The following is a 57,671-nucleotide window of genomic DNA, read 5'->3' on the forward strand; positions in this document are numbered from 1 at the left end:
GCCGCCACACAGCGTGATACATGTGTGCGGATCCGTCACGTCAGTCATTCCTGTCCGCCAACAGGGAGTTGCCATGTCCGCAACACGACGTCACGTCCTCGCCCGCACCGGCTCCGCACTCGCCGGTATCGCCTTCAGCGGCGCGGTCTCCGAGCTCTTCGCCGGAACCGCCTCCGCCGCCACCCACACCGGGACCCGCGGGTACGGCCCGCTGGTGCCCGATCCGGCCGGCCTCCTCGACCTCCCGCGCGGCTTCCGCTACCGGGTGCTGTCCCGGGAGGGCCACCCCCTCCGTTCCGGCGAGGGCAAGGTGCCCGGCCGGCACGACGGCATGGCCGCCTTCGCGGGCCGCCACGGCCGTGTGCATCTGGTCCGCAACCACGAGAACAGGGCCACGGCCGCCCTCGGCGTCCCGGCCGTCGCCGGTCTGACGTACGACCCGGCCGCCAGAGGCGGCTGCACCGCCCTCACCCTCGACGCCTGGGGCGGCGTCCTGGAAGAACGGGTCGCCCTCGCCGGCACCGCGGTCAACTGCGCGGGCGGCAGCACGCCCTGGAACACCTGGCTCACCTGCGAGGAGACCGAGGATCTGGCCGGCACCGACGGCTACACCGAGGACCACGGCTACGTCTTCGAGGTCGACCCCGCCGACCCTCGCCGCGGCGGAGCCTTACCGCTCACCGCCATGGGACGTTTCCAGCACGAGGCCGTCGCCGTCGACCCGCTCCGCGGGGTCGTGTACGAGACGGAGGACGCCTTCGACCGGCCGTTCGGGCTGTTCTACCGCTTCCTGCCGGACCGGCCGCTCGGCGGCCCCGGATCGCTGCGCGCGGGCGGCGCCCTGGAGGCGATGCGCGTACCGGGTGTACCCGACCTGTCCGCCGTACAGGAGCCGGGCGCCTGCTTCGACGGCGTCGCGTGGGTCCCGGTACCCGACAGCCAGGCCCGGCGGACACCCATCCGGCTCCAGGACTTCGGCCCGAAGGGCATCACTCACGCGCAGAAGCTGGAGGGCTGCTACTGGGGCGGGCTGTCCGTGTACTTCGTCTCCAGCTTCGCCCGCGCCTCCGCCGGCTCGGCGGCCGACCACTACGGCCAGGTGTGGCGGTACGACCCGTACCGGTGCCGCCTCACCCTGGTCGTCGTGTTCGGGCCGGACACCGACGTCCAGCTGCCCGGCGAGTCGCCCGACAACATCTGCCTCGCACCCGGCGGCGGCCTGATGGTGTGCGAGGACGGCGGCGGCGCCCAGCACGTGTACGGGCTGACGCGCAGCGGCGAGGTGTTCCCGATGGCCCGCAACGCCCAGAACACAGGGACGGAGGACGCCCCGGAGTGGGGCGAGTTCGCGGGCGTCGCCTTCTCCCCCGACGGCCGGACGATGTACCTGAACTGCTACGCGCCCGGTACGACGTTCGCGGTCACGGGCCCCTGGCGCTGAGGCAGCCGGTCGGCCGGGCCGCCGACGGGTGGCCGGCGTCGCGGACGCCGGCCGGTCGGCCCGGCCCTCGCGGGAGGGGGCCGCCGACACGAGCGGGCGCGTCGCCGACGCCGGGCGACTGATCGACTACTTTCCGATTGTGACATTTTCTGTACGACGTATTTCGACACTGGCGGTGCTGTGCACGCTTCTGGCCGGCTGCGGCACGACTCCCGCGGCGGACACGGCGGTGAGCCGCCCGGGCGCGGGGGGCGGGTCGCCGACGCCGCTGTCCCCCGCGGCGTCCGCCGAGGCATCCCCCCACACATCCCCCAGCGCATCCCCCGGACGCACGCCACCGCCCGAGGCACCGACCATGGCGGCGGGCCCGAACGGCCTGACCCCGGTGTTCGAGCGGGCGGCCTCGGCGGCCGACAAGACGGTGGCCCTGACCTTCGACGCCGATATGACGGCGGATCAGGGGCCGCGGGCGGCGCGGGGTGAGCGGTTCGACAACCCCGGGCTCATCGCGACGCTCCGCCGCCTCGACGTCGACGCGACGGTGTTCATGACCGGCCGGTGGGCGGAGGAGTACCCGGACCAGGCGCGGTCGATCGGCGACGACCCGCGCTTCGAGATCGCCAACCACTCGTACAGTCACCACGCCTTCAAGTCGCCGTGCTACGGCCTGCCGACCGTCGCACGCGACGACATGGCGGCGGACGTGCGACGTGCCTTCGACGCGTTCCGCACCGTGGGGGCCCGCAACGTCGTGCCGTACTTCCGCTTCCCCGGCGGCTGCTACGACGACGCGGCGCTGCGCGCGCTGGCGCCCACGAAGGTGACGGCCGTGCAGTGGGACGTGGTCAGCGGCGACGCCTTCGCGAAGGACGCGGACGCGGTGGCCGAGCAGGTGCTGGCCGGGGTGCGGCCGGGTTCGGTGGTGGTGCTGCACTGCACGCTGAGCGCGGCGCCGGTCACGGAGGAGGCGATCCGCCGGATCGTCCCGGAGCTACGGAAGCGCGGCTACCGCTTCGTCAAGGTCTCGGACCTGATGGGCTCGGCATAGCCAGGGCCCGTCCGGTCGATCACGTCGCAGGAAAGCGACGGTGCCTCGGCATGATCGGCCGGGACAGGTCCTAGCCGGAGCAGGCGGTCCGCTGAGCCTCCTGCCACTCGCACACCGGGCAGAGCGTGACGCCCCTGGTGGACTCGGGGTACTCGCTCGGCTCCCCGCACAGGACGCAGTCGGCGTAGGGCCCCCCGCTGTCGTCACCGGCGGGGCCGGGCGCGCCGTCCGCCGTGTCGCAGTAGGCGCTCTGACCGGTCTCGTCCATACGTACGACTCTAGCGAGCTCAGCCCTGCCCCGCCTGCGGCGTCACCTCGCTGGGGCGTACGACGACGAAGCCGTCGCCCTGGAGCATCATCTGGACCGCCTCTCCGGAGCCGCCGCGGATCATCGAGCCGAAGGACTGCGAGCGGTGCAGGGACGTGGCGAGGTGGGCGCTCCAGCCGACCACGGCGTCGGTGTCGACGTAGACGGGCTGGTGCTGGGCCACCGGGATGACGACGGGGGAACCGTCGCAGACGAGGGCGAGCTTGCCGGAGCCGGTGAAGACGCTGTTGAAGAGCCCGCCGCCGACCATGCCGGCGCCCTTCACCGTCCTTATCTCGTACGAGAGGGACGCGTCGAAGCAGAGGACGTTGCGGCCGTTTATGGTGAGCGCGTCGCCGGGCTCCAGCTCCACGACGAAGCAGTTCTGCGCCTCGTGCGCGAACCACGCCTCTCCCTGCCCGCGCACCGCCATCAGCGGCAGGCCCTCACCCGTGACGGCCCGCTTCAGCATGCCGCCGATGCCCTGTCCCTTGCGCTCGAACTGGAGGTTGCCCCGGAAGGCGATCATCGACCCCTGCCGGGCGTGCATCTCGCCGTTGACGGCGTACTTGACGCACTTCCCGTTCTGCAGGGTCATCCCGGGGACGGTCGCCTGCTGCGCCAGGTTCTCGGACGCGAAAAGATCGCTCTTCATGCCCCGCATCGTCGCCCGGAACCACCCCGTCCGCCAAGAAGCGGGACCGGGCGCCTCCCGGGCGAGCCCACGGAGCCCGCGGCGGCCGCCGCCCGCACCGGGCTGCGCCGCCCCTCCACAAGGGTGTGTCCCTCCACACATCCCATACACATGTCATCGACTATTCGTTCATCGAACGTAAGATCGCCTTTGGCATCCCTTGCGTCACACCAGCCGCTCGCGTGCCGTTCTGTCACATTCTCGGCGCGCCGGGCGACCGCCCGCCGGCTTCCACGGAGGGCCTCCTCGATGCCACAGGTGTCACGTCGTGCTGCTCTGGGACTGTTCGGCCTCGGCGCCGCCGCAGTCGCGGGGTGCTCCACACAAGAGGAGACGGTCGAGCCCGCTCCGGTCCGCCGGGCCGCACGTACCGGTGACAACCCGGTGGTCCGGGAGAACGGGCTCGCGGGCTCAGACGATTGGAAGGTCGGCCGCGACGGCATCCGTAGCACGGACGACATGGCCGGGCACATACACGGCTACACCTCGGCCACCTCGGCGAGCCCCGGCGAATCGCTCGACTTTCACATATCGGTCCGCCCGGCCGGGAAGTACAACGTGTCCATCTACCGACTGGGCCACTACGGAGGAGCGGGCGCCCGGCGGATGACCATCAGTCCGCAGCTCGACGGCACGCCCAGGCCCACACCGAAGCCCGCGCCCGGCTCCCGGGTCATCGCATGCAAGTGGCCGGCGTCGTGGACGTTCGAGATACCCGAACAGTGGATATCCGGTCTGTACCTCGCCGTATTCACGAGTGCCGACGGCCGTCGCAGCTACTCGCCGTTCGTCGTACGCGACTTGAAGCGCTCCTCGGACATCCTGATGGTCGCGCCGTTCACCACATACCAGGCGTACAACATGTGGCCCCGCGACGGGCACACCGGCAAGAACCTCTACCGCGGCTACACGTCCAACGGCAAGACCGGCGGCAATCCCGAGCGGTCCTTCGAGGTCTCCTTCGACCGGCCCTACTCCAATCTCGGCCTGCCGACCGTTTTCGAAATGGACAGCAGCTTCACACAGTGGGCGGAGCAAGAGGGCTACGACATCACCTACGCGACCAGCGTCGACCTGCACGAGGGACGAATAGACCCGTCCCGGCACAGCGTGATCGTCTTCCCCGGGCATGACGAGTACTGGTCCAAGGAGATGCGCGACCACACCGAGGAGGCTCTGCGGGCCGGTACCCACCTGGCCTTCCTGGGAGCCAACAACATCTACTTCAATGTGCGGCTCGAACCCTCCACGCAGGGCAGGGCGAGCCGGGTGGTCGCCTGCTACAAGGAAGACCCGGACCCCAACCCGGGACCCGGCGGCCCCACCATCCGCTGGCGCCATCTGGACAAGGACCACAGCAGAGCCGAGCAGGGGCTCTTGGGCGTTCAGTACAACGGCATGCTGAAGGAGCCCGCTCCACTGGTGGTGCGGGAGAGCGGCCACTGGCTGTGGGAAGGAACAGGCCTGAGGGACGGCGACAAGATCCCGGGTCTCGTCGCGATCGAGGCCGACGGCTTCGACCGCAAGATGCCCAAGCCGACGGACGCCGACCAGACGCTGCTCTCCCACTCGCCGTACGAGGACAGCATGGGGCGAGGCAAGAGGATCCAGAACACCAGCCTGTGCGTGAACCGACGAGGCACCGTGGTCTTCTCGGCCGGGACCTTCCAGTGGCCCATCGCGCTCGCCAAACCCGGCCAGATCGACCAGCGCATCCAGACGGCGACGACCAACCTCTTCACACATCTGCTCAAGCCCCGGGGCTGATCCTCGCACCGACCCGGCCGGCTCTCCCCCCGCGGGCGTGCGCCGCAATCCCGTGGCCGAGGGCGCTCACGAGCCGCTGCGCGGAATCCGGTCCCGAGCGCCGGTAACTCCAGCACCCGCGCGCGCGTCGCGGCACGGCTGGCAGACTGGCACCGTGACCAGCAATGACACCGAAGCCCCCGGGCGCGACGATCGGGACGTCGCGCCGCAGTTCGTTCTTCCCCTGGTGGTGCGGATCGAGAAGGGGGACCCGCCGAAGCGGACCGATGCGTTGGAGACGGCCGCGCGGGCGGTGCTGGTGATGCTCACGGACGAGCGGTCCGTGGGTGACGGGGAGTGGGCGCGGGCCGTGCGGGACTGGCAGGACGCCCGGATCCGGAAGGTCGTGCGGCGGGCCCGGGGGGCGGAGTGGCGGCGGGCCGAGCGGCTGCCGGGGATCACGGTCGCCGGGGCGGGGGCGGAGGTACGGGTCTTCCCGCCGGTCCCCCTGGACGGCTGGCCCAAGGACCTGGCCCGCCTCCAGGTGTCCGGTACGGAACTCGACGACCCCGAGCCGCCCCCGCCCGCCTCCGCGCCGGGGCAGGCCGTGCTGTGGCTCAACCCCGAACTGCGGATGTCGACCGGCAAGGAGATGGCCCAGGTCGGTCACGGGGCCCAGCTGCTGTGGTGGGCCATGGACGACGCGACCCGGAAGAGCTGGCAGGAGGCCGGCTTCCCGCTCGCCGTCCGCACCGCACCGCCCGCGCGCTGGCCCGCCCTGACCACGAGCGGTCGGCCGGTTGTCCGTGACGCCGGGTTCACGGAGATCGCGCCCGGCAGCGCCACGGTGGTGTCCGACTTCCCTCTGCCGGCGGGCTGAACACTTCGGCGCCCACATTCGTATCTCCCAGCACCGTCATGCGGGTTCTGGTTCCGGGAGGCACATTGCTGCGGCGCATCAACGGCACGGCACTCATCATCGCGGCGCTCGTCGCCACGGTCGGGGCGCTCGCCTTTCCCGTCTGGTCGTACGCCGACCGGTCCGGCACCGGTCAGGCCAATCTGAACGCGTCGGCCGTCGCCACACAGTGGGGGCCGCTGTCGGCGACCGACCGTGACTTCCTGGTGAAGGTGCGGCTGGCCGGACTCTGGGAGCTGCCCGCCGGGCAGCAGGCCATCGAGCGCGCCCCCACGCAGGCCATCAGGGACGCGGGCGACCACCTCATCGTCGGCCACGCCGACCTCGACCAACGGGCCCGCGACGTCGCCGCGAAGCTGGGCGTGGAGCTGCCGAACCAGCCGACCGAGGAACAGCAGGGCTGGCTGCGCGAGCTGTCGGCGGCGAGCGGTGTCGAGTACGAGCAGAAGTTCGCGAACCTGCTGCGCAACGCGCACGGCAAGGTCTTCTCCCTCATCGCCCAGGTTCGGCACACCACCCGCAACAGCCTGATCCGGCAGTTGGCCAGCGACGCCAACCAGACCGTTCTCGACCACATCACCATGCTGGAGGCCACCGGCCGGGTCGACTTCGACGCCATCGCCAACGAGGCCGCCGGCCAGAGCACCGCGAGCCCCACCGGCCCGCCCGCCCCCAACGGCAACCTGCCGCCCGCGCCCACCCCGGTCGCACCGAACGGCGACGTCACGTCCCTGCCGTCGACCCAGCCCGGCCCGCCGACCGCCATCAACACGAACCGGCCGTGACCGAAGCTCAAATGAAGCTCTGAAAGCGGCGCCCCGGGGGTTCGGCCGTCCCCGGCCGGGCCATGACCCTTCCAGCGGCACGCAGGAGGGGGAGACATGACGGAGCTCGGCATCGGCATCGGCTGGCGGCCGGAGATCGCGGACGCGGTGGCGCGCCTGCCCGGTGTGGACTGGGTCGAGGTCGTCGCGGAGAACATCTGTACCGGGCACCTCCCCGACCCCCTGCTGCGGCTCCGCGAGCGGGGGGTCACCGTCGTCCCGCACGGTGTCTCCCTCGGGCTCGGCGGGGCCGACCGGCCCGACGAGCGGCGGCTGGCCGAGCTCGCGGCGAAGGCGACCGCGCTGGGCGCGCCGCTGGTGACCGAACACATCGCGTTCGTACGGGCCGGCGGGCCGCTCACCGGGGCGCCGGCCCTGGAGGCCGGGCACCTGCTGCCGGTCCCGCGCACCCGGGAGGCCCTGGACGTGCTCTGCGAGAACGTCCGCATCGCCCAGGACGCGCTCCCCGTTCCGCTCGCCCTGGAGAACGTGGCCGCGCTGTTCTCCTGGCCGGACGAGGAGCTGACCGAGGGCCGGTTCCTGGCGGAGCTCGTCGACCGTACGGGCGTCCGGCTCCTCATCGACGTGGCCAACCTCCACACCAACCACCTCAACCGCGGCGACGACCCGTCGAAGGCCCTCGCCGAACTCCCGGCCGAGGCCATCGCGTACGTCCATGTCGCGGGCGGCGTCGAACGCGACGGCGTCTGGCACGACACCCATGCCCACCCCGTGCCCCCGGCGGTCCTGGACCTGCTGGGCGAACTGGCCTCCCGCGCCGCCCCGCCCGGGGTACTGCTGGAACGCGACGACGACTTCCCGCCGACGGCCGAACTGGCGGCGGAACTGACCGCGATCCGGGCCAGGGTGACGACGGGCACGCCGGGCGTACCGGCCCCCGTGGCGGTCCGCGCCGGTGCGACGACGCCCGTGCCGGACCGGGTGCGCGAGAGGCTGAGGCTCGCTCAGGCGGCGCTGCTGTCGGCGCTCGTCGCGGGGGCGCCCGCACCCGAGGGGTTCGACCGGGGCCGGTTGCGGGTGCAGAGCCGTGCGTTGGGCCGAAAGCGGGCCGGGATCGTGGCGAAGGTCGCCCCCGAGCTGCCGGAGATCCTCGGCGACGGGTACCGGGGCGCGTTCCTGGCGTACGCCGGGGTCATGCCCTTGCCGGGCGGCTACCGGCGGGACGCCCTCGACTTCGCGCGGTATGTACTCGACGCCGGCCGGCCCGAGGATGTGCGGGCGAGGCGGCGGCTGTACCGGTGGTGGGCGGAGCGCTCAGGGCCGCGCCCGCCGGGCCGGGCGGCCCGGATGGTGCACGCGGCGCGGGCCGCGCTGATGAGGTGACGCCGGTGCGGCGCGCAGGACTGCGCGCCGCACCCGGAGCCGGACCCGGTGTCGCTGGAGCGGCGGACGGTTCGCGTCCGCCGTCTGATCTTCCGGGTCGGGGATGGCGGTCCGGTCGTGCCGGTCCGCCACCCAAGCCGTCAGACCGTCAGGCCAGACCCGCCACCAGGTCCGCGACCGCCTTGCGGCGCCCCGTGTAGAACGGGACCTCCTCGCGGACGTGCATACGTGCCTCGCTGGCGCGCAGGTGGCGCATGAGGTCCACGATGCGGTAGAGCTCGTCCGCCTCGAAGGCGAGGATCCACTCGTAGTCGCCGAGCGAGAACGACGCGACCGTGTTGGCGCGGACATCGGGGAAGCCCCGCGCCATCTTGCCGTGGTCGGCGAGCATCCGGCGGCGGTCCTCGTCGGGCAGCAGGTACCAGTCGTAAGACCGCACGAAGGGGTACACGCTGATGTAGTCGCGCGGCGTCTCGTCCGCGAGGAACGCCGGGATGTGCGACTTGTTGAACTCGGCGGGGCGGTGCAGCGCCATGTTGGACCACACCGGCTCCAGCGCACGCCCGAGCTTCGTGCGGCGGAACAGGTTGTACGCGTCCTGGAGCTGGTCCGAGGTCTCGGCGTGCCACCAGATCATCAGGTCGGCGTCGGCCCGCAGCCCGGACAGGTCGTACGTGCCGCGCACGGTGACGTCCTTGGCGGCGAGCTGGTCGAACAGCTCCTGGACCTCGTCGGCGTAGCCGCTCCGGTCCTCGGGCAGAGCCTCGCGCAGCTTGAAGACGGACCACAGGGTGTAGCGGATGACCTCGTTGAGGTCCTTCGCCTTCTTACCGGCGTTCGGGATCTTTTCGGGCGCACTCATACGGCTATTCTCACTCGTCACTCTCGGTGCTCCGCGCCAGGGTCGGCGTGGCGAGCATCTCGTCGATCTCGTCCGCCGCCCGCCACGCGTCCGCGACGACCGCCGGAATCCCCACCCCGTCGTACGCGGCGCCGCACACCCGCAGCGCGGGCAGCTTCGCGACGGCGTCGCGGATCCGGGCGACCCGGGCGTGGTGGCCCACCGGGTACTGCGGCAGGCCGCCGATCCACCGTGTGACCTCGGTGGCGACCGGCTTCGCGGCCAGCCCGACGGCCTCGCCGAGGTCCCGCAGGGACACCGCGACGAGGTCGGCGTCGTCCCACGCCAGGTGCTCCTCGTCGCCGTACCGGCCGACCGACGTCCGCAGGACGAAGAGATCGTCGGCACCGTCGGCGACCCACTGCCACTTCTGACTGGAGAACGTGGACGCCTTGATCGTGCGGCCGTCGACGGGCGGCACCAGGAAGCCGGAGCCGGCGGGCATCGTCCCCGCGAGGTCGGCGCGCCGGAAGGCGAGCGTGACCAGGGCCATCGAGGCGTACTCGACCGTGGCCAGGTCGGCGGACGCGGCCGGGGACTCGGCGGCGAGCAGCGCGGACGCGGACCAGGCGGGGGTCGCGAGGATCACCGCGTCGGCGTGGACGGCCTCCTTGTCCGTACGGATCTCCCATCCGTGGGTACGGCGGGTCAGCCCGTGGACAGGCGTCTCGGTACGGATCTCACCGCCCCGCGCGGTGATCGCGTCGGCGACGGCGAGCGGGAGCCTCCCGACACCGCCCTCGACGCCCATGAACGCGGGCCCGGCCGGGGCCTGGGCCGCGGCGCTCTGGAGCGCGTGCACGGCCCCGGTGAGGGTGCCGTGCGCGTGGACCGCGTCGAACAGCTTCGGTACGGCGGCCCGCATCGAGATCCGGTACGAGTCGCCGGCGTACACCCCGCCGAGCAGGGGTTCGACGAGCCGGTCCACGATCTCGCGGCCCATGCGCCCGGCCACGTACGCGCCGATCGCGACGTCGTCGCCGAGTGCGGCGGCCGGCAGTTCACGCTCCCGGTCGACCGCGCGGAGGCCCTCGGCGGAGAGCAGGTCGCCCAGGCTCCGCGCGTCGCCGGGGACGCCCATGACGTGGCCCTTGGGCATGGGGCGCAGGGCGTCGCGGGTCCAGATCGAGGCCGTGGCGGTGGCGGGTGGCCGGAGGCGGTCGTCGAGGCCGACGGCGCGGGCGAGGTCGAGGGCCTCGGGGCGGCGGGCGAGCATCGACTCGGCGCCGAGGTCGACGGGGGCCCCGGCGATCTCCCCGGCGTGGAGCTTGCCGCCGAGGCGGTCGGTGGCCTCCAGCAGGGTCACGCCCCGGCCGGACCGCAGTACGCGATGGGCGGCGGCGAGTCCGGCGATGCCGCCGCCGATGACGACGACACGTCCGTGGGAGGTGTCCGCGTGGTCCACGTTCATGCGTCCACTGTCTCAAACGCCGTTACGAGTCCTGACCGTGACCCTTTCGGAACCACGGAGCGGCAACCGGATGGCGGGCCGCGAACGTCGAACCGGCATCACGGATCACGGAACACCACTACGCGGTATCACGCACTCCTGGGGGGACACACCTATGCCAACCCGATCCCGGCTCACGGTCGCGGCCGTCCTGCTCGGAACCTCACTGGCTCTGGCCGGGTGCGGGGGTTCCGACAGCGGCGTCCGGTCCAGCGCCGACCGCGGAGCGGCCGCCGCGCCGGAAGCGGCGAGCGGAAAGCAGGGCCCCGACTCGGCCTACGACACGCGGGCGCCGGAGGCGTCGAAGCCGAACAGGCCCGCCGCGCCGCGGCAGCACATCATCCGTACCGCCGAACTGACCGTGGAGGTGAAGGACGCCGACAAGGCGCTGGCCCGGGCCCGTGAGGTCGCCGCGAACGCCGGCGGACACGTCTCCACCGAGTCGACGCAGCGGCACGGCAAGGGCCGGATCTCCTCCCGGATCGTGCTGCGGGTCCCGCAGGCGGAGTACGAGGAGGTACTGAAGGAGCTGACCGGTACCGGGAAGCTGCTGTCGCGCAAGGCGGACGCCAAGGACGTCACCGACCAGGTCGTCGACGTGGAGAGCCGCATCGCCACACAGCGGGCCAGCGTCGACCGGGTGCGGAAGCTGATGGACCAGGCGGACGAGCTGAGCGATGTCGTGACCCTGGAGCGGGAGTTGAGCTCGCGTCAGGCGGAACTGGAGTCGCTGCTCGCCCGGCAGGCGGCGCTGAAGGACCGTACGACGCTGGCGACGATCACCCTGGAGCTGACCGAGCCCGCACCCCCGGCCGACGAGCGGACGAACGACGACGACCCGACGGTCCTGGAGGCCCTGAAGGGGGGCTGGAGCGCCCTGGCGGGCGCCGCGACCTGGCTGGTGATCATCCTGGCGGCCCTGGCCCCGTGGCTGGCGGTACTGGCGTTGGCGTACGCGGTCTGGCACCGGGTCGTACGCCCGCGGCGCGCCCGCCGCGCACGCAGCGCCTCCGGTGCCCCGGCCCCCGACTGGGGCCCGGCGACGGTCCCGGCCCCGGCGTCGGCACCGGAGCCGCCGTCCGCACCTGCTCCGACACCGGCACCGGCACCGGCACCGGCACCGGCACCCGACTCGGATGCGCACTCGGGCCCGGGCTCCGGCTCCGGCTCGGGCTCCGGCTCCGGCTCGGGCTCCGGCTCGGGCTCCGGCTCGGGCTCCGCCAAGGGCTCGGCCTAGCCAGGGCAGTCGGCCGGACCCCGGGCCTCGCGAAGCGCCGCCCGGAGGAGCCTCTCGCCCGTAGCGTGTGCCGTATGGCGGATGCGGGACGGCGGCAGCGGTTGGTGGTGGTCGGGGGCGACGCGGCGGGGATGTCCGCCGCGTCGCAGGCCCGGCGGCTGATGGGGACGGACGAGCTGGAGATCGTCGCGTTCGAGCGGGGGCGGTTCACGTCGTACTCGGCGTGCGGGATTCCGTACTGGGTCGGCGGGGCCGTCGTCGAGCGTGACCGGCTCATCGCACGGACGGCCGAGGAGCACCGGGCGCGTGGCATCGATCTGCGGCTGCGGACCGAGGTGACCGAGCTGGACCTCGCCCGGCAGCGGGTACGCGCCCGGGACCTGGAGTCCGGGGAGGAGTACTGGACCGGCTTCGACCGGCTCGTCCTCGCGACCGGCGCCCGGCCGGTGCGGCCGCCGCTGCCGGGGATCGACGCTCCGGGTGTGCACGGGGTGCAGACGCTCGGCGACGGGCAGGCCCTGCTGGACACTCTGGCCGTGACGCCGGGGCGGCGGGCGGTCGTCGTGGGCGCCGGGTATATCGGCGTGGAGATGGCCGAGGCGCTGATGAACCGCGGCTACGAGGTCACCGTCCTGAACCGGGGCGAGCAGCCGATGGCCACCCTCGATCCGGACATGGGGCGGATCGTGCACGCCTCGATGGACGGGCTGGGCATCACCACGGTCGGACGGGCCGACGTGACGGAGATCCGGACCGGTCCCGACGGGCGGGTCCGGGCCGTGGTCGCCGGGGACCTCGAGTACCCGGCCGATGTCGTCGTCCTCGGTGTCGGCGTCGAGCCGGAGACCTCGCTGGCCCGGGCCGCGGGCCTGCCGCTCGGGGCGTACGGCGGGCTGCTCACCGATCTGTCGATGCGGGTGCGCGGCCAGGAGAACGTATGGGCGGGCGGCGACTGCGTGGAGGTGCTGGACCTGGTGTCCGGCCGCGAGCGGCACATTCCGCTGGGCACGCACGCAAACAAGCACGGCCAGGTCATCGGGGCGAACGTGGGCGGCGGGTACGGCACGTTCCCGGGTGTCGTGGGGACGGCGGTCAGCAAGGTCTGCTCGCTGGAGATCGCCCGCACCGGCCTGCGGGAGCGGGACGCGCGCGCCGTCGGACTGCGGTTCGTGACGGTGACCGTCGAGTCGACGAGCCGGGCGGGGTACTACCCGGGCGCAGCGCCGATGACCGTCAAGATGCTGGCCGAGCGGCGTACGGGCCGGCTCCTCGGCGTGCAGATCGTGGGCCGGGAGGGCGCGGCGAAACGCGTGGACATCGCCGCGGTGGCTCTGACGGCCGGTATGACCGTCGAGCAGGTCACCGCCCTGGACCTCGGCTACGCCCCGCCGTTCTCACCGGTGTGGGACCCGGTCCAGGTCGCGGCCCGCAAGGCGGTCGCCGCCGTACGGGAGGCGGGCTGACGTGGCCGTGCGGACCGGCCCGGATGGGCGTTCGACGCCGGTGGTTCCGCGTTCTAGGGTCGGTGCATGATCAGTTCTTTCGGTGAGAGCTTCGTCCGGGCGACGGAGCCGCATGCCGCGTGGGGCGCGGAACAGCTCGAGGCGTTCAGCGATTTCCTGCCCTCCGGGCCGTGGACGGCGGATCTGGCCGCGTGCGTGTACCGGCAGGGCGGGCTGGACCTGGCGGTCGGCCTGCTGGGTACGTTCGACGAGTCGGACGGCTCGTGGCTGTGGGCGTGGGCCAACCCGGGCTTCGGGGGTACGCCGGTGGTCGCCCTCGCGGAGCGGCTGCGCCGGTACGGGGCCGAGCACGGTGTGCCGGAGTTCGCGGAGGAGCTGGTGGAGCTGTCGGGCTTCGCCGATCCGCAGATGGCGGTGGAGCAGCTGGCGTTCGCCGCTATGGGTGTACTGGGCTCTCCCGGCTACCTCGGCGTGGAGGCGGCGCCCGGCACTCGTGCGTACCTGGTGCCGGACGACCCGCGGGTGCCGCGCACGGCGCCGGACCCGGTCACGCTGCCGCGGGTGCTGCTGACCGGCATGGGCCTGGTCCCGGGCGCGGACGCCCGCGCCGTGGTGACCGGCTACTTCGCGCGGCACGGGCTGGCCCGGCACCCGGCCCCGGACGGTATCCGCGCCGTCCTGCCGAACGGCACGCCGGTGGAGGTGACGTTCGACGAGGCCGGGCGCATCACGCGGGTGAACGTGGGTCCCCTGGGGCCGGGCACGGCCGGCTGACTTGGCCTGCCGCCCGGCCGTCGGCCGGGCGGCGGGGGGCTTCAGCGCGCCGTCTCCGTGTGGACGTACTCCACGAGCCGCGTCAGCGCGTCCGGGTCCGTCGTGGGCAGCACGCCGTGGCCCAGGTTGAAGATGTGGCCCTCCAGTCCGGACGCGGCCTCCAGGACCTGGCGGGTCTGGGTCTCGACGGCCTCGCGGGGAGCGAACAGGACGGCCGGGTCGAGGTTGCCCTGGAGCGCCTTGCCGGGGCCCACGCGGCGGGACGCCTCGTCGAGGGGGACGCGCCAGTCGACGCCCACCACGTCCGCGCCCGCCTCGCCCATGAGGCCGAGCAGCTCGCCCGTACCGACGCCGAAGTGGATGCGCGGGACGCCGTAGGAGGCGACCGCGTCGAAGACCTTCGCCGACGCGGGCATGACCGCGCGTCGGTAGTCGGCCGGGGCCAGGGCGCCGACCCAGGAGTCGAAGAGCTGCACGGCGGACGCGCCGGCCTCGATCTGCACCTTCAGGAAGGCGGCGGTGATGTCGGCGAGCCGGTCCAGCAGGTCGGCCCAGAGCTCGGGGTCGCCGTACATCAGTGCCTTGGTGTTCTCGTGATTGCGGGACGGGCCGCCCTCGACGAGGTAGCTCGCGAGAGTGAAGGGCGCACCCGCGAAGCCGATCAGCGGGGTGCCGCCGAGCTCGCCGGTGAGCATGCCGATGGCCTCGGTGACGTACGCGACGTCGTCCGGGGTCAGGTCGCGCAGCCGCTCCAGGTCCGCACGGCGGCGGATCGGCTCGGCGACGACCGGGCCGACGCCCGGCTTGATGTCGAGGTCGACACCGATGGCCTTGAGGGGCACGACGATGTCGCTGAAGTAGATCGCCGCGTCGACCCTGTGGCGCCGTACCGGCTGGAGCGTGATCTCCGTGACCAGCTCGGGCCGCATGCAGGACTCCAGCATCGGGATGCCCTCGCGGACCTTCAGGTACTCGGGGAGCGAGCGCCCCGCCTGACGCATGAACCAGACCGGCGTGTGCGGCACCGGTTCGCGCCTGCACGCCTTGAGGAAGGCGGAGTCGTACGTCTGCGTCGCGTGGCCCGAGGGGCGGGTGTTGGCACTCACGTCCTGAATCTTCGCATGTGCGGGCCCGCGCCCTCGCGGGGCGGCTGACGTCGTGCGGGTGTCCCTCCCTGCGCGCGGGCCGTGTTCCGCCTACTCTTCCCCGCATGGCTGCGGCTCAGGAACAGTTTTCCGATCACTCCGACGGTATCGAGGGCGGGGGCGGCAGGGAGGACGGCCCCGTTCCGCCCCCTTTCCGGCTCGCGGTCGACGAGCTCCGGGCGGCGCGCGTCCGCCCGGAGCTCGAACTGGACCCGACGCGGCCGCCGCGGCGGCTCGCCCCGTACGCGTACGCACTGGAGGCGGCGGCCGTCGAGGACGGTGAGGATCTGGCGGACGGGCGGCTGGTGCTGCTGCACGACCCGGCCGGCCACGAGGCGTGGCAGGGCATCTTCCGGCTGGTGACGCTGGTGCGGGCGGAACTGGAGCCGGAGATGGCGGCGGACCCGCTGCTGCCGGAGGTGTGCTGGTCGTGGCTGACGGGCGCGCTGGAGGCGCGGGGGCTGTCGTACGGGGAACCGAGCGGGACCGTCACCCGGGCGGGGTCGTACTACTTCGGGGGGCTGGCCGAGCGCAAGCCGGCGACGCAGATCGAGATCCGGGCGTCCTGGACACCGGCGGAGGGCCGGGGCGGGGTGCCGGACACGGCGGCGCATCTGACGGCGTGGGGCGATCTGCTCTGCCAGGTGGCGGGGCTGCCGCCGTCGGGCCCCGGCCCGCTGGACGGGGGCGGCGGGGCGGCGGGGGTCGTTTCACTGCCGCAGCGCCGCGGCCCGCACCAGCCTTAGGCCACTTCTGCGCGGCGCTGCTGCGGCGGTGCTGCTGCGGCCACTTCTGCGCGGCGCTGCTACGGCGGTGCTTCTACGGCGGTGCTGCGCGGCGCTGCCGGGTGGGCAGGGGAGCGTCCGGCCGCCCCGGTGGGACCGGGGCGGCGGCCCGGCGCGGTGACCCGGATGGCGTACGTGAGGCGGCTCGCTCGCAGGTGATCGGTCACGCGTCCGAATTGCCCCAATTGTTACTCACCAAATCGCGATCTTCCTCTAAAGGCGGACGGGATTGCTGCCGAAGAGGTCTGTGACCCTTCAAGCACGGTTCGCCCCGGCCACTTCCCCGGGCCGGCAGTGTCCGTACCTTCCCAGGAGGCCTGGTGTCCGTTCTCCTCGAGCAGCCCGCAAGCCTGGTCGCCTACCGCCCGAACAAGCCGACGGCCATGGTCGTCGTGGCCGACCCGCGCGTCCGCTCCACCGTGACCCGCCACCTGTGGGCCCTCGGAGTACGTGACGTCATCGAGGCGTCGTCCATCGCGGAGGCCCGCCCCCGTATCGGCAACCCGCGCGACATCTGCGTCGCCGACGTCCACCTCCCCGACGGCTCCGGTCTCACCCTGCTGTCCGAGACCCGCGCCGCCGGCTGGCCCAACGGCCTGGCCCTCTCCGCCGCCGACGACATCGGCGCCGTACGCAACGCCCTCGCGGGCGGCGTCAAGGGCTATGTCGTCACCGGCACCCGTACGAACATCGGGCACCCGACCCGGCCGGGTGCCGCACCCATCGGCTCCGCCGCCGCCCGCCTCCACCGTCGCCCCCCGGGAGCCCCGAGCCACCCGGGTGGCTACCGCGAACTGTCCGGCCGCGAGGTCGAGGTCCTCCGACTGGTGGCGGAGGGCCAGTCGAACAAGGCCATCGGCGTCTCCATGGGCCTGTCCGCACTGACCGTGAAGTCCCACCTCGCCCGTATCGCCCGCAAGCTCGGCACCGGCGACCGGGCGGGCATGGTCGCCGTCGCCCTCCGCACCGGCATCATCCACTGAACGTAGACAATCCACCCCCGCCCGCCGACGGAACGTTCCGTCGGCGGGCGCCTTCCGTTCACAGATACTCTTGACAGGTGACCGACGCCCAAGACACCGCAGCAGACAGACCACTGCGAACCACCGGGGGCGGCCCTCCGGACGACGGCGTCGCAGCCGACGGGGCACCGAGCCCGGAGCCGACCCCCTTGCTGGAGCCCCGCGAGGGCATCCCGCCCGTGGTGGCCGACGCCGATGCCCTGGCCCGGGTGATCGACGCCTTCGCCGCCGGCACCGGCCCCGTCGCCGTCGACGCCGAACGGGCGTCCGGCTACCGCTACGGCCAGCGCGCCTACCTGGTGCAGCTGCGCCGCGAGGGAGCGGGCACCGCGCTCGTCGACCCGGTGGGCTGCCCCGACCTGTCCGCCCTCGGCGAGGCCCTCGAAGGCACGGAGTGGATCCTCCACGCCGCCACGCAGGACCTGCCGTGCCTCCGCGAAATAGGCATGGCGCCCGCCCAGCTGTTCGACACGGAGCTGGCCGGCCGGCTCGCGGGCTTCCCCCGCGTCGGCCTCGGCGCGATGGTCGAGTCCGTCCTCGGCTACGCCCTGGAGAAGGGGCACTCCGCCGTGGACTGGTCGACCCGCCCGCTGCCCGAGCCCTGGCTCCGGTACGCCGCGCTGGACGTCGAGCTCCTCGTCGACCTGCGGGACGCACTGGAGAAGGAGCTCGACCGGCAGGGCAAGCTGGAGTGGGCCCATCAGGAGTTCGACGCCATCGCCTCGGCCCCGCCCCCGCCGCCCCGCAAGGACCCCTGGCGCCGCACCTCCGGGATGCACAAGGTGCGGCGGCGCCGCCAGATGGCCGTCGTACGGGAGATGTGGACCGCCCGCGACCGGATCGCCCAGCGCCGTGACGTGTCGCCCGGCAAGGTCCTCAGCGACGCCGCGATCGTCGAGGCCGCGCTCGCGCTGCCTCCCGACGTACAGGCGCTGACCGCGCTGCCCGGGTTCGGCCCGCGCATGGGGCGGCGCCAGCTGGAGCAGTGGCAGGCGGCCGTCGACCGGGCCAAGGCGCTGCCCGACGCCCAGCTGCCCCAGCCCGGCCAGCCCCTCGCGGGCCCGCCCCCGCCGCGCGCCTGGGCGGACAAGGACCCGGTCGCCGCGGCCCGGCTCTCGGCGGCCCGCGCCTCGGTCTCGGCGCTGGCCGAGACCCTGAACCTGCCGCAGGAGAACCTGATCACGCCCGACACGGTCCGCCGGGTCTGCTGGGAGCCCCCGGACGACCCCACACCGGAGACGGTCGGCGAGGCCCTCGCCGGGCACGGGGCGCGGCCCTGGCAGATCGAGCAGGTCACCCTGGACCTGGTGAAGGCGCTGCGCATCACCACGGCCTGATCCACGCGTGTACCTGAGGGGCGCCCCCGTCCGTACGGAGCCGGGGGCGCCCCTCAGCACGTCCTGCGGGTGGCGTATGCGCCGACCGCGTTCCGGGGTGCCCGGCGCCGGGTACGGAGTGTGACGTTCGACGCTCCGGGTGGGGGGACTGTGCAGGTCGGTTACTCGTAAGTAGCATGGGGGGAGCAAGCGCGCGCTTAGCCGCGTGCCGCAGCAGTGCCATCCCGCACCCTGGAGGAGAGCCATCGTGCCTCGTACCGTCAGGGACGTCGTCTTCGTCGACGGCGTCCGCACCCCGTTCGGCAAGGCGGGCCCGAAGGGCATCTACCACGAGACCCGCGCCGACGATCTCGTCGTGAAGGCCATCCGGGAGCTGCTGCGCCGCAACCCCGGCCTCGACCCGAAGAAGATCGACGAGGTCGCCATCGCGGCGACCACGCAGATCGGCGACCAGGGCCTGACCATCGGCCGTACCGCGGGCATCCTCGCGGGCCTGCCGCAGTCCGTACCCGGCTACTCCATCGACCGGATGTGCGCGGGAGCCCTGACCGCGGTCACCACGACCGCCGGTTCCATCGCCTTCGGCGCGTACGACGCGGTGATCGCCGGTGGCGTGGAGCACATGGGCCGCCACCCGATGGGTGAGGGCGTCGACCCCAACCCGCGGTTCGTGTCGGAGAAGCTGGTCGATGAGTCCGCCCTGTTCATGGGCATGACCGCGGAGAACCTGCACGACCGCTACCCGCACATCACCAAGCAGCGCGCCGACGAGTTCGCCGTGCGCTCCCAGGAGAAGGCCGCCAAGGCGTACGCCAACGGCAAGATCCAGCAGGACCTGGTGCCGGTCTCGGTGCGCCGTACCAGCCCCGAGGCCGGTGAGACGGGCTGGGGCCTGGTCACCGCCGACGAGCCGATGCGCCCGGGCACCACGCTGGAGAACCTGGCCGGCCTGAAGACGCCGTTCCGTGTGCACGGCCGCGTCACCGCCGGTAACGCCGCGGGCCTCAACGACGGCGCCACCGCGTCGATCATCGCGTCCGAGGACTTCGCCCGCGAGAACGGCCTCCCGGTCAAGATGCGCCTCGTGTCGTACGCCTTCGCGGGCGTCGAGCCGGAGGTCATGGGTTACGGCCCGATCCCGGCGACCGAGAAGGCTCTCGCCCAGGCGGGCCTGACCATCGACGACATCGGCCTGTTCGAGATCAACGAGGCGTTCGCCGTCCAGGTGCTCGCACTCCTGGACCACTACGGCATCGCCGACGACGACGCACGCGTCAACCAGTACGGCGGCGCCATCGCCTACGGTCACCCGCTGGCCTCCTCCGGTGTCCGTCTGATGACCCAGCTGGCCCGGCAGTTCGAGGAGCAGCCGGAGGTCCGTTACGGCCTCACCACCATGTGCGTCGGCTTCGGCATGGGCGCCACGGTCATCTGGGAGAACCCGAACCACAAGGACGCCGGAGGCAGCAAGTGAGCACCACCGCTGAGCTTTTGAAGGGCGCGGCCGAGCTGTTCCCGGACGAGGTCGTGACCCAGGCGCACGTACGCCACTTCGACCTGCCGTTCGGCGCGGGCAGGTTCGCGCTGATCACCCTGGACAACGGCTTCGACCACACCAAGCCGACCACCTTCGGGCCGCAGTCGCTCGCCAACCTGAACACGGCGATCGACCAGGTCGAGAAGGAGGCCGCCGACGGTGACATCGTCGGTGTCGGCCTGACCGGCAAGCCGTTCATCTTCGCCGTCGGCGCCGACCTCAAGGGTGTCGAGCTGCTGAAGAAGCACGAGGACGCCCTGGCCATCGGCAAGGGCGGCCACGACGTCTTCAAGCGGCTCTCCGCGCTGGCCGTGCCCACGTTCGCGTACTACAACGGCGCGGCGATGGGCGGCGGTGTCGAGGCCGGTCTGCACTGCACCTACCGGACCGTGTCGCAGGCCGTGCCGGCCTTCTCGCTGCCCGAGGTGTTCCTGGGCCTGGTCCCGGGCTGGGGCGGCTGCACCGTCCTGCCGAACCTGATCGGCGCCGACCGCGCGGTCTCGGTGATCATCGAGAATTCGCTCAACCAGAACAAGCAGCTCAAGGGCGAGCAGGTCTTCGAGCTCGGCATCGCGGACGCGATCTTCGAGGGCGCGGACTTCCTGGAGCAGTCGCTGCTCTGGACGGCGCAGGTCCTCAAGGGCGACCTCACCGTCGAGCGTCCCGAGGTGGACCGCGGTGAGGCGTGGGACGCCGCCGTGGCCCGCGGCCGGTTCATCGCCGACGGCAAGGTCCACGGCGCCGCCCCGGCCGCGTACCGGGCCCTCGACATCATCGAGGCGGCCAAGGACGGCGATCTGCAGAAGGGCTTCGACGCCGAGGACAACGCCCTCGCCGACCTGATCATGGGTGGCGAGCTGCGCTCCGGTATCTATGCCTTCAACCTGGTGCAGAAGCGCGCCAAGCGCCCGGCCGGCGCCCCGGACAAGAGCCTGGCCCGCCCGGTCACCAAGGTCGGTGTCGTCGGCGCCGGTCTGATGGCCTCGCAGCTGGCGCTGCTGTTCCTGCGCCGCCTGGAGGTCCCGGTCGTCCTCACGGACATCGACCAGGAGCGCGTCGACAAGGGGGTGGGCTACGTCCACGCCGAGATCGACAAGCTGCTCGGCAAGGGCCGGATCAACCAGGACAAGGCCAACCGCCTCAAGGCCCTGGTCACCGGTGTCCTCGACAAGGCCGAGGGCTTCGCGGACGCGGACTTCATCATCGAGGCCGTGTTCGAGGAGATGTCGGTCAAGCAGAAGGTGTTCGCCGAGGTCGAGGCCGTCGCCCCGGCCCACGCGATCCTCGCGACCAACACCTCGTCGCTGTCCGTCTCCGAGATGGCGTCGAAGCTCCAGCACCCGGAGCGGGTCGTCGGCTTCCACTTCTTCAACCCGGTCGCGATCCTCCCGCTGCTGGAGATCGTCCGCGGTGAGAAGACGGACGACGCGTCCCTCGCCACGGCCTTCGGTGTCGCGAAGAAGCTGAAGAAGACCGCGGTGCTGGTGAAGGACGCCCCGGCGTTCGTCGTCAACCGCATCCTGACGCGCTTCATGGGCGAGATCCAGAACGTCATCGACGAGGGCACCCCGGTCGACGTGGCGGAGGAGGCCGTCGAGCCGCTCGGCCTGCCGATGTCGCCGCTGGTGCTGCTGGAGCTGGTCGGCCCCGCGATCGGTCTGCACGTGTCGGAGACCCTGAACCGGGCCTTCCCGGAGCGCTTCAAGGTGTCCCCGAACCTGAAGGCGGTCGTGGAGGCGGGCAAGCGCGGCTTCTACGTCTACGACAGCGGCAAGCCGGAGCTGGACCCCGAGGTCGCCGCGCTGCTGAAGCAGGGCGATGCCGTCCTGACCGAGGAGCAGGTCCGCGACCGCGTCCTGGACGCGGTCGCGCAGGAGATCGGCCTCATGCTGGACGAGGGCGTCGTCGCCGAGGCGCAGGACATCGACCTGTGCCTGATCACCGGTGCCGGCTGGCCCTTCCACCTGGGCGGCATCACGCCGTACCTGGACCGTGAGGGCGTCTCGGAGCGCGTGAACGGCAAGCGGTTCCTGGAGCAGGGTGTGGCGAGCGTCCCGGCGTAACAGCCGGCCGCCGAAGCGACGGGCCGTACGGGATCAGCTCCCGTACGGCCCGTCGGCTGTTCCCCCGCCCCGCCCCTTCCCGCGACCAGGGGGCTGAGACTCAGCCCCCTGGGGAGAGTCCGAGGAGCGGGGGTTCGGGGGCCGAGCCCCGACTCGGGAGGGGCGAGGCGGGGAAGGTCACCCCTCCTGGGCCAGCGCGTCCAGGATCTGCTGACCGTACTTGGCCAGCTTGTTCTCACCGACCCCGCTCACGCCGCCGAGATCCGCGAGGCTGCTCGGCGGAGCCGCCGCGATCTCGCGGAGGGTCGCGTCGTGGAAGATGACATACGCCGGGATGCCCTGCTCCTTGGCCGTGGCGGTCCGCCAGGCACGCAGCCGCTCAAAGACGGGGAGCGCCTCCTCCGGCAGGTCCACCGGCGCGGCCTTCTTCTTCCCGGACGCGCCCCTGGCGGACGCGCGGGCGGGCTTCTCGGGCTCGCTGCGCAGCAGGACCTGGCGGCGGCCGCCCAGCACGTCGGCCGCCTCGTCGGTGAGGAACAGGGTGTTGAACTCGCCCTGGACGGCCAGCAGCCGCTGGGCGAGCAACTGACGGACCACCCCGCGCCACTGGACCTCCGTCAGGTCCGTACCGATCCCGAAGACGCTCAGCGCGTCATGGTCGAAGCGGATGACCTTGGCGGTCCTGCGGCCGAGGAGGATGTCGACGATCTGGCCGACGCCGAAGCTCTGGTTCCGCTCGCGCTTGAGCCGTACGACGGTCGAGAGGACCTTCTGCGCGGCGATCGTGCCGTCCCACGACTTGGGCGGGGTCAGGCATGTGTCGCAGTTGCCGCACGCGGTGCTCTCCTGGCCGAAGTAGGCGAGAAGCTGGACGCGGCGGCATTCGACGGTCTCGCAGAGGGCGAGCATGGCGTCGAGGTGGGCGGCGAGCCGGCGGCGGTGGTCCTCGTCGCCCTCGCTTGTGTCGATCATGCGTCGCTGCTGGACGACGTCGTTCAGCCCGTAGGCCAGCCAGGCGGTCGACGGCAGACCGTCACGGCCCGCCCGGCCGGTCTCCTGGTAGTAGCCCTCGACGGACTTCGGCAGGTCGAGGTGGGCGACGAACCGGACGTCCGGCTTGTCGATGCCCATGCCGAACGCGATGGTCGCGACGACCACCAGGCCGTCCTCGCGGAGGAACCGCGACTGGTTCTCGGCGCGTGTGCGGGCGTCGAGCCCCGCGTGGTACGGGACCGCCTCGATGCCGTTCTCCACGAGGAACGCGGCGGTCTTCTCGACGGACGCCCGGGACAGGCAGTAGACGATGCCCGCGTCGCCCTCGTGCTCGCCCTTCAGGAGGGCGAGAAGCTGCTTCTTCGGTTCGTTCTTGGGCGCGATGCGGTACTGGATGTTCGGCCGGTCGAAGCTGGCGACGAAGTGGCGGGCGTCCTGGAGGTTCAGCCGGGCGGCGATCTCCGTATGCGTGGCCCGGGTCGCGGTCGCCGTGAGGGCGATGCGGGGCACGTCGGGCCAGCGCTCGTGGAGCTGGGACAGCTGGAGGTAGTCCGGCCGGAAGTCGTGGCCCCACTGGGCCACGCAGTGCGCCTCGTCGATCGCGAACAGCGAGATCTTCCCGCGCTCCAGGAGCCGCAGCGTCGACTCGACCCGCAGCCGCTCGGGCGCGAGATAGAGCAGGTCCAGCTCCCCCGCCGCGAACTCGGCCTCCACCAGCCGCCGCTCGTCCAGCCCCTGCGTGGAGTTGAGGAATCCGGCCCGCACCCCGAGCGCGCGCAGGGCGTCCACCTGGTCCTGCATGAGCGCGATGAGCGGCGAGACGACGACACCGACACCGGGGCGTACGAGCGCGGGGATCTGGTAGCAGAGCGACTTGCCGCCGCCGGTCGGCATGAGGACCAGCGCGTCACCGCCGCCTGTCACATGCTCGATGATCTCCCGCTGCTCTCCACGGAACGAGTCATAGCCGAAGACCCGGCCGAGGACCTGCAGGGCCGCCGTGTCGGAGTCGGATGCATGCGGTGGCGAAGTCATTCGGCAATACTACGAGCGCGCCACGAGGCCCGGGGAAATCCGGCCGAGCCTGTGGATAACGTGGGCGCCATGACCTCCCCCCTCCTGATCGTCGACGCCGCGAACGTCGTCGGCTCCGTGCCGGACGGCTGGTGGCGCGACCGCCGGGCCGCGGCGGAGCGGCTGCGCGACCACCTGGTCTCGTACGCCGCGGACGGCCTGCCCGGGCTGCTGCCCGGCCCCGTCGACATCGTCCTGGTCGTCGAGGGGCGGGCCCGGGGGGTCGAGCCGGTACCGGGTGTCCGGGTCGTGGCGGCGCCCGGCAGCGGTGACGACACGATCGCCGGACTCGCCCGTGCGGCGGCGGGGCGGCCGTGCCTGGTCGTGACGGCCGACCGGGAGCTGCGGCGCCGTGTCACGGCCCACGGCGCGGACTGCGCGGGCCCCCGCTCGGTGCGCCCCGCCTAGCCAGGCGGCCGTGTCCAGCGGTTCCTCCCCCAACCCGCGCCATCCCGAACCGGGGGCTTCGCCCGCCGGACTCCCGTGTCGCGCCCGGACGGCGCTCGTCCTCGGAGATGACGGCGCTCGTCCTGGGAGATGAGGGAGCGGGGGCGGGTGGCAGTGGGCTCAGTCGTGGACCGGTTCCACGGCGCGCTCGTCCCCGTCCTCGAAGGGGGTGCCCCCGGTCGAGCGAAGTCGAGGCTGGGGGAGGCCGTCCAGCCTGGCGACGAGGCCCGTCACCTGGCGCGCGATGTCGGGGGCGGTCAGGCCGATCTCGGCGAGGACCTCCTTGCGGGAGGCGTGGTCGAGGAACCGGGGCGGGATGCCGAAGTCCCGCAACGGTACGTCGACGCCCGCGTCGCGCAGGGCCTGGGCGACGGCGCTGCCGACGCCGCCGGCGCGGCCGTTGTCCTCGACGGTGACGACGACGCGGTGGCGCTCGGCGAGCGGGGCCATGGCCTCGTCGACGGGCTTGACCCAGCGCGGGTCGACGACCGTCGTGGAGATGCCCTGCTTGTCGAGGAGGCCGGCGATCTCCAGGCACATGGGTGCGAGGGCGCCGACCGAGACGAGGAGGACGTCGGGCGTGTCCGTACCGGGCTCGCGCAGGACGTCCATGCCGCCGACACGGCCGACGGCCTCGACGGCGGGGCCGACGGCGCCCTTCGAGTAGCGGACGACGGTCGGGGCGTCCTTGACCTGGACGGCCTCGCGCAGCTGGGCGCGGACCTGGTCGGCGTCGCGGGGCGCGGCGATCCGCAGGCCGGGGACGACCTGGAGGATCGACATGTCCCACATGCCGTTGTGGGACGCGCCGTCGGTGCCGGTGACGCCGGCCCGGTCCAGCACGAACGTCACTCCGCAGTTGTGCAGGGCGACGTCCATCAGGACCTGGTCGAAGGCGCGGTTGAGGAAGGTCGCGTAGACGGCGACGACCGGGTGGAGGCCGCCGGTGGCGAGCCCGGCCGCCGACACGGCGGCATGCTGCTCGGCGATGCCGACGTCGTACACCCGCTCGGGGAACGCCTTGGCGAACTTGTCGAGGCCGACGGGCTGGAGCATGGCGGCCGTGATCGCGACGATGTCGTCGCGCTCCTTGCCGAGCTCGACCATCTCGTCGGCGAAGACGGACGTCCAGTCGGCGCCGGAGGAGGCGATCGGCAGACCGGTGTCCGGGTGGATCTTGCCGACTGCGTGGAAGCGGTCGGCCTCGTCCTGGAGGGCGGGCTGGTAGCCGCGGCCCTTCTCGGTGAGGCAGTGGACGATGACCGGCCCGTTGAACTGCTTGGCGCGCTGGAGGGCGGACTCGACGGCGGCGAGGTCGTGGCCGTCGATGGGGCCGACGTACTTCAGGCCGAGGTCCTCGAAGAGGCCCTGCGGGGCGATGAAGTCCTTCAGGCCCTTCTTGGCGCCGTGCAGCGTCTCGTACAGCGGCTTCCCGACGACCGGGGTGCGGTCGAGGATGTCCTTGGTACGGGCGAGGAACCGCTCGTAGCCGTCGGTGGTGCGGAGGGTGGCCAGGTGGTTGGCGAGGCCGCCGATGGTGGGCGAGTAGGAGCGCTCGTTGTCGTTGACGACGATGACGAGCGGGCGGTCCTTGGCGTCGGCGATGTTGTTGAGCGCCTCCCAGGCCATGCCGCCGGTGAGGGCGCCGTCACCGATGACGGCGACGACGTGGTCGTCCTTCCCGAGGACCTCGTTCGCCTTGGCGAGGCCGTCGGCCCAGCCGAGGACGGTGGAGGCGTGCGAGTTCTCGATGACGTCGTGCTCGGACTCCGCCCGGGCCGGGTAGCCGGACAGGCCGCCCTTCATCTTGAGCTTGGAGAAGTCCTGCCGGCCGGTGAGCAGCTTGTGCACATACGACTGGTGGCCGGTGTCCCAGAGGATCCTGTCCTTCGGCGACTCGAAGACGCGGTGCAGGGCGATGGTCAGCTCGACCACGCCGAGGTTGGGGCCGAGGTGGCCACCGGTCTTGGAGACCGCGTCGACGAGGAAGGTGCGGATCTCCGATGCCAGCCGGTCCAGCTGCTCCGGGGAGAGCCGGTCGAGATCGCGCGGTCCCCTGATACGGGTCAGCAATGCCACCCGTGCCTCCTTGCGTGTTGGGCTGGTCGAGGTTGAGCCGGCCGAGCGTGCCGATTCCGCCGAGTCTAATGTTCCGTTCCGGACTGTGGACATCGGGCCGTACCTCGTCGGACACACCGATGATCACACCGACGGGCGATCCGGGTGTACGCCGATGCGCCGCCCCTGTACGGAGACGCGGCAGTGCCCGGCGCCGGTTGCGCGGCGCCAGGCACTGCGGAGGTGATCTGTACCGCTATGCGCGTCCGGCGGTCTTCTGCGTCTTGCGGGAGACCGAGTCGATCACCACGGCGGCGAGGAGCACCGCGCCGGTGATCATGTACTGGATCTCGCTGGCCATGCCGAGCATGTTCAGGCCCTGCTGGATCGACTGGATGACGATCATGCCGAGCAGAGCCGACCAGACCTTGCCGCGGCCGCCGAAGAGGCTGGTGCCGCCGATGACGGCGGCCGCGATGACCAGCATCAGCGTGTTGCCGCTGCCGAGGCTCTTGCTGGCGCCGCTCTGGAGGCTGGCGATGAACAGACCGCCGAAGGCGCCCAGCATGCCGGAGAGGCCGAACACGGTGATCCGGACCCGGTCCACGTTGATGCCGGCGCGGCGAGCGGCCTCGGAGCTGCCGCCGACCGCGAAGACCTGGCGCCCGAAGGTGGTCCGGCGGGCGACGAAGTCGGCGACCACCAGGACGCCGAGGAAGAGAACGAGGGCGAGAGGCAGGCCACGGGCCCCGGCGGGCTCGTTCAGCACGTAGGCGCCGGCGAAGCACATGAGCGCCACGACGCCGGTCCGCAGCACGATCTCGCCGGCCGGCCGACCCGGCAGGGCGGCGGCCCGGCGGCGCTTGGTGTCCCGCAGCAGCGACGCCGCGTAGGCGAGGACGGCGACCAGGGCGAGGCCATAGGCGGCGGCCTTGTCCTGGAAGTAGTAGCCGGTGAGGTCCTCCACGACGCTGCTGGAGGGGATGTTGATGGTGCCCTCGGAGCCCATCAGCCAGATCTGGAAGCCGCTCCAGCCGAGGAAGCCCGCCAGGGTGACGACGAAGGCCGGGACACCGATCTTGGCGAAGAAGAAGCCGTGCAACAGGCCGAGGCCCAGGCCGGACAGCAGCGCGATCACGATCGCGAGCCAGTCGTTGACGCCGTTGCTGACGCTGAGCACCGCCCAGACGGCGGCGCCGACGCCCGCGACCGAGCCGACCGACAGGTCGATCTCGCCCAGGATGAGGACGAAGACGATGCCGACGGCCATGATGCCGAGGCCCGCGCTGTACACCACGATGTTGGTGAGCGAGCTGGCCGACAGGAAGTTGCTGTTCTGCGACTGGAAGACGATCGCGATGACGATCAGGCCGATGATGACCGGCAGGGATCCCAGCTCGCCGCCGCGCACCTTGCGGGAGAACTCGGTCAGGTAGCCCTTGAGCCCCTCCTCGCGGACGAGGAGGCGTGGGTCGACGGCCGGGACGGGCGCGGCCGACTGGTCCTCGGAGCCGTTCGCGGCGTGGGCGCCGCGGCGCCGGGGGGTCTTGGTGAGGTCGCTCACTTCGCGTCCTCCTTCGAGGCCGTACGGGCCTGGCGGCGCGTGACGGCGTTGTCCGTGGCGCCGGTGATCGCGGCGATGATCTCTTCGTGCGAGGTGCCCTTGACGTCGAAGACACCGTTGTTGCGGCCGAGGCGCAGGATGGCGGCGCGGTCGGCGACGGCCCGGACGTCGGCCATGTTGTGGGTGATGAGGATGACGCCGTGGCCGTTCTCGCGGAGCCGCTCGACGAGGTCGAGGACCTGGGCGGTCTGCTCGACACCGAGGGCGGCGGTCGGCTCGTCCAGGATGACGACCTTGGGGTCGCCGATCAGGGCGCGGGCGATGGCGACGACCTGGCGCTGGCCACCGGAGAGCGAGGCGACCGGGATACGGACGCTGGGTATGCGGATGGAGAGGGTGTCGAGGAGCTCCTTCGAGCGCTTCTCCATCGCGATCTCGTCGAGGACGGAGGCGCGGCGCACCTCGGTGCCGAGGAAGAGGTTGGCGACGACGTCGAGGTTGTCGCAGAGCGCCAGGTCCTGGTAGACGGTCGCGATCCCCAGGTCCTGGGCCTCGTTGGGACGGTTGACCCGGACCGGGCGGCCTTCCCACTCGATGGTGCCCTCGTCGATCGGGTGGACACCCGAGATCGTCTTGACGAGGGTCGACTTGCCGGCGCCGTTGTCGCCGAGCAGTGCGACGACCTCACCGGCGTGGATCTCCAGGTCTACATCGGTGAGCGCCTGGACGGCGCCGAACCGCTTGGAGACTCCGCGCAACGCCAGCACGGGCGTAGCGGACACGTGAATCATCTCCTTCACCCGCCGGTCGGGCGGGGATGGTGGTGCGTTTGAGCACAGGGGTGCGAGGAGAGTCCGGCGCCCGCCCGCCGCTGCGGGGCGTGATGCGGGGCGGGCACCGGACCAGTCGGCAGGGGCCCGGGTCGAACGGGCCTCACCTGTCGGGGCCTGGGTCGATCAGGCCCTGTGCGTGGGGGGTGGAGGGGAGGGGCCGGTTACTTGATACCGGCGGCCTCGCAGGCGGCCTTGTACTCGGCCGTGCAGATGTCGGCGGCCTTGTAGACCTTGTCCAGGATGATCGTGTCGGCGATGTTGTCCTTGGTCACGATCTGCGCGTCGTACAGCTTCGCCGGGATGTTCTTGAACTCACCGGTGAGGCTGGTGACCTTCGACGGGGTGAGGTGCTCCCACTTCTCGCCCTTGAGGATGGCGACCGCGATCTCGGCGGTGGTCTCGGCCTCGGGCTTGATCTGCTTGTAGATCGTGAAGGACTGCTCGCCCTTCAGGATGCGCTGCAGACCGGCGAGCTCGGCGTCCTGGCCGCCGACCGGGACCTTGACGCCCTGCTTGTTGAGGGCGGTGATGATGCCGCCGGCCATGCCGTCGTTGGCCGAGTAGACGCCCTGGAAGCCGTCCTTGCCGAGCGAGTCGATGGCGGCGCCCATCTTCTTGCTGGCCTCGTCGGGGGACCAGTCCGGGATGTCCTGCTCGTAGACGATCTTCCCGACCTGCGTGTCGAGGACGCTGTGGGCGCCCTTCTTGAACAGCGGGGCGTTCGGGTCGGTCGGCGAACCGTTGATCATGACGACGTTGGCGTCCTTGGCCTTGTCGCCCAGGGCCTTGACCAGGCCCTCGCCCTGGAGGCGGCCGATCTTCTCGTTGTCGTACGAGACGTACGCGGCGATCGGGCCCTCGGCGAGCCGGTCGTACGCGACGACCTTGACGCCCTTCTTCTCCGCGTCCTGCACCCAGGACTTGGTGGCCTTGTAGTCGACCGAGTCGAGGATGATGACCTTGACGCCCTGCGTGACGAGCGCGTCGAACTGCTTCTTCTGCGTCTCGGTGTCCTGCGCGGCGTTGTTGTACTTGACCTCGCACTCCTCGCAGAGTTCCTTGATCTTCGCCTCGATGATCGGGCGGTCGAAGGTCTCGTAGCGCGTGGTCTTGTTCTCCGGCAGCAGCAGACCGATGGTCTTGCCGTCACCGTCACCGCCGGCGGTGGCGCCGTCTCCCGCCTTGCCACAGGCGGCGAGCGATACGGCCATCGAAACCGCGGCCGTACCTATGACGACACGTCGCGTCATTGCGTTCATATGGGTTGCCTCCCTGACGAGGCCGCGACACTGCGGCCGAGGTGGCTGTGAGTCAACTCGGCCGCCACGCCATCGTCAAGGAGTAAATTCTTAACGAGATGACAACGGTGCCATGCGTTATCTAAGTGAACGCAGGCGTAGCGACCCCTGTGGGGGCCTGCTGACCACCCTCCAGAAGGGTCGAATCGCCCATTTCGCTCAGTACGAGCGCGAGGGCGCCCAGCACCTCGGCGCGCCCGCCGAGGGCGCCCGGAGCCACGGACAGATGGCGGGCGGCGCTGGGGATGGCGTACCGCGACACGGACTCGCGGATGGGCGCCAGGACCAGCTCACCGGCCTCCGCGAGGTCGCCGCCGAGGACGACCCGGCTGGGGTTGAGCAGATTGCAGAGGTTGGCGACACCGCTGCCGATGTGGCGTCCGACGTCGGCGACGACACGGCGGCAGCCCGGGTCGCCCTCGCGGGCGAGCTGGACGACCCGCTCCATGGTGAGGTCGGGGCCGTGGCCGGGCTGGAGCAGCGGCAGGACGTACCGGGCGGCGGTGAAGGTCTCCAGGCAGCCGCGGTTGCCGCAGCGGCAGACGGGACCCGACTCGTCGAGCGTGATGTGGCCGATCTCGCCGGCCGTGCCGCCGGGGCCCCGGTAGATCTTCCCGTCGATGACGAGACCGGCGCCGACACCGCTGGCGACCTTGATGTACGCGAGGTCGCGGACGCCGCGGCCGGCGCCCCAGACCATCTCACCGAGTGCGCCGAGGTTGGCGTCGTTGTCGACGTACACGGGGACACCGAGGCGGGCGGAGAGCTCCTGGCTCGGGTTGATGCCGGTCCAGCCCGGAAGGATCGAGGTGGAGCCGAGCGTGCCGGAGGAGACGTCGATCGGGCCCGGCACGCCGAGGCCGACGCCGATGACCTTGCCTGGGCCGATGCCGGTGGCCTCGATCAGCCGTTTGACCAGCTGTTCCGCCCGGTCGAAGCCCTCCGCGGAGGACGCGTCGACATCGAGCGGCTCGGATTCCTCGGCGAGCACCTGGTGGGCGAGGTTGCCGACGGCGACGCGCAGGTGCGTATGCCCGAAGTCCACACCGATGACGATCCCGGCGTCGCCGCTGAGCGAGACGCTGCGGGCCCGGCGGCCACCGGCGGAGGTGGGGGTGACCTCGACCGTGCCGCCGTCCTTGAGTTCACGCACGATGTTGGAGACCGTCGCGGCGGACAGGCCCGTCGCCCTGGCGATCTCCGCCTGGGTGAGGGAACCGGCCATGCGGACGGCGCGCACAACCCGCTCGAGGTTGGCGCGATGCAGAGATGTCTGCGACCCCGGAGTCTCCATCGACTCTCTCACTCCTGCCGTTTTCTCCAACATGTGAACTCTAAGCTGAGCGTTTAGGGTTGGCCCCCGTCAAGACCTTGAGCATTACGAAGCTCTGATGAGCGGGTAAAGTCCAGAAAAATCCGAATTGTCAGCCATGCCGCACAGAGAAACCGCCCGCCGGTGTGCGATCACACCAACGGGCGGTTCTTGATTCGTACGGGATTCGTACGCGCGAATGGCTCGGTGTTACTTGAGCGCCCCCGCGGTGAGTCCGGACTGCACCTGCCTCTGGAAGATCGCGTATACCACCAGCACAGGCAGCATGGCGATCATCATTCCCGCCATGAGGGCGCCCCAGTCGTTCTCGTAGCCCTGCTGCAGCGCGATCATCGCCAGGCCCTGGGTGAGGACGTACTTGTCCTCCTGCTGGTTCAGCACCATCGGCAGCAGGTACTGGTTCCACTGCCCCAGGAAGTTGAAGATCCCGATACTGATCAGCCCCGGCTTGGCCATCGGCAGCATCACCTGGAAGAACGTCCGGGTGTGCGAGGCACCGTCGATCATCGCCGCCTCCGCCACCGAGGTCGGCAGCGTCCGGAAGAACGCCGTCATGAAGAAGACGGTGAACGGCAGCGAATAGGCGATGTAGACGAGAATCAGTCCGTGGTACGTCGCCAGCAGGGAACTGCCCGGGAAGTCGCGCAGCACGAAGAAGAGCGGGATCACCAGCATGAACACCGGGAAGGACATCCCGGCGACGAACAGGTAGTAGATGAGCCGGTTCCCGGGGAAGGTGAAGCGGGCCAGCACATACGCGGCCATCGAGCCGAACACCATCGTTCCGGCGACCGAGCCGCCGACCACGATGGCGGTGTTCACGAAGTACCGGCCCATGTTCGCGTCGTTCCAGGCGTTGGACCAGTTCTCCCAGTGCAGGACGGTCGGCAGGCCCCACGGGTCGGTGAGGATGCCGTTGCTGTCCTTGAAGGCACTCCACAGCACCCACAGCAGCGGCACGCCCACCATCAGCGCCCACAGCACGAGGATGCCGTGCGAGAAGACGTTGAGGACCCCGCCCTCGGCGGCGCGGCGGCCCTCCGCCGGTCCCGGCTCGCCGGGGAGTCCCCCGGCACCTGTACCGGTACCGGTTCCTGTGCCCGGCAGGTCCTCCGCCGGTTCGTCGACCTTCTGGATCTCGTCGGTGGTCATCCGCCGCCCTCTCAGTACTCGATCCGCTCACGGCGCGCGAAGCGCAGCGTGAGCACGGCGAAGGTCATCGTGACGACGAGCATCGCGACGCCCATGGCCGCGGCGTAGCCGTACTGGCTGTCGCGGAACGCCGTCAGGTAGAGCCTGAGCGGCATGACGTCGGTCGCGCCGTCGGGACCGCCCATGTTCACCGACATGATCTGGACCAGGGCGAAGGCGTCCAGGGCGATGATGCCCATGTACACCCAGCCGGTCTGGACCGTGTCCCAGAGCAGGGGCAGCGTGATCCGGAAGAAGGTGTGGAAACGGTTGGCGCCGTCGAGCAGGGCCGCCTCGTAGATGTCGCGCGGGATGGTGGCCATCGCCGCGGAGAACAGCACCACGTAGAAGCCGACATGGCCCCAGACCATGACCGCGCTGATACACCAGAGCGCGAGGCTCTTCTCCCCCAGCCAGGCGTTCTGCAGACTCTCCAGACCGAGCCCGCCGAGGAGCGAGTTCAGCATGCCGTCGACCGGGTCCGGATTGTAGATGTTGAACCAGATGACGGCGATGATCGTGATGGAGATGACCTGCGGGAAGAAGAAGACGAACTTGTAGAACCGTGAGCCCGCCACACCGGTGACGACCTCGTTCCTGCGCCGTCGGCCGCCCACGTTGAGCATGAAGGCGAAGAACAGCCCCAGTCCGAGGGTGACCACCGGGACCAGCGCCAGCATGTAGACGTTGTGGCGCAGCGCGTTCCAGAACTCGTCGCTCTGCCACAGCCTGACGAAGTTGTCGAAGCCGATGAACCGCGCGCTCCCGACGAGGCCGGACCAGTCCGTCATCGAGATCTGGAAAGCCTGTACGAAGGGCGAGACGACGAAGACCCCGTAGATGAGCAGAGGCAGGGCCAGGAAGCCCACGATGAATCGGTACTTGCCGTGTTGCATGGGGCTCCCCGGCCCTTCCCTTCAGGCGGTTCGCTTGAACTTGGTGACAGAACTGTCCTTGGCCACCTTGTCGGCCTCCGCCTGGGTCTTCTTGATCCAGTCGGCCGCCTTCAGCTCACCGGTGAGCAGCTGCCCGGTGAGACCGCCGATCTTCTCGTCGGTCAGCGCCGGGTACCACTCCTGGAGCTGAAGGCTGATCAGGTTGTCACCGGCCTCCTTGAAGACCTTGCTGGCGGAGGCGAGGCCGGGTGAGAGGGTCATGCCCTCGGTAGCGTCCATGACGCAGGTCAGGGACTTCACCTTGGTGGCGAAGTTCTGGGCGTGCTTCTTCGACAGCATGATGCGCAGCAGCTCCATGCCGCCGACCGGGTTCTTGCCCTTGGCGGAGACGATGTACGGCTCGCTGGGCTCACCGCGCAGGGTGCCGTGCGGCATCTTGTCGCCGCTGCCGTCGAAGAGCGCGCCGACGGACATGCCGAAGTCGTCCGGTGTGGTGGGGGCGGACTCGTTCTCGACCCAGGAGCCGTTGGGGATGAAGACGGCCTTGCCCTTGTTCCACGCGGTCTGCGACTGGATGTGGGTCAGGCCCTGGCTGCCTTCGAGGAAGTACTTCTTCGCGGCGAGTTCCTCGTAGTGCTCGACGACCTGCCGGACGGCGTCGTTGGACGTCCAGGCGCCCGGCTCCAGATTGTCGATGGCGATCCACTTCTCCATGCCGCCGATCTTGGCGATCTGGGCGAAGAGGTTGAAGTGGACGTAGTACGGATACTTGCCCGCGTACGTCCAGGGCGCGATGCCGGCCTTCTTGATCTCGCCGCAGAGCGTGACCATCTCGTCGAGGGTTCTGGGGTAGGTCCAGCCCTTGGAGTCCAGGAGCTTCTGCGAGTACCAGGTGCCATAGATGGTGAAGGCGTAGTAGAGCACGTCGAAGGTGTCGCCGTGCTTGCCCTTCTCGATGGTGCTCGGGTGGATGGTGTCCCGTACCTTCTTGGCCGGGTCGTCGAGGGACGCCGCGTCGAGGAGGGCGGCGAGGTCCTGGAGCTGGCCCTGTGTGGAGAGCTTGTTCATGTCCAGGTGGTCGGCGCCGGAGTTGTCGATGACGTCGGGCGGGTTGCCGCCGGCGAAGCGCGGGGTGAGCTTGGGGCCGACCTGTTGGGTGCCGGTGTGCTTGACCTCGGCCTTGTAGAGGGCCCTGTAGTCGGCCTCGGCGTCCTTGGCGTACTGGTCGCCCAGGCCGCCCTTGAAGATGAACGCCTCCAGCGCGGCGCCGTCCTTGACGCCGAGCGGGTTCTTGTCGGTCTTCTCGCCGGCGGGCGCCGCCGACGGGCCGTGGCCGCCACCGCCGCCGGTGGCACAGGCGGACAAGAAGCTCATCGTGGGAACGGTGATCAGGCCGAGCGCGGCGGACCGCTTGATCAGATCGCGGCGGCCGGGGGCCGGACGGCCCCCATGGCCGTCCGGGGTGGAGCCGTTGTCGCGTGCGGAGGTGGATCCCATGCTCAAGTCCTCGCCTTCTCCAGGACTCAGGCGGTGTGCCGGTCGCCCGTACGGCTCGCCTGAGGCGAAGGGCCCCGCCACCGCGGTCTCTTGCGGCTTGGTCGTGCTGGTTCGTGCAGGGAGTCGCGTGCCGCGCGCCGGCTCGGGGAGGCGGCCGCACGGACGCCGACAGGTATAGTCCACTTCAGGTCGGCGGGGCAAGATCGATAACAGTTTTCGGCAGGAGTCTTTCCCTAGTTGAGACCTGGGGGAAATACCCGCACGCGCGGCGGCATGAGAAGATCGAATCGATCACTGGAAAGAATTAACCCTTCCTTCCGCTCCGTTCAACACCCTTGACGCCGACCACCACTTACCTCCCTACTGGAGCTCGCACAGCAGAGCTTGACAACGTTGTCCCAGCGCGGTCAGGAGGTAGCCGGATGCGGTCCAGACCTCTTCGGACGGCCGCCGCCATGGCGGCGGCCGTCTCGCTGCTCGTGACCGGAGCGCCGTCGGCGGCCCAGGCGTTACCGGACCAACCGTCCCCCGTCACAGGCGAGTTCAGCACATCGTTCGAGCCGCACGAGGCGCGGCCGGACTGGCGCGACACCGTGGAGACCGGACCGGACGGCCGGGAGCGCGCGAACGGCGTGGACGGCGCGTTCTCCGCCGGAATCCCGGGCAATGTGACCGACCGGGTCACCCGGGCGCGCGCCAGTGGTGAACACCCGGACGCCGGCGAGACCAAGGAGAACCTGCTCGACATCGAGCCGACCACGAAATGGCTGACGTTCACCCCGACGGCCTGGCTCGAATTCGGCCTGGACGAACCGGTCAAGGTCGTCACCTACGCACTGACCTCGGCGAACGACCACGCCGAACGCGATCCGAAGAACTGGACCCTCAAAGGCTCGGCCGACGGCGCGGAGTGGCGGATTCTGGACAGCCGCGAGAACCAGATATTCGAGGACCGCTTCCAGACCCGGACATACGAATTCGGCCATTCGACGGCGTACGCGCATTACCGCCTGGAGATCACCGGGAACAACGGCGCGCCGGGCATCGTCCAGCTCGCCGACGTCCAGTTCTCGAACGGCGACACCACCACGCCCGTCCCCCGCTCCATGCGCACCCGTGTCGACCGGGGACCGGCAGGCTCCCCCACCGCCAAGGCCCACGCCGGGTTCACCGGGCTGCGGGCGCTGCGCTACGCCGGGACGCACCGCGCGGCCGGCCGGAGCTACGCGTACAACAAGATCTTCGACGTGCACACGGTGGTCGGCCGCGGCACCGAGCTGTCCTACCGGGTCTTCCCCTCCCTCCCCACAGGACCGTCCGGCACGGCGACCGACCTCCGCTACCCCGCGACGCACATCGCGGTGGATCTCGCCTTCACCGACGGCACCTACCTGAGCGACCTGGGCGCCGTCGACAGCCACGGCGGTCCGCTCACCCCGCACGGCCAGGCCGCCGCCAAACGGCTGTACGTCAACCAGTGGAACCAGGTCACCGCCGGCATCGGCGCGGTCGCGGCCGGACGGGTCGTCGACCGGATCCTCGTGGCGTACGACTCCCCCGGCGGGCCCGCGCGGTTCCAGGGCTGGATCGACGACGTCACGCTGCGCCGCGCCGCCCCCGAGCCGGCGTCCGCCCGCCCCTCCGCCTACGTCTCGACGGTGCGCGGCACCAACTCCAGCGGCTCCTTCTCGCGCGGCAACACCTTCCCGGCGACCGCCGTGCCGCACGGCTTCAACTTCTGGACGCCGGTGACGAACGCGGCGTCGAAGAGCTGGCTGTACGAGTACGCCCGCGGCAACAACGCCGCCAACCTGCCCACGGTGCAGGCGTTCAGCGCCAGCCACGAGCCGAGCCCCTGGATGGGCGACCGGCAGACGTTCCAGCTGATGCCGTCGGCCGCGCCCGGTCCCGGTGCCCCACCCACCGACCGGGCGGCCCGAGCACTCGCCTTCCGCCACGAGAACGAGACGGCGCGGCCGCACCACTACCGCGTCCGGTTCGAGAACGGCCTGACGGCGGAGATCGCACCGTCCGACCACGCGGCGATGATGCGGTTCACCTACCCCGGTGACGACGCGTCGGTGGTCTTCGACAACATCACACGGGAGGGCGGCCTGACCCTGGACCCGGCGCGCCGCTCCTTCACCGGCTACTCCGATGTGAAGAGCGGCCTGTCGACGGGCGCGACACGGATGTTCGTGTACGGCGTCTTCGACGCGCCGGTCACCGCTTCGTCGTCCGAGGGCGTACGCGGCTTCCTGCGGTTCGCCGCGGGCCGGGACCGCACGGTGACGCTGCGGATGGCGACGTCCCTGATCGGCGTGGAGCAGGCGCGGCGGAACCTGGCCGCGGAGATCCCGCCGTACGCGCCTTTCGCCTCCGTACGGGCGAGGGCGCAGGCGGAGTGGGACGAGGTCCTGGGCCGGGTACGGGTGGAGGGCGCGACGCGCGACCAGCTCACGACGCTCTACTCGGGTCTGTACCGGCTGTATCTGTACCCCAACTCCGGCCACGAGGAGGTCGACGGCCGCCGGCGCTACGCCAGCCCCTTCTCGCCGCGGACCGGACCGGACACGCCGACGCACACGGGCGCGAGGATCGTCGACGGAGAGGTGTACGTCAACAACGGCTTCTGGGACACGTACCGGACGACTTGGCCCGCGTACTCCTTCCTCACGCCTCGCCGGGCGGGCGAGCTGGTCGACGGCTTCGTGCAGCAGTACAGGGACGGCGGCTGGATCTCCCGCTGGTCGTCGCCGGGCTACGCGGACCTGATGACCGGCACGTCGTCGGACGTGGCGTTCGCCGACGCGTACGTCAAGGGTGTGCGCTTCGACGCGGAGGCGGCGTACGAGGCGGCGCTGAAGAACGCGACGGTGGTGCCGCCGAGCCGGGGCGTGGGGCGCAAGGGCATGGTGACGTCCCCGTTCGCCGGCTACGCGTCGACGGAGACGCACGAGGGCCTGTCGTGGTCGATGGAGGGCTATATCAACGACTACGGCCTGGCCCGGATGGCCGAGGCGCTGCACCGGCGGACCGGCAAGGCGCGGTACGGGGAGGAGGCGGACTACTTCCTGAACCGCGCGCGGGGCTATGTGGCGCTGTTCGACCGGGAGGCGGGCTTCTTCCAGGGGCGGGACGCGCGCGGCGGGTGGCGGGTGCCGTCGGCGTCCTACGACCCCAGGGTCTGGGGCTACGACTACACGGAGACCAACGGCTGGGGCTACGCCTTCACGGCCCCGCAGGACAGCCGGGGGCTGGCGAACCTGTACGGCGGGCGGAAGGCGCTCGGCGCGAAGCTGGACACGTACTTCGCCACGCCCGAGACGGCGTCACCGGAGTTCGTGGGCTCGTACGGCAGCGTGATCCACGAGATGACGGAGGCCCGGGATGTGCGGATGGGCATGTACGGGCACTCCAACCAGGTCGCCCACCACGTCACGTACATGTACAACGCGGCCGCGCAGCCGTGGAAGACGCAGGAGAAGGTCCGCGAGGTGCTGTCCCGGCTGTACGTGGGCAGCGAGATCGGGCAGGGATACCACGGCGACGAGGACAACGGCGAGCAGTCGGCCTGGTATCTCTTCTCCGCGCTGGGCTTCTATCCGCTGGTGATGGGCAGCGGGGAGTACGCGATCGGCTCGCCGCTGTTCAAGAAGGCCACGGTACGGATGGACAACGGCCGCACGCTGGTGGTCCGGGCCCCGGAGAACAGCGCGGAGAACCTCTACGTCCAGGGCGTCCGCGTCAACGGCCGCCCGTGGACGTCCACGGCCCTGCCCCACGCGGTGCTCGCCCGGGGCGGGACCCTGGACTTCGAGATGGGCCCGAGGCCGTCGGCCTGGGGCACGGGCCCGGACGCGGCGCCCGCCTCGATCACTCAGGACGACCGGGTGCCGACGCCCCGCCGCGACGCCCTGACGGGCCCGGGCGCGCTCTTCGACGACACGTCGGCGACCACGGCGCTGGCCGGCCGCCTTGACCTGCCGGTCCGGGGCACGTCACCGGTCAGGGCCGTCCAGTACACCCTGACGTCGTCGGCCGGGGCGACGGCACCGAGCGGCTGGGTCCTGGAGGGCTCGACGGACGGCGTGACCTGGCGGGAGGTGGACCGGCGGGCGGGCGAGACCTTCGCCTGGGACCACCAGACGCGGGCGTTCACGGTGGCGTCGCCGGGCGCGTACACCGGGTACCGGCTGCTGTTCGGCGGCGGCGGGTCCGAGCTGGCAGAGGTGGAACTGCTCTCGTAGGGGCGCCGTCAGGGCCGCCGCGGACGGTTCCTTCAACCGGGCGTTCTCCGATTCCGGTTCGGCGATCCGCTGCCGCACCGGGTCGAGTGCGTCGCTCTGGACGAATAGTCCATCAGCGGCAGCGCCCCCTGCTCTCGTGGTCGAGGTTCCCGGCGGTGATGTACCGCTTGTCGCCCCGGTAGTCGGCGAAGGCCGGGGTCCTGTGTCGGCGTAGCTGCGGCGGCTCCCGTGTCGTTCCTGGTGCCGCTGGACCGGTGGGGTGAGGAGCGGCTGCCCGTATCGCCCGGTCATCCGGGACTACCACCAGTAGGTGGGGTAGCGGGCCGTCCTGCCGCTGCGCCCGACGATGATGCCCACGCCGACCAGGACCAGTGTGGCCACCAGCAGGAGCAGCAGGAAGACGGCCGTCGGCGGCTCGGTGAGGACGACGATGACCGAGGTCGCGGCGGCCGGCGAGTGCGGCGCCCGGGCCAGCGCCATCGCCCCGATGGCGAGGCCGCCGGCGACCGCGGAGGTCCAGATGGAACTGCCGCCCACCGCCAGGCAGACGAAGCCCACGACGGCGGAGATCAGCTGGCCGCCGACGACGCTGCGCGGCTGGGCCAGCGGGAGGGCCGGGGCGGCGAAGACCAGTGCGGCGCTGGCGGCGAGCGGCGGGATGAGCACGGTCTGGTCGATCAGCACGCCGATGGCGACGAGGAGGAGCAGCGCCACCACTCCGGCGAGGGTGGCGACCGAGATGGCGGACCTCGCCGCCCGGGCCGGAGCCTTGCCTGCCAGCGCGGCGGCACAGCGCTGTAACAGGGTGGACCGCGTCGCGGTCACCGGGGAGTCGGACACGGGAACTTCCTTCCTGAGGAGGTAACTTAACGGATGCAGCATATATCTATGCATTAGCTTCAGGCGCGGCGTCGAGGAACGGCAGGATGGGACGATGAGCGACAGCACGCATCAGGATCAGGACGGGCCGACGGTCGATCAGCTTCCGCTGGCCGGTGAGCCCCTGCCGCTGGAGCTGGTGAACACCACGTACATCAAGGGCGGGGTACGCGGTCATCAGGTGGACGCGCTGACGGCGCCGGACGACCTGGACGCGTGGCTCGCGGCCCACCGGTCGCAGTTAAGCCCCGCCCTGGCGCGGGCTCTCGACCGCTCGGGGCCGGCGGAGGCGGCGCATCTCGAAGCCTTCGTGGCCCTCCGTCATGCGCTGCGGCGGCTGGCCGCGGCCCGCACCTCGGACGGGAGCCCGGCCCCTGAGGACACCGCGGTGGTGAACGCGGCCGCCCGGCTGGCCGCCCGGTGGCGGGAACTGGTCCCGGGGCCGGCCTTCGACGCCGTCCCTCGGTGGCTGGAGAGCGACCCGCGCCGGGTGGCGCTCGGGGAGATCGCGGCCGCCGCCGTATCGCTCTTCTCCGGCGCGGACGCCGACCGTATCCGGGCGTGCGCCGCGCCCGGCTGCATCCTGTACTTCGTCAAGAGCCATGCCCGCCGCGCCTGGTGCACGGTGGGCTGCGGGAACCGGGTGCGGGTGGCCCGGCACAGCCGTCGTGCGCGCAACCGACCCGCGGAGTGACGTCCGGGCCGGCCGCGCGGGCGGCACGGTCGGTTCACGATGGTGGCGGCGACGTGGTCGGCGACCTTGCAGCCCATGTCGAGCGCGACCTGGTCGTCCCATTCGAAGTGCACGCCTATGCACTGCAGGCTGTCGGCCTTCTCCCTGGCGGCGGCGCTCAGGCCGGGGAAGGACCGCGTGACCCCCGGCTGGGCGAGGAGCCGCCGGGCCCCGAGGGAACGCGGCGCGGGTGATGTCGAGTACCGCGTCGAAGGCCCGGCGGAGGACTGAACCGCGCCTCTGTCGGTAGCGCGGAAGGGCCCGGGCCCCCGGCGAATGCCGGGGCCGGGCCCTTCGCCGTGCCGTGGCGGCCACGGTCGCGGTCCCGGTGCCCTCCGCCGCCGGGCCGCCCGGTGGCCTCCGCCGTCAGGGCTGGTTGTGGCGTGCGTAGTGCCGCTGCGCCTTGGCGCGGTTGCCACAGCCGGCCATCGAGCACCAGCGCCGGGTGCCGTTCTTGGAGACGTCGTAGAAGAACAGGACGCACTGCGGGTTGCCGCAGGAGCGAATGCGTTCCGGGCGTTCGGCGAGCAGCCGCAGGTAGTCGGAGACCGCCGCCCAGGCGGGCAGCCAGGAGGGGTCGTCCACCTCGACGACGACGTCCGGCCCCTCGGGACCCAGCACATGGCGTACCCGCCCGTGCGCGAGTACGGCGTTGACGGCTTCGACCGCACCGGGCGTCGGCCGTGCCGGGCTCGCTACGGCCTCGTCGAGAGCGGCACGGGCCTGGCGGAGCCGCTCCCGCGTGTCCTGGCCGACCGGTGCCGGCGTGCCGCCGAGAGCCTGGCGTACCAGCGGGGTGCCGAGCCAGATCGCCAGTCCGTCGAGGGATTCCAGCAGGTCGTGGTGGCCCGCACCGTCGATCCAGCGGGTGTTGAGCAGATCGATGGCGAGGGGCTCGCCGGTCAGCGGCCTCGGGTCGGCCTCGGTGTGCGGCAGCACGGCTCTGGACCTTCCTGTGCGGGGGCGGCGGTCTCACACGGCCCACGATAACCGGTCATTCCTTGATCAGTGGTTGACGATGGAGCGACCTAACCACTAAATTCACTTTCACCGGTTGCGAGAGGGCTCGTAACCCTGATGAAGGCATGGGATCGACGATGAGCAAGGCGAAGAACCTGCAGACCGGTCACGTCGGACTGAACGTCACGGATCTGGATCGCTCGCTCGCCTTCTACCGCGAGGTCTTCGACTTCGACGTGATGGCGGAGGGCAAGGAGGACGACCGCCTCTGGGCCTTCCTCGGCCGCGACAACCGGCTTCTCGTGACGCTCTGGCAGCAGAGCGAGGGCTCGTTCGCCGCCGACCGGCCGGGCCTGCACCACCTCTCCTTCCAGGTGGACACGGTCGAGGAGGTCAGGGCCACCGAAGAGGTGCTGCGCGGCCTCGGCACCGAGTTCTCGTACGACGGCGTCGTCCCGCACGGCGAGAACGCCTCGTCCGGCGGCATCTTCTTCGCGGACCCCGACGGCACCCGCCTGGAGATCTACGCGCCCACCGGGGCCGACCCGGCCGACGCCCCGACCACCGGCGCGCCCACCTGCGGCTTCTTCTAGGGAGCGCCCCGACCCGCCCATAGGTCAGTCAGGAAAGGAAATGCCGTGGCCACGTACCACAGCGGAGAAACCGCAGTGCAGGAGCGCGCCGGCCTCGCCGCCCAGGCCCGCTTCTCGCTCGGCGGCATCGGTGAGACGGTCCCGCCCGTGGCGCGGGAGTTCCTTGCCGAGCAGCCGATGATCGTGCTGGGCGGCGCCGATGCCGCGGGCCGTCTCTGGGCCACCCAGCTGACGGGGACACCCGGGTTTCTCCGGGTGCCGGACCCCCGCACCCTGGTCATCGACGCCCTGCCGCTGCCCGAGGACCCGCTCGCCGGCGTCCTGGGCGCGGCCGAGCCCGCCCTCGTCGGGATGATCGCCATCGAGCCGGCCACCCGCCGCCGGATGCGGATCAACGGCCGGGCCCGCCGGGAGGGCGACGGTCTGCGCGTCGACCTCGACCAGGTCATCTCCAACTGCCCCAAGTACCTGCAGAAGAGGGACCACCGCACCGTCGGCGCGGGCGAGGCCCCGGCCCGGGCCCGTACCGCCACCAGCGGGGCCGCGCTCAGCGCCGCCCAGCGGTCGGCGGTGAGCACGGCGGACACGTTCTTCATCGCCACCGCGTCCGACCGCGGCGACGCGGACGCCTCGCACCGCGGCGGCAACCCCGGCTTCGTCCAGGTCCTCTCCCCCACCCTGCTGCGCTGGCCCGACTACATCGGGAACGCGATGTTCCTGACGCTGGGCAATCTGCTGCTCAACCCGGCCTCGGGACTCCTGTTCCCCGACTGGAGCACCGGCTCGGTCCTCCATCTGTCCGGCACCGCGCGGACCGTGTGGGACCCCGAGGAGGCCGCCCGGGTCCCCGGCGCGCAGCGGCTCGTCGAATTCTCCGTCGAAGCCGTACGGGAGGTCTCCGCGGCGACGCCGCTGCGCTGGAGCGACCCCGGCTACTCGCGCTTCAACCCCCCGGTCGGCTGAGGCACAGCCGACGCCCCCCGAGCCCCGGCCGTGCCGTCCTCCGGGACCGCGGCCGGCCACGAACCTGACCACAACGGAGTCAGCCATGCAGATCACCGTGGACATGAACCTCTGCGAGAGCCACGGGCAGTGCGTCTTCGCGGCGCCCGAGATCTTCTCCTTCGACGACGACGACTACCTCGTCCACGACGCCGCCCCGTCCGACGCGCTCCTCGACAAGGCCGAGAAGGCCGCCGCCGTCTGCCCGGTGCGTGCCATCGCCGTCTCCCCGGCCGCGCGGTGAGGGACGACGACCCCCGCGGCGTGGTGATCGTGGGCGCCTCGCTCGCCGGATCGCGGGCGGCGGCGGCTCTGCGCGCCCGGGGCTTCACCGGAAACCTGACCATCGTGGGCGACGAACCGCATCCCCCTTACGACCGGCCACCGCTCTCCAAGCAGGTACTGACCTCGGAGAGCCGCCCCGCCGGGACCGGACTGCCGCTGCCGGAGGGGCTGGACGCCCACTGGCGGCTCGGCCGGGCCGCCGTCCGACTCGACTTGACGACGAGGACGGTCACCCTCGCGGACGGCGCCCGGATCTCGTACGGCGGGCTGATCATCGCCACGGGATCGGCCGCCCGCGGCTGGCCCGCCTCCCGGCCGGCGCCGCCGCGCGGTGTGCTCACGCTCCGAGGCTGGGACGACGCGCTCGCCCTGCGGGAGGAACTCGCGCCCGGACGTCGGCTCGTCGTCATCGGCGCCGGCTTCCTCGGCGGCGAGATCGCGGCCGCCGCCCGGGGCAGTGGGCTCGACGTCACTCTGGTCGAGGCCGCCGACCAGCCCCTGGAACGGGCCGTCGGCGCCACAACGGGCGCGTACATCGCCGCCCTCCACCGCGAGGCGGGCATCGAGCTGCGGACCGCGACCACCGTCACCGGTTTCCGTGCCGGGACGGACGGCCGTCTCACCGGCGTCCGGCTCTCCGACGGCTCCACGGTCCCGGCCGACACGGCCGTCCTGGCGCTCGGCGCCGTGCCCTCGACCGGCTGGCTGTCCGGCTCCGGGCTGGCGGTCGACGGCGGTGTCCACTGCGACCGGTATCTGCGTGCCCTCCACTCCGACGGTTCGGTCGTGCCCGATGTGGTCGCGGCGGGTGACGTGGCCCGCGTACCGCACCGGCTGGCCGACGGGGAGCGGCCGGCGCTCGGCCACTGGACCAATGCCGTCGAGCAGGGCGAGGCCGCCGCCGCGGCGCTGCTCGCGCCGGATGACCCCGAGCCTTTCACGGGCGTTCCGTCCTTCTGGTCGGACCTGTACGGCGCCAGGATCCGCTCGGTGGGCCTGCCCTCCGCAGCGGACGAGGCCCGGGTCGTGGAGCACGACCTGGCGGGCCGCCGGCTGGAGGTCGGCTACCACCGGGCCGGCCGGCTGGTCGGCGCCTTGACCATCGGGCGGACGGGCCGGCTGGCGTCCTATCGCAACGCGCTCCAGGAGCGGGCCGCGCTGCTGGACGAGGCAGGCCCGGCGACCGCGACGGCGCGTCCCGTGGGCCGAGGCCCCGCCCGGCCGCTGCCGTGACGGGTGAGCGACGGAGGACGGCTTCAGGCGTCGGCGCGCGGGTGGCACACGGTGCCGTCGGCGGTGCTCGGGTCGTGGGGCTGTGCGGGTGCTGAAGGGCTGGGGGTCGCCCGCGCCGACGTCCCGGTGCGGGCGATCGAGGGGCTGACACCGGTGGCCGGGTGCCCGCGAGCGGGTGCTTGATCCCTCCGCTTTCGGGCTCCAGGCGGTGCGCCTAGGCTGGAGGTGTCGGCATCGGCCGAACGCACCTCTGAATATTCTCCCCCATCCTCCGTCGGTGGCCCGCTCGGTCTCATGTCGGCGCATGTCCTGCTCCGGACAAGGAGGAACGGGCGATGACCGAACAGACCACGAGCCCTCGCTGGCAGCTGACCGGCGACTGGTTCGACACCTGCAAGTGCTCCATACCCTGCCCCTGCACATTCGCGCAGGCCCCGTCCGAGGGCGACTGCGAGGGCGTCCTGGTGTGGCACATCCGCGAGGGCCGGTACGGGGACACCCGGCTCGACGGGCTGAACGTCCTGATGCTCGGGTCTTTCACGGGCAACGTATGGGCGGGTGAGCACACCGATCCCTACGCGGCGGTGTTCCTGGACGAGCGCGCCGACGACGAGCAGCGGGGGGCCCTGGGCGCGATCTTCGGCGGCGAGGCCGGGGGATGGCCGAAGCAGTTCGGCGAGGTGTTCGGCGCCGAGATGCGGGGCATGGACGTGGCGCCCATCAACGTCGAGATCGACGACAGGCTCGGCTCCTGGAGCGCCGAGATCCCCGGGCGCGTCACCGCCCGCGCCGAGGCCCTCACGGGCCCGACCACCCCCGACGGGGCCCGCGTCCAGCTCCACAACGCGCCGGGTGCCGAGGTGGGTCCCGGACAGGTCGCCACGTGGGGCCGCGCCACCACCGACCGCGCCGACGCCTTCGGCTTCGGCTGGGACCGCAGCGGCAGGTCGAGCAAGCACTTCTCCTTCGACTGGAGCGGCCCCGACTGACCGGCACACCCGCTTGTCAGGCGTGGACACGCGCTGAGGCCCGCTTCCGCGAGGTCCGCCACTGGACACGGTGATCCGAAAACCACTGGCCCTCACCGGCCGACGCGGTCACCCTGAGCGACATGGAAGAGGAACCCCGCCGGCGCATCCGCGCACTCCACACCGACTCCACCGTCACCGTCTACCAGGCGTACTCCCCCGCCATCGGGGCCACCGCCGGGCGGGACGGGCGGTGGCCGCCGGCCTGGAAGCGGGACCGGATGACCTGGATCAAGCCGTCGTTCCTGTGGATGATGTACCGCTCCGGCTGGGCCGGCAAAGAGGGGCAGGAGACCGTCCTGGCGGTGGAGATCAGCCGCGAGGGGTTCGAGTGGGCGCTGCGGCACGCGTGCCTGTCGCAACATGTGCGCGGTTTCCACACCGACCGGGCCACCTGGCAGCGGGAACTGCGGCGCTCCCCGGCCCGCGTGCAGTGGGATCCGGAGCGTGACCTGCGGCTGCGGCCGCTGCCGTACCGGTCGCTGCAGCTTGGCCTGGCGGGTGAGGCGTCCCGGCGGTACGCGGACGAGTGGACGGTCGCCATCAGCGACGTCACCCCACTGGCCCGCGAGATCCACGCCCTCGTACGCGGCGGAGAACCGGACGCCGCGCGACGGCTGTTGCCGCGGGAGGAGCCGTACCCCGAGGTGGACGGGCTGCTGGACCGCGTGCGGGCCCCTTCACGGGGTGGGGAAGAGCGGAGGGCCGCACCCGGCGTGTGACGGGTGCGGCCCTCCGGGCGGTCGGAACCGCCTGCCTCTGCGCTGGGGGTCAGCCGCGGATCAGGTTGCGCAGCACGTACTGCATGATGCCGCCGTTGCGGTAGTAGTCGGCCTCGCCGGGGGTGTCGATGCGGACGACCGCGTCGAACTCCACACCCGTGTCGGTGGTGACCTTGACCGTACGCGGCGTACGGCCCTCGTTCAGCTCGGTGACACCGGAGAAGGAGAAGGTCTCCTCGCCGGTCAGGCCGAGCGCCGCGGCCGAGGCACCCTCCGGGAACTGGAGCGGCAGCACGCCCATGCCGATGAGGTTGGAGCGGTGGATGCGCTCGTACGACTCGGCGATGACGGCCTTGACGCCGAGCAGCGCGGTGCCCTTGGCCGCCCAGTCGCGGGACGAGCCGGAGCCGTACTCCTTGCCGGCCAGGACGACCAGCGGAATGCCGGCCGCCTGGTAGTTCTGCGAGGCGTCGTAGATGAAGGAGACCGGGCCGTCGGCCTGCGTGAAGTCGCGGGTGTAGCCGCCCTCGGTGCCCGGCGCGATCTGGTTGCGCAGACGGATGTTGGCGAACGTGCCGCGGATCATGACCTCGTGGTTGCCGCGGCGCGAGCCGTAGCTGTTGAAGTCGCGGCGCTCGACGCCGTGCTCCGTGAGGTACTGGCCGGCCGGGGTGTCGGCCTTGATGGCGCCGGCCGGGGAGATGTGGTCGGTGGTGACGGAGTCGCCCAGCTTGGCCAGGACGCGGGCGCCGGCGATGTCCTGCACCGGGGCCGGGTCCATGGTCATGCCCTCGAAGTAAGGGGGCTTACGGACGTACGTCGACTCGGCGTCCCACTCGAAGGTGTTGCCGGTCGGGATGGGCAGCGCCTGCCACTGGGCGTCGCCCGCGAAGACGTCCTGGTAGGACTTGGAGAACATGTCCTCGCCGATGGCGTTGGCGACGACGTCGTTCACCTCGGCCTCGGTCGGCCAGATGTCCTTCAGGTGGACCGGGTTGCCGTCCTGGTCGATGCCCAGGGCGTCCTTGGTGATGTCCACCTTCATGGAGCCCGCGAGGGCGTACGCGACGACCAGCGGCGGGGACGCCAGGTAGTTCATCTTGACGTCGGGGTTGATGCGTCCCTCGAAGTTGCGGTTGCCGGAGAGCACCGAGGTGACGGCCAGGTCGTGCTCGTTGACGGCCTTGGAGACCTCCTCCGGCAGCGGGCCGGAGTTGCCGATGCAGGTGGTGCAGCCGTAACCGACCAGGTTGAAGCCGACCTTGTCGAGGTACGGGGTGAGGCCCGCCTTGTCGAAGTAGTCGGTGACGACCTTGGAGCCCGGGGCGAGGGTGGTCTTGACCCACGGCTTGCGGGTCAGGCCCTTCTCGACCGCCTTCTTCGCCACGAGCGCCGCGGCGACCATGACGTACGGGTTCGAGGTGTTGGTGCAGGAGGTGATGGCCGCGACCGTCACGGCACCGTGGTCGATCTCGTAGGTCGAGCCGTCGGGGGCCGTGATGGTGACCGGGTTGGACGGGGCGCCGATGTGGATGGCCGGAGCATCGGAGGCCGGGAAGGACTCCTTGCCCGCCTCGTCCACCTCGTCGACGTAGTTGCGTACGTCGAGGGCGAACTGCTCGGCGGCGTTCGCGAGGACGATACGGTCCTGCGGACGCTTCGGACCGGCGATCGACGGGACGACCGTCGACAGGTCGAGCTCGAGCTTCTCGGAGAAGTCGGGCTCGGCGGCCGGGTCCAGCCAGAGGCCCTGCTCCTTGGCGTACGCCTCGACCAGCGCGACCTGCTGCTCGGAGCGGCCGGTGAGCTTGAGGTACTTCAGGGTCTCGCCGTCGATCGGGAAGATCGCGGCGGTGGAGCCGAACTCCGGCGACATGTTGCCGATGGTGGCGCGGTTCGCGAGGGAGGTGGCGGCGACGCCCTCACCGTAGAACTCGACGAACTTGCCGACGACACCGTGCTTGCGCAGCATCTCGGTGATGGTCAGCACCAGGTCGGTCGCGGTGGTGCCGGTGGGCAGCTCGCCCGTCAGCTTGAAGCCGACGACGCGCGGGATGAGCATGGACACCGGCTGGCCGAGCATCGCGGCCTCGGCCTCGATACCGCCGACGCCCCAGCCGAGCACGCCGAGGCCGTTGACCATGGTGGTGTGCGAGTCGGTGCCGACGAGGGTGTCGGGGTACGCCTGGCCGTTACGGACCATGACGGTACGGGCCAGGTGCTCGATGTTCACCTGGTGGACGATGCCGGTGCCGGGCGGGACGACCTTGAACTCGTCGAACGCGGTCTGGCCCCAGCGCAGGAACTGGTAGCGCTCCTTGTTGCGGCCGTACTCCAGCTCGACGTTCTGGCCGAAGGCCTCCTTCGTGCCGAACTTGTCGGCGATGACGGAGTGGTCGATGACCAGCTCGGCCGGGGCCAGCGGGTTGATCTTCGACGGGTCGCCGCCGAGCTCCTTGACCGCCTCACGCATGGTGGCGAGGTCCACGACACACGGCACACCGGTGAAGTCCTGCATGATCACGCGGGCCGGGGTGAACTGGATCTCCTGGCTGGGCTGCGCCTGGGAGTCCCAGCCGCCGAGAGCCCGGATGTGGTCGGCGGTGATGTTCGCGCCGTCCTCGGTGCGGAGCAGGTTCTCCAGCAGGACCTTGAGGCTGTACGGGAGGCGGGCCGAGCCCTCCACCTTGTCCAGCCGGAAGATCTCGTACGACTCGTCGCCCACGCGCAGCGTGCTGCGGGCGTCGAAGCTGTTCGCCGACACGACAGTCTCCTTCATCAATGTGCGCGTTCAACCGCATCCTGCCGCCACGGCTTCTCACCGATCCGCTAAGGTAAGACTTAGTTAGGTAACCCTTACCCGTACGGGCGACCGCGGTGCGTCGTCAGCAGATATCTCGATGTCGAGATAACTCTAGTACATCACCGCTGTCCGGTCATGTGCGGGCCTCATGTCCGCTGTCATCCAATCGAGGCGTTTACTCAGCGAACTCAGTCGTTCGGGCTGCTGTCTCAGTGAACCTAGTCGTGAGCGTGATCGCACTGGGGGTGCTGGATGGCTGTACCGGCTGGGGTGGATCTTGCAGGGCCGTACGTCGAGCTGTCGTACGTGGATGCCGTACGCGAGCGTCAGCGGCGGCCGATCCTGGACTGCGTGACAGCCCGCTTCGAGGATGTCGCTCCGGTGCGGCCGTTTCGGTGGTCACGTGGTGAGCGTCACTTCGCTGGCTGGTACTGGGCGGCCACGAATGGGCAGCACGTCGGCTTCGAGTCGTGGCTGGAACGGGACCGCCTCCTGCTGATGGACTTCGATCCCAAGGTGGTGGGGATCGCTTCTCAGCCGTTCTGGCTGCACTGGCATGACGGCGAACGGGAGCGTCGGCACGCCCCGGACTACTTCGTGCGCCGTGGAGACGGCTCGGCGGTGGTCATCGATGTCCGTGTGGATGAGCGGATCGAGCCGAAGGACGCCGAAGCGTTCGAGGTGACGCGCCTGGCCTGCACCCAAACCGGGTGGAGGTTCGAGCGGCTGGGGACGCCGGACGAGGTGCTGCTGGCAAATGCCCGGTGGCTGTCGCGATACCGACATCCCCGATGCCTGAACGGCCTGGCCGCGGCTCGGCTCCGGGAGGTCTTCGCGACGCCGGGGCCGCTGATGGCCGGGGCGGATGCGGCCGGGGAACGCCTGGCGACGCTGCCCGTGCTGTTCCACCTGCTCTGGCGCCAGGAGCTGACCCCTGAGGACATGGCGGCCCAGCTGCTGGGACCCCGCACGATCGTGAGCCTGGCGGATGCGAGGGCCCGGTGACCGGGAAGAAGCGGGTGCCACCGACGGCCCGAATTGCGGAGTTCCCCAAAGCGGCCGCCGACCAGGCCCGCTGGTGGGAGAGGCACATCCTGGAGGTCCTGAACGGTCTGCCGCCGGACGCTCCGAAAGGGGCGAAGCCGCGGCCGGAGTTCGACCCGAGAGTGCACTCGCTGGCCCAGCGGGAGCGGGCCAAGGCGGTCGAGCTGACGGCAGCCGGCCACAAGGTGTCGACCAGTGGGATCAAGCAGCGGCGCCAACGCTACCAGCGGGACGGGCTGGTCGGGCTGGCGGACGGCCGGTCGGCTAAGCAGATGCCGACCTTCGGGCAGGTCGACGGGGCAGTGGTGGAAGCGATGCGGCAGGCAATCATCGAGACTGCCGACGCATCGACAAGAACCATCGGGTTCATCATCTGGCGGACCAAGCAGATCCTCGCCGACCGGGAGGAAACTGCTGCAGTTGAGCTGCCGTCACGGGCCACGCTCTACCGGCTGTTCGAGAAGCTGGCCGCAGGCACCCACGTCACCGGGTCGGCCCGCACGCGCCGCTCGGTTAACGCGCGACCGCCGGGACCGTTCGGTGAGCTGCCGGCCAGTGCCCCGGGCGAGCTGATGCAGATTGACTCCACGCCGCTGGATGTGCTGGTGCGGTTGGATGACGGGATTGCGGAGAAGGTCGAGCTGACGGCCATGGTTGACATCGCCACGAGGTCGATCACCGCGGCGGTGCTGCGGCCCACCACAAAGGCCGCGGATGCCTCCGCGGTTCTGGCCCGAAGCGTCACACCGGAGACGATGCGTCCGGGCTGGCCAGAGGCCCTGCGGATGTCCCACTCGGTGCTGCCGTACCGGCGGCTGCTGAGTATCGACGAGCGCCTGGAGCACGCGGCCGCCCGACCGGTGATTGTTCCGGAGACCATCGTCTGCGACCACGGCAAGGTGTTCGTCTCGCACAACTTCCGGGCGTCCTGCCGCTATCTGGGTATCAACCTGCAACCGGCCCACAAGGCGACGCCGACCGACAAGGGCACGATCGAGAAGACGCTTGGCTCGGTGGCGACGCTGTTCGCCCAGTTCGTCGCCGGTTACACCGGCTCGACCACGGACCGGCGCGGCCGGAAACTAGAAGACGGGCCGCTGTGGTCGCTGCCCGAACTTCAGAGCCTTCTCGACGAGTGGGTCATCGCCTGCTGGCAGACCAGGCCCCATGACGCATTGCGCGACCCGGATTCACCGGCGCGGGCGTTCTCTCCGAACGAGAAGTACGCGACTCTACTTGAGTCCTGCGGCTACGTTCCGGTTCCGCTCGGCGCCGATGACTACGTCGAGCTGCTGCCCGAGCGCTGGCAGGCGATCAACGCCTATGGCATCCGCATCAAGCACCGCATCTACGACAGCGCGGAGTTGAATCCTTTTCGCCGCCAGCACTCCGGAGTGGCGGCGAAGAAGGGCCTGTGGGAGATCCACCACGACCCCTACGACGTCTCCCGGATCTGGGTACGCGACCGCCAAGGCGAACGTTGGATCACCGTCTTCTGGAAGCAGCTACACCGCGTCGGCGTACCGTTCGGCGAGCTGGCCTGGGACCGGGCCTGTGAGCAAGTCTCCGGAGGCACCGAGGAACAGATCGCCGATGCCGTCAGTGCTCTGCTGCGGCGAGCCCACGACGGCCCCGGCGCCAAGGAGGACCCCCCGGCCACGCGTTCCAGACGTGCCCGCCGGGCCGCCGCCCGCACCCGGGTGACCGCCGGGGACCGATCGGTTCCCGACACGCCATCCACCGAGCCCACACACGACGACGGGACGGACATCCATCTCGCCGAAGTCATCCCGCTGGGCCTCTTCGACCCGCTCGCCAACCCTTGGAGGCGCCCGTGACTCGCTCCGAAGCGGCCCAGCACCCCACGTTGCAGGATGCCGATGCCGATGCCAACCGACAATTGACCACCTTGGACGGATGGCGCAGGTTCGTCGATGGCCCTCCTGCAGCCCCAGTGTTGCTTGCCCCTGATGATCTAAAGCGACTGTCCCTGGCTGACCGAATTCTCTACGACGAGGACCGGCTCGACCATCACGCCCGCATGCTCACGGTCGCCACGTCTTTTGTCGAGAGAACGGTGATCTGCGGCCGTCGGCTGGTCCTTCTCAACCGCCACGCGATCAGTGCCCGCCGCGGACTGATGGTCTCCGGGCCACCCGGCACAGGAAAGACGAGCGCTATCTCCCAGCTCGGACGTTCTCATGAGCTTCTCGACCGGGCTCGTCACCCGAATGTCTCGGACCGCATTCCCGTGCTCTACATCACGGTCCCGCCCGCCGCGACTGCTCGCATGGTTGCCGCGGAGTTTGGTCGCTTCCTGGGCCTGCCGGTGCGGCACCGATCGAATATGACGGACATCATCGAGGCCGTGGTCGGCGTATGCACCGATACCCGCACCGGCCTCGTGCTCGTTGACGAGGTCCACAACATCTCGCAGGTCACCCGGGCGGGCGCCGAAGTCTCCGACACCCTCAAGTACTTCTCTGAACGTATCCCTGCAACATTCGTCTACGCGGGCATCAGCCTGGAAACCAGCGAGCTGCTTGCCGGCACACGGGGCGCCCAGATCGCGGGTCGTTTCACCCTCGTCCCTACCCGCCCCTTTCCCTACGGCGACGAATGGAAAGGATTGGTCGCAACGCTGGAGAAAACCTTACTCCTGCACGACCATCCACAGGGCAGCCTGGTCAAACTGGACCGGCACCTCCACAGACGCACTGGAGGGATGATCGGCGCGCTCTCCCACGCGATCCGGGGTGCTGCCATCGACGCGATCCTCAACGGCACGGAACGCGTCACAAAAGCGGGGATCGACTCGATCCCCCTGGATCACGCCGCAGAAGCCTCCGCGCCACTTCACGCAAAGGCATCCCCGTGCTGACAGGGACCATCGACCATCCGCGCCCACTCCCCGTCCAGGTTTCGCCCCGCTTTGGGGAAACCACGGACTCTTACATTCGACGTATGGCCCGTGCCAACCATCTGAAGCCCAGCTACCTGCACGAATACCTCTGCGGACCGCCCTACTGGTTCGGGAAGCCGATTCTCGATCGTCTCGCTGCGGTTTCTGGCCGGAGCCCCGATTCCCTGGACCGCGCTCTTGCCGATGCCAGCTCACGTCGGGGACGCTTCAAACCAACAGCACGCTATGCGAGGAGGTTCCCTTTCCATGGCCGCCGCGACCTCCGATACCGCATAGCCCGTGACGCCTACAGGGGTGTGCCGATGCGGCTGCTCACACAGCGCCATGGCGTGCAGAGATGGGTCGTCCACCGGGCGCTGGACACGGCTCAGCCGCTCCTGCCAGGGACGCGTCGAGGCGCCGACCCGATCAGCAGCGAAATCTCCGACCTCCTCGAAGGCATGATCGCCGCCGGCCTCAACACGAGACAGATGTGGGCCGAACTCCTGGACAACCACGAATACTCGATCTCCTACGGCGCACTCGCCTATCACCTCCGGCGTACCCGGTCATGGCAGCAGCGCCTCAGACAGGCTTGAGGCATGCCCACATGTTGAGGTGTCGCATATTCGCGGGACGAAAGCGGTTTGCACCCGAGAATCCGTCCAGGCTGCAAAGGGGGCCCTGGCAGATAGCACCAGGGCCCCGCATCACTCACCAGGCTTAGAGTGCGGCCACAAGCTTTCTGGCGTCGACAACGCAGTTCTCCAGGTAGTCTGCTTTCACCTGAACACGATGCCCCATGATGTCCAGTTTGCCGGGCCTCTGCGCGTAGAGCGGGCATCCACGCGCCTGAGCGACCACGCCTGCGGTCTGGAAGTCGCGGATCTCCACGACGCCGTCCTCGATATTGTCGAAGGTGAACATCTCGGGGGTAGACGCCATGAGCGCGACGACGTCCCGGTCAATGGAGTGCAGCACCGCAGCGTACGCGGAAGCGGCCCCCATGTACTGAGTGAGCCGGTTCTTAGCAATCACATGCACTTGCGGAAGATCCCGCCCCGCCTCGCGAAGCCGAGTCGCGAAGGCGTACTGAGTATAGATGTCCGACGGGAGCTTGAGACCGTACACCAGAGAGAAGGCATTCTGAATTGCACGACGCGATGAGTCATCCGCCATCACCGGCAAGATAAGTCTGTCGGAAGATGAAAGCGCCACCTGCGTGTACATCGAGAACGAGGGGTTCGTGTCGATGAACACGGTGTCGTAGTCATCTGAGACCGTTTCGAGGAGGTCACGAATCCAGTCGATGATTCGCAGCCACGAGTTCGTGGTCGGGATCGACGTGTTTGCCAGCGCTGACATCGCAGTTGCCTGCATCTCCAGCAACGGGTCACCGGCAATGAGGTCAATATTCTCTGGAATCGCCTGGTTGTACTGACTGGGCTTCGAGATATAGTCAGCCGCCACGATGGTCGGTGGGGCAAAGGGGGAAGACAGGCGCAACTCGAAGTAGCCGCCGATCGTGCGACGCACCGGCTCCCCCTGTCGCGCAAGCAGCACTTCGCTACCTCGAAAGGCGAGCCCCCCATACAGCAGCTCGGAGAGGTTCGCCTGCGGGCAAACATCCAGCACGAGGATACGTTTATCGGGATTCTTGTGAGCGTAATGCGACAAGGTCTGGAAACATAGACTCGTCTTGCCAGTGCCGCCCTTATTGTTCCAGAAGGCGTAAGTGATCATCGACACCCCATCCGCGCCTGAGTTGGACAATGAAGCCATCGTAGCGTCCATTTTGGACATTGTCAAGGTTGGGCTGGACGTGGACTTGCTCGCCGCACTGCACGCAGCCGACGGCTACGACCATGACCACCCACCGATGACTGTGCGTGTACGGCGGGGGGCAACGGAGCAACCACCGCGGATCCCTGCGCCAGCGCGCCGGCCACAGCCGCCAGTGCGCGAAGACGACCGCCCTGACCCCAGAGGGCTGGCCCGGAAGATCCGCGTGGGGCGTTGCGAAAATGGGAGTGACCGAGGGTGGCCGAGCGTCCACTATGAGAGGCATGGCGACGGACTACGAGAACCCCATACGTCATCTCCCCAACGAGGATCCGACTGTCTACGCGGCCTACGGTCTGGCCATGTTCACCGCCGCCACTGTGGAACGCGGGCTGATCAACGCGCTCGCGCACCACCGAATCGGCCTCGCTCGGCAGGAGAAGCGCGTGCTGGGTACTGACCCGTGGAACAAGGCGGCCAGCTCCAGCTTTCAGAATCTCGTCGCCAAGGTGACTCCGCTGTGCGGCAGCGACCCCGAGCTGCCCGCCGACCTCACCAACGCGGTCAAGCGCCGCAACTACCTCGCCCACAGCTTCTGGTATGACAAGGCCCCCGAGATGATGGCCGACGGACCTCGGGGGCGCCTGATCGCAGAACTCGCCGACGACATCGACACCTTCTACATTCTCAACGACCGCGTCGCCGTCGCAGTCGTCACCCCCGGCATGGAAGCCCTCGGTGCCAGCATCGAAGCCTCCGAGGCCCTGTACGAGAAGCTGCTGAGGGACGCCCAGCAGGCCGATTGAACCCAGACCCCCGGGCGCTATGGGAGCGTCCTGAGCCCTGCGCTGCGACGGCGGCCTTGGTACTGGTGGGCTCGCGTATTCAACTGTCGCCAGTTCCCCGAGGAGTCCAGCCTGCTGGTGACCGTGCGTGATCCCCGGAGGCGTGGTGTTCTCGCGCCGTACGATGGATGGGTGACAATCGAGGTGTACGCCGACCGGTTCCTGCAGAGCGCTTTCGACGCCATGGGCGACGACCCGGAACAGATCCTCCATGCAGGAAGGATCGTGGGAGCCGCCAGGTTGGACGCGGCCGACGAGCAGGCCGTGGTCTCCCATCTCGTAGTGCGTGGTTGGGCGAGGCGTGCGGTCAACCAGGCCAACGGCCGTTCTCCCCTCATCCGCTTGACCTGGGCCGGCGTGGCCAAGGCCCGTGAGTTGCGGGCCCACTCGGAGCCACGAGCCGAACGCGAGGCACATCTGAACAACGTGCTGCCTCACTGGGCGTATAACAACTCCCCGTCGGGGGGCTCGGCGGACCTGCAGAAGTTCGCCGCGGCCAAGGAGTGGTGGTTCTGCGGCACCGAGGTCACATGGCACGAAGTAGACGCCGCCGTCGCCTATCTGGAAGCCAAGGGCCTTCTTATGGCCGACCGCGCCCCCCGGCCCCAACGCATTACGCTGACCGCCGACGGCATCGACTTCGTGCACTCCAAGCAGACTCTGTGGTTTTTCCTGACTACCCGTCAGCAGCGGCCCGTCTCAAACGGCACCATCATCGTCGACAGTAATGTCGTGTATGGGCCGGTGCACGACAGCAGCCTGGCCGCCAGAGGAAGCAACGCCCAGACGGTGCGAGGGAACGTGACCGACCACAGTCAGCACCACCCGCAGGCCCCCCAGGCCAACATCAGCGTCGGTGACATCGGGGCGGGCGCTGCCGTAAGTTTCGGCAGCGGCCCCGCCTCCGCAGCGTCCCGGGGCGGCAGAGCCATTGCTGGAAGCCACAACCGGCAGAACACCGGCCTGGAAGACGCCGACCTGATCTCGATTCTCAACCGGCTCCGGCAGGATCTGGGCGAGTATCCCGGAGGGAACGCGCTCATAGACGAACTCCAGGCCCAGGCAGCGTCCGAAGAGGACACACCGGAACTGCGCAGCTCCATGTGGAGGCTCCGCATCGAACCGTTCGCCACCCGGTTCGGAATCGTGGGTTCGCTCGCCTCGATCGTGTCTCTGCTCCTCGGATAGCTCCAGTCGGCTACTGGTGAGCTCTCGTATTCAGCTATCGCCAGTTCCTCGTGGAGTCCAGCCTGCTGGTGATCGTGCGTGATCCCCAGGGGCGCATCGGCTCCATGTCCCGCCGGTCTCGTTGCGGAGCCGGGTGGTGGTCTTGTCGGTGGTTCCTGGCCCGGGCCCGGGTCACCACCTCTGGGGCTGCAGAAATCCGCC

Annotated in this window: 48 protein-coding genes (1 of these 48 cut by a window edge); 29 read left to right on the forward strand and 19 right to left on the reverse strand. The window is 70.5% G+C overall.

Annotated features, from left to right (window positions below):
• The first annotated feature begins 73 nt into the window (after nt 1-73).
• On the forward strand, nt 74-1,441 hold the full coding sequence (locus FVS66_RS10580) for an alkaline phosphatase PhoX (protein WP_187645462.1): 1,368 nt from the start codon (nt 74-76) through the stop codon (nt 1,439-1,441).
• Nucleotides 1,442-1,601: 160 nt separating this feature from the next.
• On the forward strand, nt 1,602-2,489 hold the full coding sequence (locus tag FVS66_RS10585; RefSeq protein WP_262386920.1) for a polysaccharide deacetylase family protein: 888 nt from the start codon (nt 1,602-1,604) through the stop codon (nt 2,487-2,489).
• A gap of 70 nt (nt 2,490-2,559) precedes the next feature.
• On the opposite strand, the gene FVS66_RS10590 is transcribed toward FVS66_RS10585, so the two are convergent.
• Together FVS66_RS10590 and FVS66_RS10595 are read right to left on the reverse strand one after the other, a co-directional pair.
• Nucleotides 2,560-2,757 carry a hypothetical protein gene (locus tag FVS66_RS10590; RefSeq protein WP_149180764.1) on the reverse strand — a complete coding sequence of 66 codons (198 nt, stop codon included), beginning with the start codon at nt 2,755-2,757 and terminating at the stop codon, nt 2,560-2,562.
• A gap of 19 nt (nt 2,758-2,776) precedes the next feature.
• Nucleotides 2,777-3,451: an AIM24 family protein gene (locus FVS66_RS10595; protein ID WP_149180765.1), complete on the reverse strand. Its 675-nt coding sequence runs from the start codon at nt 3,449-3,451 to the stop codon at nt 2,777-2,779.
• A 498-nt stretch (nt 3,452-3,949) separates the two neighbouring features.
• Between FVS66_RS10595 and FVS66_RS10600 the strand changes: the two genes are divergently transcribed.
• From FVS66_RS10600 to FVS66_RS10615, 4 genes are all read left to right on the forward strand, one after another.
• Nucleotides 3,950-5,257, forward strand: coding sequence for a N,N-dimethylformamidase beta subunit family domain-containing protein (locus tag FVS66_RS10600; protein WP_262386916.1), 1,308 nt, complete (start codon nt 3,950-3,952; stop codon nt 5,255-5,257).
• Nucleotides 5,258-5,411: 154 nt separating this feature from the next.
• The gene (locus FVS66_RS10605; protein ID WP_149180767.1) at nt 5,412-6,116 is read left to right on the forward strand and encodes a peptidyl-tRNA hydrolase; all 705 of its coding nucleotides are present in this window, start codon (nt 5,412-5,414) and stop codon (nt 6,114-6,116) included.
• Between the two features lie 68 nt (nt 6,117-6,184).
• Entirely contained in the window at nt 6,185-6,940 is a 756-nt protein-coding gene (locus FVS66_RS10610) for a DUF4142 domain-containing protein (RefSeq protein ID WP_187645468.1), read from the forward strand.
• A 96-nt stretch (nt 6,941-7,036) separates the two neighbouring features.
• Nucleotides 7,037-8,323 carry a DUF692 domain-containing protein gene (locus tag FVS66_RS10615; RefSeq protein ID WP_149180768.1) on the forward strand — a complete coding sequence of 429 codons (1,287 nt, stop codon included), beginning with the start codon at nt 7,037-7,039 and terminating at the stop codon, nt 8,321-8,323.
• Nucleotides 8,324-8,471: 148 nt separating this feature from the next.
• Here FVS66_RS10615 and hemQ read toward each other — a convergent pair whose 3' ends face one another.
• Entirely contained in the window at nt 8,472-9,185 is a 714-nt protein-coding gene (hemQ, locus tag FVS66_RS10620; protein ID WP_149180769.1) for a hydrogen peroxide-dependent heme synthase, read from the reverse strand.
• A gap of 10 nt (nt 9,186-9,195) precedes the next feature.
• A complete protein-coding gene (gene hemG / locus FVS66_RS10625) occupies nt 9,196-10,635 on the reverse strand; it encodes a protoporphyrinogen oxidase (protein WP_149180770.1) in 1,440 nt (479 codons plus the stop codon).
• A 154-nt stretch (nt 10,636-10,789) separates the two neighbouring features.
• On the opposite strand from hemG, the gene FVS66_RS10630 reads away from it, so the two are divergent.
• The 3 genes from FVS66_RS10630 (at nt 10,790) to FVS66_RS10640 (ending at nt 14,148) form a co-directional block, all read left to right on the forward strand.
• Entirely contained in the window at nt 10,790-11,911 is a 1,122-nt protein-coding gene (locus tag FVS66_RS10630) for a DUF4349 domain-containing protein (protein ID WP_149180771.1), read from the forward strand.
• Between the two features lie 74 nt (nt 11,912-11,985).
• Nucleotides 11,986-13,374 (forward strand): FAD-dependent oxidoreductase, encoded by a 1,389-nt coding sequence (locus FVS66_RS10635; RefSeq protein WP_149180772.1) that lies wholly within the window; start codon nt 11,986-11,988, stop codon nt 13,372-13,374.
• Between the two features lie 66 nt (nt 13,375-13,440).
• On the forward strand, nt 13,441-14,148 hold the full coding sequence (locus FVS66_RS10640) for a DUF6882 domain-containing protein (protein ID WP_149180773.1): 708 nt from the start codon (nt 13,441-13,443) through the stop codon (nt 14,146-14,148).
• Between the two features lie 41 nt (nt 14,149-14,189).
• Here the strand turns inward: FVS66_RS10640 and hemE are convergent, their stop codons facing one another.
• Nucleotides 14,190-15,254, reverse strand: a complete 1,065-nt coding sequence (hemE, locus tag FVS66_RS10645; RefSeq protein WP_149180774.1) for a uroporphyrinogen decarboxylase — start codon at nt 15,252-15,254, stop codon at nt 14,190-14,192.
• Between the two features lie 104 nt (nt 15,255-15,358).
• Here hemE and FVS66_RS10650 point away from each other — a divergent pair, with 104 nt between their 5' ends.
• The 5 genes from FVS66_RS10650 (at nt 15,359) to FVS66_RS10675 (ending at nt 22,037) form a co-directional block, all read left to right on the forward strand.
• Nucleotides 15,359-16,039: a DUF3000 domain-containing protein gene (locus FVS66_RS10650; RefSeq protein ID WP_149180775.1), complete on the forward strand. Its 681-nt coding sequence runs from the start codon at nt 15,359-15,361 to the stop codon at nt 16,037-16,039.
• Nucleotides 16,040-16,398: 359 nt separating this feature from the next.
• Nucleotides 16,399-17,061 (forward strand): response regulator transcription factor, encoded by a 663-nt coding sequence (locus tag FVS66_RS10660; RefSeq protein WP_023590528.1) that lies wholly within the window; start codon nt 16,399-16,401, stop codon nt 17,059-17,061.
• A 77-nt stretch (nt 17,062-17,138) separates the two neighbouring features.
• Entirely contained in the window at nt 17,139-18,437 is a 1,299-nt protein-coding gene (locus tag FVS66_RS10665; RefSeq protein ID WP_149180776.1) for a ribonuclease D, read from the forward strand.
• 247 nt (nt 18,438-18,684) lie between these two features.
• A complete protein-coding gene (locus FVS66_RS10670; protein ID WP_149180777.1) occupies nt 18,685-19,911 on the forward strand; it encodes an acetyl-CoA C-acyltransferase in 1,227 nt (408 codons plus the stop codon).
• Nucleotides 19,908-22,037, forward strand: coding sequence for a 3-hydroxyacyl-CoA dehydrogenase NAD-binding domain-containing protein (locus FVS66_RS10675; protein ID WP_149180778.1), 2,130 nt, complete (start codon nt 19,908-19,910; stop codon nt 22,035-22,037). The genes FVS66_RS10670 and FVS66_RS10675 overlap by 4 nt, the downstream gene beginning before the upstream one ends.
• Nucleotides 22,038-22,214: 177 nt before the next feature.
• On the opposite strand, the gene recQ is transcribed toward FVS66_RS10675, so the two are convergent.
• Complete coding sequence (recQ, locus tag FVS66_RS10680; protein ID WP_149180779.1) at nt 22,215-24,065, reverse strand: DNA helicase RecQ; 1,851 nt, start codon at nt 24,063-24,065, stop codon at nt 22,215-22,217.
• Between the two features lie 69 nt (nt 24,066-24,134).
• Here recQ and FVS66_RS10685 point away from each other — a divergent pair, with 69 nt between their 5' ends.
• Complete coding sequence (locus FVS66_RS10685; RefSeq protein ID WP_149180780.1) at nt 24,135-24,512, forward strand: NYN domain-containing protein; 378 nt, start codon at nt 24,135-24,137, stop codon at nt 24,510-24,512.
• Between the two features lie 159 nt (nt 24,513-24,671).
• On the opposite strand, the gene dxs is transcribed toward FVS66_RS10685, so the two are convergent.
• The 8 genes from dxs to ngcE all read right to left on the reverse strand — a co-directional run bounded on the left by dxs (nt 24,672) and on the right by ngcE (nt 35,221).
• Nucleotides 24,672-26,630 carry a 1-deoxy-D-xylulose-5-phosphate synthase gene (dxs, locus tag FVS66_RS10690; protein ID WP_149180781.1) on the reverse strand — a complete coding sequence of 653 codons (1,959 nt, stop codon included), beginning with the start codon at nt 26,628-26,630 and terminating at the stop codon, nt 24,672-24,674.
• A gap of 235 nt (nt 26,631-26,865) precedes the next feature.
• Nucleotides 26,866-28,173: an ABC transporter permease subunit gene (locus tag FVS66_RS10695; protein WP_149180782.1), complete on the reverse strand. Its 1,308-nt coding sequence runs from the start codon at nt 28,171-28,173 to the stop codon at nt 26,866-26,868.
• Nucleotides 28,170-28,964, reverse strand: a complete 795-nt coding sequence (locus tag FVS66_RS10700) for an ATP-binding cassette domain-containing protein (RefSeq protein WP_187645463.1) — start codon at nt 28,962-28,964, stop codon at nt 28,170-28,172. The genes FVS66_RS10695 and FVS66_RS10700 overlap by 4 nt, the downstream gene beginning before the upstream one ends.
• 203 nt (nt 28,965-29,167) lie before the next feature.
• Nucleotides 29,168-30,265, reverse strand: a complete 1,098-nt coding sequence (locus FVS66_RS10705) for a substrate-binding domain-containing protein (RefSeq protein ID WP_262386917.1) — start codon at nt 30,263-30,265, stop codon at nt 29,168-29,170.
• A 121-nt stretch (nt 30,266-30,386) separates the two neighbouring features.
• Complete coding sequence (locus tag FVS66_RS10710; protein WP_149180784.1) at nt 30,387-31,598, reverse strand: ROK family transcriptional regulator; 1,212 nt, start codon at nt 31,596-31,598, stop codon at nt 30,387-30,389.
• Nucleotides 31,599-31,826: 228 nt separating this feature from the next.
• Entirely contained in the window at nt 31,827-32,789 is a 963-nt protein-coding gene (locus FVS66_RS10715; RefSeq protein WP_149180785.1) for a carbohydrate ABC transporter permease, read from the reverse strand.
• An 11-nt stretch (nt 32,790-32,800) separates the two neighbouring features.
• On the reverse strand, nt 32,801-33,724 hold the full coding sequence (locus FVS66_RS10720) for a carbohydrate ABC transporter permease (protein WP_149180786.1): 924 nt from the start codon (nt 33,722-33,724) through the stop codon (nt 32,801-32,803).
• Nucleotides 33,725-33,745: 21 nt separating this feature from the next.
• Nucleotides 33,746-35,221, reverse strand: coding sequence for an N-acetylglucosamine/diacetylchitobiose ABC transporter substrate-binding protein (gene ngcE / locus FVS66_RS10725; RefSeq protein WP_187645464.1), 1,476 nt, complete (start codon nt 35,219-35,221; stop codon nt 33,746-33,748).
• A gap of 422 nt (nt 35,222-35,643) precedes the next feature.
• Here ngcE and FVS66_RS10730 point away from each other — a divergent pair, with 422 nt between their 5' ends.
• Nucleotides 35,644-39,471 carry a GH92 family glycosyl hydrolase gene (locus FVS66_RS10730; RefSeq protein WP_262386918.1) on the forward strand — a complete coding sequence of 1,276 codons (3,828 nt, stop codon included), beginning with the start codon at nt 35,644-35,646 and terminating at the stop codon, nt 39,469-39,471.
• A gap of 297 nt (nt 39,472-39,768) precedes the next feature.
• Here the strand turns inward: FVS66_RS10730 and FVS66_RS10735 are convergent, their stop codons facing one another.
• The gene (locus tag FVS66_RS10735; protein ID WP_399225287.1) at nt 39,769-40,311 is read right to left on the reverse strand and encodes an HPP family protein; all 543 of its coding nucleotides are present in this window, start codon (nt 40,309-40,311) and stop codon (nt 39,769-39,771) included.
• Nucleotides 40,312-40,405: 94 nt separating this feature from the next.
• Between FVS66_RS10735 and FVS66_RS10740 the strand changes: the two genes are divergently transcribed.
• Nucleotides 40,406-41,044 carry an ABATE domain-containing protein gene (locus tag FVS66_RS10740; RefSeq protein WP_149180788.1) on the forward strand — a complete coding sequence of 213 codons (639 nt, stop codon included), beginning with the start codon at nt 40,406-40,408 and terminating at the stop codon, nt 41,042-41,044.
• Between the two features lie 405 nt (nt 41,045-41,449).
• Here the strand turns inward: FVS66_RS10740 and FVS66_RS10745 are convergent, their stop codons facing one another.
• Nucleotides 41,450-42,019, reverse strand: coding sequence for a CGNR zinc finger domain-containing protein (locus FVS66_RS10745; protein WP_149180807.1), 570 nt, complete (start codon nt 42,017-42,019; stop codon nt 41,450-41,452).
• A 161-nt stretch (nt 42,020-42,180) separates the two neighbouring features.
• Between FVS66_RS10745 and FVS66_RS10750 the strand changes: the two genes are divergently transcribed.
• The 6 genes from FVS66_RS10750 to FVS66_RS10775 all read left to right on the forward strand — a co-directional run bounded on the left by FVS66_RS10750 (nt 42,181) and on the right by FVS66_RS10775 (nt 46,906).
• Nucleotides 42,181-42,636, forward strand: a complete 456-nt coding sequence (locus tag FVS66_RS10750) for a VOC family protein (protein ID WP_149180808.1) — start codon at nt 42,181-42,183, stop codon at nt 42,634-42,636.
• A gap of 45 nt (nt 42,637-42,681) precedes the next feature.
• On the forward strand, nt 42,682-43,599 hold the full coding sequence (locus FVS66_RS10755; RefSeq protein ID WP_149180789.1) for a pyridoxamine 5'-phosphate oxidase family protein: 918 nt from the start codon (nt 42,682-42,684) through the stop codon (nt 43,597-43,599).
• Nucleotides 43,600-43,684: 85 nt separating this feature from the next.
• Nucleotides 43,685-43,882, forward strand: coding sequence for a ferredoxin (locus FVS66_RS10760; RefSeq protein ID WP_149180790.1), 198 nt, complete (start codon nt 43,685-43,687; stop codon nt 43,880-43,882).
• On the forward strand, nt 43,879-45,156 hold the full coding sequence (locus tag FVS66_RS10765) for an FAD-dependent oxidoreductase (RefSeq protein WP_149180791.1): 1,278 nt from the start codon (nt 43,879-43,881) through the stop codon (nt 45,154-45,156). Before FVS66_RS10760 ends, FVS66_RS10765 begins: the two co-directional genes overlap by 4 nt.
• A 335-nt stretch (nt 45,157-45,491) precedes the next feature.
• Complete coding sequence (locus FVS66_RS10770) at nt 45,492-46,145, forward strand: DUF1326 domain-containing protein (RefSeq protein WP_149180792.1); 654 nt, start codon at nt 45,492-45,494, stop codon at nt 46,143-46,145.
• A gap of 122 nt (nt 46,146-46,267) precedes the next feature.
• Nucleotides 46,268-46,906 (forward strand): DUF4291 domain-containing protein, encoded by a 639-nt coding sequence (locus FVS66_RS10775; RefSeq protein ID WP_149180793.1) that lies wholly within the window; start codon nt 46,268-46,270, stop codon nt 46,904-46,906.
• A 49-nt stretch (nt 46,907-46,955) separates the two neighbouring features.
• Here the strand turns inward: FVS66_RS10775 and acnA are convergent, their stop codons facing one another.
• Nucleotides 46,956-49,670, reverse strand: coding sequence for an aconitate hydratase AcnA (gene acnA, locus FVS66_RS10780; RefSeq protein ID WP_149180794.1), 2,715 nt, complete (start codon nt 49,668-49,670; stop codon nt 46,956-46,958).
• A gap of 291 nt (nt 49,671-49,961) precedes the next feature.
• Here acnA and FVS66_RS10785 point away from each other — a divergent pair, with 291 nt between their 5' ends.
• The 4 genes from FVS66_RS10785 to FVS66_RS10800 all read left to right on the forward strand — a co-directional run bounded on the left by FVS66_RS10785 (nt 49,962) and on the right by FVS66_RS10800 (nt 54,254).
• Nucleotides 49,962-50,714: a TnsA-like heteromeric transposase endonuclease subunit gene (locus FVS66_RS10785; RefSeq protein ID WP_149180183.1), complete on the forward strand. Its 753-nt coding sequence runs from the start codon at nt 49,962-49,964 to the stop codon at nt 50,712-50,714.
• A complete protein-coding gene (locus FVS66_RS10790) occupies nt 50,711-52,591 on the forward strand; it encodes a Mu transposase C-terminal domain-containing protein (RefSeq protein WP_149180184.1) in 1,881 nt (626 codons plus the stop codon). Before FVS66_RS10785 ends, FVS66_RS10790 begins: the two co-directional genes overlap by 4 nt.
• On the forward strand, nt 52,588-53,634 hold the full coding sequence (locus FVS66_RS10795) for an ATP-binding protein (protein ID WP_187645424.1): 1,047 nt from the start codon (nt 52,588-52,590) through the stop codon (nt 53,632-53,634). Before FVS66_RS10790 ends, FVS66_RS10795 begins: the two co-directional genes overlap by 4 nt.
• 83 nt (nt 53,635-53,717) lie before the next feature.
• A complete protein-coding gene (locus FVS66_RS10800) occupies nt 53,718-54,254 on the forward strand; it encodes a hypothetical protein (protein ID WP_149180185.1) in 537 nt (178 codons plus the stop codon).
• Between the two features lie 124 nt (nt 54,255-54,378).
• Here FVS66_RS10800 and FVS66_RS10805 read toward each other — a convergent pair whose 3' ends face one another.
• The gene (locus tag FVS66_RS10805) at nt 54,379-55,449 is read right to left on the reverse strand and encodes a ParA family protein (protein WP_222946907.1); all 1,071 of its coding nucleotides are present in this window, start codon (nt 55,447-55,449) and stop codon (nt 54,379-54,381) included.
• Between the two features lie 272 nt (nt 55,450-55,721).
• On the opposite strand from FVS66_RS10805, the gene FVS66_RS10810 reads away from it, so the two are divergent.
• On the forward strand, nt 55,722-56,243 hold the full coding sequence (locus tag FVS66_RS10810; protein ID WP_149180186.1) for a hypothetical protein: 522 nt from the start codon (nt 55,722-55,724) through the stop codon (nt 56,241-56,243).
• Nucleotides 56,244-56,414: 171 nt separating this feature from the next.
• Nucleotides 56,415-57,470, forward strand: coding sequence for a hypothetical protein (locus FVS66_RS10815; protein ID WP_149180187.1), 1,056 nt, complete (start codon nt 56,415-56,417; stop codon nt 57,468-57,470).
• Between the two features lie 171 nt (nt 57,471-57,641).
• On the opposite strand, the gene FVS66_RS10820 is transcribed toward FVS66_RS10815, so the two are convergent.
• Nucleotides 57,642-57,671, reverse strand: partial view of a hypothetical protein gene (locus FVS66_RS10820; protein WP_149180188.1) — the final stretch only. Its footprint extends 1,035 nt past the window's final position; only the last 30 of its 1,065 coding nucleotides appear in the window; its start codon lies beyond the right edge, outside the window — the gene reads right to left on this strand; the stop codon is at nt 57,642-57,644.

Source organism: Streptomyces sp. TRM49041, assembly GCF_008271805.1.
Classification (GTDB): domain Bacteria; phylum Actinomycetota; class Actinomycetes; order Streptomycetales; family Streptomycetaceae; genus Streptomyces.

Coding starts and splice junctions, on each gene's coding strand:
- FVS66_RS10580 (WP_187645462.1), top strand. CDS start 74: ATGTCCGCAACACGACGTCACGTCCTCGCCCGCACCGGCTCCGCACTC.
- FVS66_RS10590 (WP_149180764.1), bottom strand. CDS start 2,757: ATGGACGAGACCGGTCAGAGCGCCTACTGCGACACGGCGGACGGCGCG.
- FVS66_RS10595 (WP_149180765.1), bottom strand. CDS start 3,451: ATGAAGAGCGATCTTTTCGCGTCCGAGAACCTGGCGCAGCAGGCGACC.
- FVS66_RS10600 (WP_262386916.1), top strand. CDS start 3,950: ATGGCCGGGCACATACACGGCTACACCTCGGCCACCTCGGCGAGCCCC.
- FVS66_RS10615 (WP_149180768.1), top strand. CDS start 7,037: ATGACGGAGCTCGGCATCGGCATCGGCTGGCGGCCGGAGATCGCGGAC.
- hemQ (WP_149180769.1), bottom strand. CDS start 9,185: ATGAGTGCGCCCGAAAAGATCCCGAACGCCGGTAAGAAGGCGAAGGAC.
- hemG (WP_149180770.1), bottom strand. CDS start 10,635: ATGAACGTGGACCACGCGGACACCTCCCACGGACGTGTCGTCGTCATC.
- FVS66_RS10630 (WP_149180771.1), top strand. CDS start 10,790: ATGCCAACCCGATCCCGGCTCACGGTCGCGGCCGTCCTGCTCGGAACC.
- FVS66_RS10635 (WP_149180772.1), top strand. CDS start 11,986: ATGGCGGATGCGGGACGGCGGCAGCGGTTGGTGGTGGTCGGGGGCGAC.
- FVS66_RS10640 (WP_149180773.1), top strand. CDS start 13,441: ATGATCAGTTCTTTCGGTGAGAGCTTCGTCCGGGCGACGGAGCCGCAT.
- FVS66_RS10650 (WP_149180775.1), top strand. CDS start 15,359: ATGGCTGCGGCTCAGGAACAGTTTTCCGATCACTCCGACGGTATCGAG.
- recQ (WP_149180779.1), bottom strand. CDS start 24,065: ATGACTTCGCCACCGCATGCATCCGACTCCGACACGGCGGCCCTGCAG.
- FVS66_RS10685 (WP_149180780.1), top strand. CDS start 24,135: ATGACCTCCCCCCTCCTGATCGTCGACGCCGCGAACGTCGTCGGCTCC.
- FVS66_RS10700 (WP_187645463.1), bottom strand. CDS start 28,964: ATGATTCACGTGTCCGCTACGCCCGTGCTGGCGTTGCGCGGAGTCTCC.
- FVS66_RS10705 (WP_262386917.1), bottom strand. CDS start 30,265: ATGAACGCAATGACGCGACGTGTCGTCATAGGTACGGCCGCGGTTTCG.
- FVS66_RS10710 (WP_149180784.1), bottom strand. CDS start 31,598: ATGGAGACTCCGGGGTCGCAGACATCTCTGCATCGCGCCAACCTCGAG.
- FVS66_RS10715 (WP_149180785.1), bottom strand. CDS start 32,789: ATGACCACCGACGAGATCCAGAAGGTCGACGAACCGGCGGAGGACCTG.
- FVS66_RS10720 (WP_149180786.1), bottom strand. CDS start 33,724: ATGCAACACGGCAAGTACCGATTCATCGTGGGCTTCCTGGCCCTGCCT.
- ngcE (WP_187645464.1), bottom strand. CDS start 35,221: ATGGGATCCACCTCCGCACGCGACAACGGCTCCACCCCGGACGGCCAT.
- FVS66_RS10730 (WP_262386918.1), top strand. CDS start 35,644: ATGCGGTCCAGACCTCTTCGGACGGCCGCCGCCATGGCGGCGGCCGTC.
- FVS66_RS10740 (WP_149180788.1), top strand. CDS start 40,406: ATGAGCGACAGCACGCATCAGGATCAGGACGGGCCGACGGTCGATCAG.
- FVS66_RS10750 (WP_149180808.1), top strand. CDS start 42,181: ATGAGCAAGGCGAAGAACCTGCAGACCGGTCACGTCGGACTGAACGTC.
- FVS66_RS10760 (WP_149180790.1), top strand. CDS start 43,685: ATGCAGATCACCGTGGACATGAACCTCTGCGAGAGCCACGGGCAGTGC.
- FVS66_RS10770 (WP_149180792.1), top strand. CDS start 45,492: ATGACCGAACAGACCACGAGCCCTCGCTGGCAGCTGACCGGCGACTGG.
- FVS66_RS10775 (WP_149180793.1), top strand. CDS start 46,268: ATGGAAGAGGAACCCCGCCGGCGCATCCGCGCACTCCACACCGACTCC.
- FVS66_RS10785 (WP_149180183.1), top strand. CDS start 49,962: ATGGCTGTACCGGCTGGGGTGGATCTTGCAGGGCCGTACGTCGAGCTG.
- FVS66_RS10800 (WP_149180185.1), top strand. CDS start 53,718: ATGGCCCGTGCCAACCATCTGAAGCCCAGCTACCTGCACGAATACCTC.
- FVS66_RS10805 (WP_222946907.1), bottom strand. CDS start 55,449: ATGGACGCTACGATGGCTTCATTGTCCAACTCAGGCGCGGATGGGGTG.
- FVS66_RS10810 (WP_149180186.1), top strand. CDS start 55,722: ATGGCGACGGACTACGAGAACCCCATACGTCATCTCCCCAACGAGGAT.